This is a genomic window from Mucilaginibacter gynuensis (assembly GCF_039541195.1).
In the GTDB taxonomy this organism is placed as follows: Bacteria; Bacteroidota; Bacteroidia; order Sphingobacteriales; family Sphingobacteriaceae; genus Mucilaginibacter; species Mucilaginibacter gynuensis.
Genome location: NZ_BAABFT010000012.1, coordinates 1 through 57,671, shown reverse-complemented (window position 1 = coordinate 57,671; position 57,671 = coordinate 1). Strand labels below are relative to the sequence as shown.

At 44.5% G+C, this 57,671-nt stretch carries 45 protein-coding genes and 1 tRNA gene; 30 read left to right on the top strand and 16 right to left on the bottom strand.

Translation table 11 applies throughout. From position 1 onward, the window contains the following. The first annotated feature begins 52 nt into the window (after positions 1-52). The 4 genes from ABD894_RS19740 (at position 53) to ABD894_RS19725 (ending at position 3,580) form a co-directional block, all read left to right on the top strand. Positions 53-1,180: an alpha/beta hydrolase gene (locus ABD894_RS19740; RefSeq protein WP_345212798.1), complete on the top strand. Its 1,128-nt coding sequence runs from the start codon at positions 53-55 to the stop codon at positions 1,178-1,180. 100 nt (positions 1,181-1,280) lie between these two features. Next, positions 1,281-1,964 (top strand): hypothetical protein, encoded by a 684-nt coding sequence (locus tag ABD894_RS19735; protein ID WP_345212797.1) that lies wholly within the window; start codon positions 1,281-1,283, stop codon positions 1,962-1,964. 101 nt (positions 1,965-2,065) lie between these two features. Continuing rightward, positions 2,066-2,569: a hypothetical protein gene (locus ABD894_RS19730; protein WP_345212796.1), complete on the top strand. Its 504-nt coding sequence runs from the start codon at positions 2,066-2,068 to the stop codon at positions 2,567-2,569. Between the two features lie 45 nt (positions 2,570-2,614). Further along, a complete protein-coding gene (locus ABD894_RS19725; protein WP_345212795.1) occupies positions 2,615-3,580 on the top strand; it encodes an acetyl-CoA carboxylase carboxyltransferase subunit alpha in 966 nt (321 codons plus the stop codon). 230 nt (positions 3,581-3,810) lie between these two features. Here ABD894_RS19725 and ABD894_RS19720 read toward each other — a convergent pair whose 3' ends face one another. Then, positions 3,811-6,174 carry an ABC transporter permease gene (locus ABD894_RS19720; RefSeq protein WP_345212794.1) on the bottom strand — a complete coding sequence of 788 codons (2,364 nt, stop codon included), beginning with the start codon at positions 6,172-6,174 and terminating at the stop codon, positions 3,811-3,813. Positions 6,175-6,420: 246 nt separating this feature from the next. On the opposite strand from ABD894_RS19720, the gene ABD894_RS19715 reads away from it, so the two are divergent. Together ABD894_RS19715 and ABD894_RS19710 are read left to right on the top strand one after the other, a co-directional pair. Further along, a complete protein-coding gene (locus ABD894_RS19715) occupies positions 6,421-7,272 on the top strand; it encodes a helix-turn-helix domain-containing protein (RefSeq protein WP_345212793.1) in 852 nt (283 codons plus the stop codon). A gap of 76 nt (positions 7,273-7,348) precedes the next feature. Beyond that, positions 7,349-8,065, top strand: coding sequence for an SIP domain-containing protein (locus ABD894_RS19710; protein WP_345212792.1), 717 nt, complete (start codon positions 7,349-7,351; stop codon positions 8,063-8,065). A gap of 79 nt (positions 8,066-8,144) precedes the next feature. Here ABD894_RS19710 and ABD894_RS19705 read toward each other — a convergent pair whose 3' ends face one another. After that, entirely contained in the window at positions 8,145-9,020 is an 876-nt protein-coding gene (locus tag ABD894_RS19705) for a helix-turn-helix domain-containing protein (RefSeq protein ID WP_345212791.1), read from the bottom strand. A 150-nt stretch (positions 9,021-9,170) separates the two neighbouring features. Between ABD894_RS19705 and ABD894_RS19700 the strand changes: the two genes are divergently transcribed. Further along, on the top strand, positions 9,171-11,504 hold the full coding sequence (locus tag ABD894_RS19700; protein WP_345212790.1) for a glycoside hydrolase family 95 protein: 2,334 nt from the start codon (positions 9,171-9,173) through the stop codon (positions 11,502-11,504). Positions 11,505-11,587: 83 nt separating this feature from the next. Further along, positions 11,588-12,889 (top strand): glucosidase family protein, encoded by a 1,302-nt coding sequence (locus ABD894_RS19695; RefSeq protein WP_345212789.1) that lies wholly within the window; start codon positions 11,588-11,590, stop codon positions 12,887-12,889. Positions 12,890-12,962: 73 nt separating this feature from the next. On the opposite strand, the gene ABD894_RS19690 is transcribed toward ABD894_RS19695, so the two are convergent. Beyond that, positions 12,963-13,814, bottom strand: coding sequence for a sugar phosphate isomerase/epimerase family protein (locus ABD894_RS19690; protein ID WP_345212788.1), 852 nt, complete (start codon positions 13,812-13,814; stop codon positions 12,963-12,965). 112 nt (positions 13,815-13,926) lie between these two features. Here ABD894_RS19690 and ABD894_RS19685 point away from each other — a divergent pair, with 112 nt between their 5' ends. Beyond that, a complete protein-coding gene (locus tag ABD894_RS19685; RefSeq protein WP_345212787.1) occupies positions 13,927-14,298 on the top strand; it encodes a hypothetical protein in 372 nt (123 codons plus the stop codon). Positions 14,299-14,488: 190 nt separating this feature from the next. On the opposite strand, the gene ABD894_RS19680 is transcribed toward ABD894_RS19685, so the two are convergent. From ABD894_RS19680 to ABD894_RS19670, 3 genes are all read right to left on the bottom strand, one after another. After that, positions 14,489-16,342 carry an alkaline phosphatase gene (locus ABD894_RS19680; RefSeq protein ID WP_345212786.1) on the bottom strand — a complete coding sequence of 618 codons (1,854 nt, stop codon included), beginning with the start codon at positions 16,340-16,342 and terminating at the stop codon, positions 14,489-14,491. A gap of 83 nt (positions 16,343-16,425) precedes the next feature. Then, positions 16,426-18,834: an ABC transporter permease gene (locus tag ABD894_RS19675; protein ID WP_345212785.1), complete on the bottom strand. Its 2,409-nt coding sequence runs from the start codon at positions 18,832-18,834 to the stop codon at positions 16,426-16,428. A gap of 1 nt (position 18,835) precedes the next feature. Continuing rightward, the gene (locus tag ABD894_RS19670) at positions 18,836-19,615 is read right to left on the bottom strand and encodes a peptidase associated/transthyretin-like domain-containing protein (protein WP_345212784.1); all 780 of its coding nucleotides are present in this window, start codon (positions 19,613-19,615) and stop codon (positions 18,836-18,838) included. Positions 19,616-19,957: 342 nt separating this feature from the next. On the opposite strand from ABD894_RS19670, the gene ABD894_RS19665 reads away from it, so the two are divergent. Genes ABD894_RS19665 through ABD894_RS19650 form a run of 4 tightly spaced genes read left to right on the top strand, consistent with a single transcriptional unit; the run spans position 19,958 to position 25,738 of the window. Beyond that, entirely contained in the window at positions 19,958-22,348 is a 2,391-nt protein-coding gene (locus ABD894_RS19665) for a TonB-dependent receptor domain-containing protein (RefSeq protein WP_345212783.1), read from the top strand. 30 nt (positions 22,349-22,378) lie between these two features. Continuing rightward, positions 22,379-22,951, top strand: coding sequence for an RNA polymerase sigma-70 factor (locus ABD894_RS19660; RefSeq protein WP_345212782.1), 573 nt, complete (start codon positions 22,379-22,381; stop codon positions 22,949-22,951). 11 nt (positions 22,952-22,962) lie between these two features. Next, positions 22,963-23,937 (top strand): FecR domain-containing protein, encoded by a 975-nt coding sequence (locus tag ABD894_RS19655; protein ID WP_345212781.1) that lies wholly within the window; start codon positions 22,963-22,965, stop codon positions 23,935-23,937. Between the two features lie 19 nt (positions 23,938-23,956). Continuing rightward, a complete protein-coding gene (locus ABD894_RS19650; protein ID WP_345212780.1) occupies positions 23,957-25,738 on the top strand; it encodes a carboxypeptidase-like regulatory domain-containing protein in 1,782 nt (593 codons plus the stop codon). Between the two features lie 65 nt (positions 25,739-25,803). On the opposite strand, the gene ABD894_RS19645 is transcribed toward ABD894_RS19650, so the two are convergent. Continuing rightward, positions 25,804-28,944, bottom strand: coding sequence for a glycosyltransferase family 117 protein (locus ABD894_RS19645; RefSeq protein WP_345212779.1), 3,141 nt, complete (start codon positions 28,942-28,944; stop codon positions 25,804-25,806). A 215-nt stretch (positions 28,945-29,159) separates the two neighbouring features. On the opposite strand from ABD894_RS19645, the gene ABD894_RS19640 reads away from it, so the two are divergent. From ABD894_RS19640 to ABD894_RS19590, 11 genes are all read left to right on the top strand, one after another. Continuing rightward, positions 29,160-29,230: transfer RNA gene (locus ABD894_RS19640), tRNA-Gln, on the top strand. 158 nt (positions 29,231-29,388) lie between these two features. Further along, positions 29,389-30,333: a ribose-phosphate pyrophosphokinase gene (locus tag ABD894_RS19635; RefSeq protein WP_345212778.1), complete on the top strand. Its 945-nt coding sequence runs from the start codon at positions 29,389-29,391 to the stop codon at positions 30,331-30,333. Between the two features lie 136 nt (positions 30,334-30,469). Further along, the gene (locus ABD894_RS19630; protein WP_345212777.1) at positions 30,470-31,051 is read left to right on the top strand and encodes a 50S ribosomal protein L25/general stress protein Ctc; all 582 of its coding nucleotides are present in this window, start codon (positions 30,470-30,472) and stop codon (positions 31,049-31,051) included. A 310-nt stretch (positions 31,052-31,361) separates the two neighbouring features. Beyond that, positions 31,362-31,922 (top strand): aminoacyl-tRNA hydrolase, encoded by a 561-nt coding sequence (pth, locus tag ABD894_RS19625; RefSeq protein WP_345212776.1) that lies wholly within the window; start codon positions 31,362-31,364, stop codon positions 31,920-31,922. Positions 31,923-32,004: 82 nt separating this feature from the next. After that, on the top strand, positions 32,005-34,452 hold the full coding sequence (locus tag ABD894_RS19620; protein ID WP_345212775.1) for a TonB-dependent receptor: 2,448 nt from the start codon (positions 32,005-32,007) through the stop codon (positions 34,450-34,452). 9 nt (positions 34,453-34,461) lie between these two features. Next, the gene (locus tag ABD894_RS19615; RefSeq protein WP_345212774.1) at positions 34,462-34,809 is read left to right on the top strand and encodes a Spx/MgsR family RNA polymerase-binding regulatory protein; all 348 of its coding nucleotides are present in this window, start codon (positions 34,462-34,464) and stop codon (positions 34,807-34,809) included. A 355-nt stretch (positions 34,810-35,164) separates the two neighbouring features. Next, the gene (locus ABD894_RS19610; RefSeq protein WP_345212773.1) at positions 35,165-37,144 is read left to right on the top strand and encodes a M1 family metallopeptidase; all 1,980 of its coding nucleotides are present in this window, start codon (positions 35,165-35,167) and stop codon (positions 37,142-37,144) included. A 77-nt stretch (positions 37,145-37,221) separates the two neighbouring features. After that, on the top strand, positions 37,222-37,638 hold the full coding sequence (locus ABD894_RS19605) for a GNAT family N-acetyltransferase (protein ID WP_345212772.1): 417 nt from the start codon (positions 37,222-37,224) through the stop codon (positions 37,636-37,638). 70 nt (positions 37,639-37,708) lie between these two features. After that, positions 37,709-38,821, top strand: a complete 1,113-nt coding sequence (locus ABD894_RS19600) for a M20/M25/M40 family metallo-hydrolase (RefSeq protein ID WP_345212771.1) — start codon at positions 37,709-37,711, stop codon at positions 38,819-38,821. Positions 38,822-38,923: 102 nt separating this feature from the next. Continuing rightward, the gene (locus ABD894_RS19595) at positions 38,924-39,823 is read left to right on the top strand and encodes a nucleotidyltransferase family protein (RefSeq protein ID WP_345212770.1); all 900 of its coding nucleotides are present in this window, start codon (positions 38,924-38,926) and stop codon (positions 39,821-39,823) included. A 335-nt stretch (positions 39,824-40,158) separates the two neighbouring features. After that, positions 40,159-42,447, top strand: coding sequence for a glycoside hydrolase family 31 protein (locus tag ABD894_RS19590; protein ID WP_345212769.1), 2,289 nt, complete (start codon positions 40,159-40,161; stop codon positions 42,445-42,447). A 119-nt stretch (positions 42,448-42,566) separates the two neighbouring features. On the opposite strand, the gene ABD894_RS19585 is transcribed toward ABD894_RS19590, so the two are convergent. Beyond that, entirely contained in the window at positions 42,567-44,114 is a 1,548-nt protein-coding gene (locus ABD894_RS19585; RefSeq protein WP_345212768.1) for an MFS transporter, read from the bottom strand. A 56-nt stretch (positions 44,115-44,170) separates the two neighbouring features. Continuing rightward, the gene (locus tag ABD894_RS19580) at positions 44,171-45,154 is read right to left on the bottom strand and encodes a hypothetical protein (RefSeq protein ID WP_345212767.1); all 984 of its coding nucleotides are present in this window, start codon (positions 45,152-45,154) and stop codon (positions 44,171-44,173) included. A gap of 191 nt (positions 45,155-45,345) precedes the next feature. On the opposite strand from ABD894_RS19580, the gene folE reads away from it, so the two are divergent. Further along, entirely contained in the window at positions 45,346-46,011 is a 666-nt protein-coding gene (gene folE, locus ABD894_RS19575) for a GTP cyclohydrolase I FolE (RefSeq protein ID WP_345212766.1), read from the top strand. Between the two features lie 175 nt (positions 46,012-46,186). Beyond that, positions 46,187-46,789, top strand: coding sequence for a DUF1684 domain-containing protein (locus tag ABD894_RS19570; RefSeq protein ID WP_345212765.1), 603 nt, complete (start codon positions 46,187-46,189; stop codon positions 46,787-46,789). An 18-nt stretch (positions 46,790-46,807) separates the two neighbouring features. Here the strand turns inward: ABD894_RS19570 and ABD894_RS19565 are convergent, their stop codons facing one another. After that, positions 46,808-48,052, bottom strand: coding sequence for a Na+/H+ antiporter (locus ABD894_RS19565; RefSeq protein ID WP_345212764.1), 1,245 nt, complete (start codon positions 48,050-48,052; stop codon positions 46,808-46,810). A 132-nt stretch (positions 48,053-48,184) separates the two neighbouring features. Between ABD894_RS19565 and ABD894_RS19560 the strand changes: the two genes are divergently transcribed. The 3 genes from ABD894_RS19560 (at position 48,185) to ABD894_RS19550 (ending at position 51,821) form a co-directional block, all read left to right on the top strand. Continuing rightward, positions 48,185-49,270, top strand: a complete 1,086-nt coding sequence (locus tag ABD894_RS19560; RefSeq protein WP_345212763.1) for an acyltransferase family protein — start codon at positions 48,185-48,187, stop codon at positions 49,268-49,270. A 113-nt stretch (positions 49,271-49,383) separates the two neighbouring features. Then, positions 49,384-50,595 (top strand): carboxypeptidase-like regulatory domain-containing protein, encoded by a 1,212-nt coding sequence (locus tag ABD894_RS19555; protein ID WP_345212762.1) that lies wholly within the window; start codon positions 49,384-49,386, stop codon positions 50,593-50,595. Positions 50,596-50,603: 8 nt separating this feature from the next. Continuing rightward, complete coding sequence (locus ABD894_RS19550; RefSeq protein ID WP_345212761.1) at positions 50,604-51,821, top strand: carboxypeptidase-like regulatory domain-containing protein; 1,218 nt, start codon at positions 50,604-50,606, stop codon at positions 51,819-51,821. 27 nt (positions 51,822-51,848) lie between these two features. Here ABD894_RS19550 and ABD894_RS19545 read toward each other — a convergent pair whose 3' ends face one another. The 4 genes from ABD894_RS19545 to ABD894_RS19530 all read right to left on the bottom strand — a co-directional run bounded on the left by ABD894_RS19545 (position 51,849) and on the right by ABD894_RS19530 (position 54,610). Beyond that, positions 51,849-52,379, bottom strand: a complete 531-nt coding sequence (locus ABD894_RS19545) for a nuclear transport factor 2-like protein (RefSeq protein ID WP_345212760.1) — start codon at positions 52,377-52,379, stop codon at positions 51,849-51,851. Between the two features lie 107 nt (positions 52,380-52,486). After that, positions 52,487-52,843, bottom strand: a complete 357-nt coding sequence (locus ABD894_RS19540; protein WP_345212759.1) for a hypothetical protein — start codon at positions 52,841-52,843, stop codon at positions 52,487-52,489. Positions 52,844-52,890: 47 nt separating this feature from the next. After that, positions 52,891-53,799, bottom strand: a complete 909-nt coding sequence (locus tag ABD894_RS19535) for a helix-turn-helix domain-containing protein (protein ID WP_345212758.1) — start codon at positions 53,797-53,799, stop codon at positions 52,891-52,893. Between the two features lie 46 nt (positions 53,800-53,845). Further along, complete coding sequence (locus ABD894_RS19530; protein ID WP_345212757.1) at positions 53,846-54,610, bottom strand: SDR family NAD(P)-dependent oxidoreductase; 765 nt, start codon at positions 54,608-54,610, stop codon at positions 53,846-53,848. Between the two features lie 143 nt (positions 54,611-54,753). Here ABD894_RS19530 and ABD894_RS19525 point away from each other — a divergent pair, with 143 nt between their 5' ends. Continuing rightward, complete coding sequence (locus ABD894_RS19525) at positions 54,754-55,338, top strand: hypothetical protein (protein WP_345212756.1); 585 nt, start codon at positions 54,754-54,756, stop codon at positions 55,336-55,338. On the opposite strand, the gene ABD894_RS19520 is transcribed toward ABD894_RS19525, so the two are convergent. Both ABD894_RS19520 and ABD894_RS19515 read right to left on the bottom strand, forming a co-directional pair. After that, entirely contained in the window at positions 55,339-56,676 is a 1,338-nt protein-coding gene (locus ABD894_RS19520; RefSeq protein WP_345212755.1) for an APC family permease, read from the bottom strand. It abuts the gene before it with no gap. Between the two features lie 468 nt (positions 56,677-57,144). Then, on the bottom strand, positions 57,145-57,671 hold a 527-nt coding region (locus tag ABD894_RS19515; RefSeq protein ID WP_345212754.1), incomplete at its 5' end, for an integrase core domain-containing protein.

Sequence of the window (57,671 nt, the reverse complement as noted above, 5' to 3'; positions counted from 1 at the left end):
ACCTTTTCTGAAAAGCGGTGTTCTTTAAATCGAAAAACATCTATCAACAAACATGAAAACAAAACTATTAACGTATGCAGCAATGGTTGGTATGGCCATATTTGCATCCTGCGAATCAAAAAAAGCCGGTGACACTACCGACTCTGTTACGGTAGCAACCGACAGCTCGGCAACCAACGCTGTCGACAGTATTAAACCCAAAGGAGCCGCACCGGCTTGGGCGCCTGATATTAAACCGCAAATGCAGGTGGTAATTGAAAAACTAGCCTCGTATGGCGATAAACCTATCCCACAGCTTACAGCAGTGCAAGCACGCAAAAACCACACCCCTACCGATGCGGTAAAAGACGTAATGGCCGAGTATAAAATACCTGCGCCTGTATTTAATGTAGATACTACCGGCAAGGATATCGCTGTAGAAGGTGGCAATATTCATTTACGTATCTACACGCCAAAATCGGGCAGCGGTCCATTCCCGGTAATTGTTTATTACCATGGTGGCGGTTTCGTTATCGCCAATTTGGATGTGTATGACGCGTCGGCTAATGTACTGGCTGATAAAACCGGGGCCATTGTGGTATCAGTAGCTTATCGTTTGGCACCTGAACATAAATTCCCGGTAGCGCATAATGATGCTTACGCCGCCTATAAATGGGTGGTGGATAACGCGGCCTCTATAAAAGGCGATAGCAAAAAGATTGCCGTAGCAGGCGAAAGCGCGGGTGGTAACCTTGCCGTAAATACCGCCATTGCCGCACGCGATAAAGGCATACAGGCACCTGTACATATACTGGCCGTTTACCCGGTTGCAGGCGCGGACATGAACACACCATCGTACGTAAAGAACGCGGCTGCCAAACCATTGGATAAACCGATGATGCTATGGTTTGTTAAAAACTACCTGAACAATATGGGCGAAGCAAAAGATCCGCGCATTAACCTGGTGGCTGCCAAACTGAAAGGTTTACCTGCAACTACCATTATTACCGCCCAGATAGATCCGCTGCAAAGCGATGGTATGATGCTGGCCGATAAGTTAAAAGCTGCCGGTGTAACCGTTGACAGTAAAAATTACGACGGTGTAACGCATGAGTTTTTTGGCATGGGCGCGGTAGTACCGCAAGCTATGGAAGCCGAAATGTATGCCGTTGGCGAATTGAAAAAAGCCTTCGGATTGTAAGAGAATATTATTGTTATAAACAGAACGCCGGGCTAATGCTCCGGCGTTTTTTGTATTGGGGATTATTACTAAGTTTGATGAAACCTAAATCAATTATAACATGATTAAAACCTGCTTCTTCATAGTATTATTTGCCACATGTAGTTTCAACGCTACATGCCAGCAAAAGATGGAGGTTTATGAAGATGCTACTTCATACTCGTATAAAGGCTTTTCTAAAAAGATAGCATTGCTCAGCCAATTGCCCCCTAAAGTAAATAAGAACGTAGATAGGATCATGAGATCAACATTTGGAGATTTCTATCCATACATTACATTTCGGGACGGCCAAATAGTAAACCTTAAAAAGTATTTTGCAGATTCAAATGCTTTAAATCGAAAATACGGTATTATACCTAAGTATGACCTTGTTTTTAGGCTGAAAGACACACTTTCTGCAATAAAGTTATATACCATTTTTCTTCAATTGGATGAATATGGCCAGGTTCTCCATATTAACTGGCCGCGCGCTCATCCGGCGACAAACAAGTTCAGGGATGTAAAGTCTGTAGAATACTTTGTCTTAAAAAAAGCAGTTGAATTTAAATTCAATGAAAAAGGATATACCGTGCATTTTAGTTATGATAAAGGACAGGAAAAATTCTTTTGGGAATTTATGTTTCCGGTGATTGGTGGCGAAAAAGGCGAACGAAAGGACTATGATGTTATCAAGGTAAATTGGCAGAGAAACGACGAAAATAATTACATGATATACAAAACACAAGTAATAAGCATCTACGATTAATGATACCTCTTCCTTTGTTTTAAATTGATTACAGGCTAAACATATATCGCTATAAATACTACCTTCGGCCTATTACCGTTTAAGCAAAAAAAAAAACATCTATGCTGAAACCACTATTTTCTTTTATGCTGATGGCCGTTGCTTCAGCAGGTTACGCGCAAACTATTGTTGATAGCTCGGCAACACGATCGCCGGTAAAAACACTGAACCTGAAGCTATATGATGCCCTGCTGAAAGGCGAAGATGTATACGATATGGCACTGGCCGGTGAGCTTAACCATTATCCGTCACCAGGTAAAATACTCGATTATAAGAAAGAGCTTGATCTTAGTCCGCAGCAGGTAACAAAGCTTACGACTATCAATACCGAACTCATCCGCAAGAAGAAAGAAATGGGTAGCTTCATCATTAAAAATGAGCGGGTAATTGACAGCCTTTTCCGCACTAAAAAAGCAAACGACGGCAACATTATCTTCTTCACTAACCGCTATGGTATATACCATGGCGAGTTGCGCAATGCCATTTTACAGGCATGTGTAAAGGTGCAAAGTTTGCTGACACCCAAACAGATAAGCAAGTTTGAACGTTTGCTTAACGGTAAATAACAATATGCCATTACAATTACTTAAATTTGCCCCGGAAAGAATTGTATGAAGATCACATTTGACTTTGAAAAACCTTTAGCCGAACTGCAAACGCAGATTGATAAGGTTACACAGATAGAAGATAAGAACAAACTGGATATGTCGGCTACGCTGGCAGAGCTTAACATTAAGCTTGAAGAAGCAAAAAAGGAAGTGTACGGCAACCTTAACGGCTGGCAAAAGGTACAGATCTCGCGTCACCCGGAAAGACCATACACCCTGCAATATATTGAGCTGATTTGCGATGATTTTATTGAGCTGCACGGCGACCGTACCGTTGGCGACGATAAAGCTATCGTAGGCGGTTTTGGCACCATCAATGGCCAAACAGTAATGATCATCGGTCACCAAAAAGGCCGTAACACTAAAGAGCGCCAGTACCGCAACTTCGGTATGGCTAACCCCGAAGGTTATCGTAAGGCTTTACGCCTGATGAAACTGGCCGAAAAATTTAACAAACCTGTAGTTACCCTGATAGATACACCGGGAGCATTTCCGGGTCTTGAAGCTGAAGAACGCGGACAAGGTGAGGCTATTGCCCGTAACCTGTTAGAAATGTCGGTACTTAAAGTGCCTATCATTTGCGTTATTATTGGCGAAGGTGCATCGGGTGGTGCATTGGGTATAGGCATTGGCGATAGGGTGTTGATGCTGGATAACTCATGGTATTCGGTAATTTCTCCGGAAAACTGCTCAACCATCCTGTGGAAAACATGGGAGAATAAAGAGCGCGCGGCAGAGGTATTAAAGCTTACCTCAACCGAAATGCTGAAAAATAAGTTAATTGACGGCGTGGTGAAAGAACCGCTTGGCGGCGCTCATCAGGATCCCGTTGCTATGGCAGCCATCCTTAAAAAGCAATTGCTGAAGGATTTGAAAACCCTCAAAGAAAAAAACATCGACGAACTGGTAACCGAACGCATAGATAAATTCTGCTCCATGGGCGTAGTTATCGAAGGCGACCAGGAATAACATAGAAAAGCCTCTCCAAAACGGAGAGGCTTTTGTGAGTTGTAGGTTATGAGTTTTGGGTTGTAAGTGCTTAATAGCTCTAACATTGTCTGCCTATACAGCAGCAGCTAAATATAAAATTCCATCAACCTTCTTTGCGTAGCAGAGAGGGTCGCCCAGCGAAGCGTAGGCGGGGTGAGTCCAAACAATTAAAATACGCTTCACAAAACCCCCAACAAAGCATTCAAACATTATTCCGTTCTTAAACTCTTAATAGGGTTAACAATGGCGGCTTTTATTGATTCGTAGCTTACGGTAAGCCAGGCAATGCCTAACGCGGCTATGGAGGCTATAAAGAACACTAACCAGCTTACATGTATATGGTAAGCAAAGCCAGCCAGCCAACTGTTCACCGCGTACCATGACAGCGGGATGGCTATAACTATAGCGATCAGGATTAACCGGGTAATGCCTAAAGACAATAAGTATACGAGGTTCAGTACTGATGCGCCCAATACTTTACGTACGCCAATCTCTTTTGTACGCTGTTCGGCCATAAATGCCGACAGGCCGTACAACCCTAAGCAAGATATAAAAACACCAAGCAATGCAAACAGGTTAAAAATATTTCCCATTTGCTGCTCGCCTTTATAAAGGTTGGATAATTGCTGGTCTATAAAGTCGAATTTGAAAGGATGCGCAGGATTGAGCCCCGCGTTTATTTTGCCTAAAGCCGCTATCGTAGCGTTGGTTTTGCCCGGTAATGTGCGCACCACCGCATAGCCGCCTATCTTATTAAAAGGCATAATTAACGGCTCTATATTTTGCTGGACGGGTTTAAAATTAAAATCTTTCACAACACCAACAATGGTGCCCTTGTTGCCCCATAGCGTTAAAGGTTTACCTATGGCATCACTCGTTTTCAGGCCCATAATGCTCAGCATCTTTTCGTTTACCATGTAATTGTTCGAGTCGGTTTTAAATGCCCGAGAGAAGCTTCGGCCAGCTACCATTTTCATCCTGAACGTGCGCACAAAATCTTCATTAACGGCCATCACAGGCACGGCTATCTGTGAGTGCGGATCTTTACCGTTCCAGTCAACACTTACGGTCCAACCGCCCAGGTTAAGGGGCAGATCGGTAATCAGGGCAAAATCGCTGGTAAGCGGGTTTTGTTTTAATTCGGTTTGATACGCTTGCTGCTTATTCCAGATATCCCCCGTCATCGGCACATATAATAAATTGGCCTTTTCAAAACCGGGGTTGCGTTCCCTCATAAATTTAAGCTGATTATAGATCACCACCGTACCTACCAGCAATACAATAGACACCATGAACTGAACTACTACCAAAGTATTGCGGAACAGTAAATTACCGCCCATCGACTTCACATTTCCCTTGAGCACCTTAACCGGGTTAAAGCCCGAAAGAAACAAGGCCGGATAGCTGCCAGAGATCAACCCGGTTAACAGGGCAATACCGAAAAGGCTTAGCCAAAGTTTGGCATCGGTTATATTGATGGTTAGCTTTCTGTTGGCCAACTCATTAAATACCGGTAAAAAGAAACTAACTATAACTACCGCGAGTATTAAAGATAGGAACGAGATAAATACCGATTCGCTTAAGAACTGGAAGATGAGCTGCCCCCTTACCGCGCCTGCTACCTTACGCAAACCAATCTCCTTGGCCCTGCGTGCCGAACGCGCTGTAGCCAGGTTCATAAAATTGATACAGGCCACCACCAGTATTAGAATGGCGATAATGAAAAATATGCTCACATATTGCGCGTTGCCGTGGCCCGGCATATCACCCAGTTTTTCGGGCGCGAGGTGTATTTTGGTCAGTGGTTGTAGTTGAAATGAGGCCTTCATTTCGTCGTGTTTTTTAAATATGCCGTCAATTTGCTTTTCCAGCTTTGCTAAATTGGCATCTGATGCATCAAAACTTTTATCTAACTGTACGTAATCGTAAAAATTAAAATTACTCCATACACTATTCTTCACGTCGTTATTGGTTCTTGCCAATGAGGTCATCGGGAGCACGAAATCGAATTGCAGATCGGAGTTGGCAGGTACATTCGCCAGCACACCTGTCACTATTACGTTTTCTTTATTGTCTTTCCGTATTACCTTGCCAATAGGGTCGTCGGTGCCGAAATATTTTGCGGCCATGGCCTCGGTTATTAAAACGCCATCTATCTGCTTTAAGGAAGTAGCCCGGTCGCCCTTTACCAGCGGGAACGAAAACACATCCATAAAACTCTCATCGGCATAGATCACCCCTTCCTCTTCAAACTTTTTGCTGCCTGTTTCCAGCAGCATGGTGTTGCTGGGTTGCACGCGGACGGTATTTGTAATTTCCGGCATTTCCGCTTTTAAACCTGCGGGCATACCTGCCGGGGTTCCCACTGTTTTTGAGTCGCCCAAATCGCAGGCTATGCGATAGATCTGCCCGGCATTGGCGTGAAACTTATCGTAACTCAGTTCATTTTGCACCCAAAGCAATATCAATATACTCGATGCCAAGCCTATCGCCAATCCCGTTATGTTAATAATAGAATAAGCTTTATCCTTAGTTATATTTCTGTAAGCGAGTTTAAAATAGGTTTTGAACATGATGATGCTTTTTTAAAAGATCGGTTTAATTCACAAGCTTTTACCTCAACGTTACCAATACCATTCAAACTCGTGCCAATAATATAAAAGTCTAATTGACAATAGTTTAATAGTGATTAATCAACAATATTCGTTCGGAAACGTTACACCATGTGTTCGTTTTTGCTTGTCAATTTTCCTACAACTTACAACCCACAACTTACAACTCCTCACAACTCACAACAATTATTTACATTTGAGCGCTACATGAAAGATATCCCGTTACATCAGTTAAAAGACAGGGCCACCTCCGGGATGGAACTGTTTCACTTTGTTCCCGGTGATTCGCATTACAAGTCCGAAACACTCGGTGCCCATCGCGACGATCATTATATATTTTTCCTGGTAGAAAGCGGCGATGCTTCGCTGATGATCGACTTCCACGAGATCCGCTTTTCGCCACCCTGCCTGTACTATGTTTTACCCGGACAGGTGCATCATCGCATTAATAATGTAGTAGCAGGCGGCTGGTTTATGGCGATAGATACCTTGCTGATACCACCCGATTACCGAAAGATCTTCGAAAATCAGCTTTTCTTGCAGCAACCTTACGCTTTAAATGATACGCAGCTGCGCCAATGCCGCGAGGTGCTTGGTTTACTATTTGAAAAATACGCGGAGGATGAGAAACAACCTTTTTGCCTGCCAGTGATGCACTCGCTGCTGCAATCGTTTTTGGGGATGGCTGCCGGCTGCTTTAGCTGTTCGAGCAATCAGGGCATCACCATATCGCGACCGGTTGAGTTGGCGCAGCAGTTTAAACTGTTACTGGTAGAAAACCTGCGTACGCTTAAAAGTCCATCAGCTTATGCCGAAAAACTGAATGTATCCGAGAGTTACCTTAATGAGTCATTAAAAAAGGTGACCGGCCTATCGGTAAGCTACTGGATACAGCACGAAGTAATGCTGGAAGCCAAGCGCTTACTCTATTACAGCGAGATGAATGTTAAAGAGATAGCGCATGCTTTAGGCTATACAGATCATGCCTATTTTTCGCGCATTTTTAAGAAGGCCGAGGGAAGTACTCCTTTAGCTTTCAGAACGCATTACCGCAAATAGTCCAATCATTACCTTAAGTGTGCCATTGTTGACGAAGTGCTTATGCGCTTTCTTTGTGATATTAAATTTATCACACATGGAAACATCCACTTTACATAAAATACGCAAAACGGCCAGCCGTTTCCTCGAACATAAATTGCTGCAAAGCGGTACCGTACTTGAAGTGAGGCAGTGGGAGCCATCTACCCTTGTGGAGATCGACCTGCACTTACCTCTTGTTAACATGCAGCAGTGGGACGAGGTACCCTACATCAAATTCAGGGTTGATGACCTAACCTTCCGCGATTATACCCCATCGGGCTGGGATGCCGAAACCAATACCTGCACCATTTTTGTTGATGCCGCCCACAACGGACCCGGCAGTAACTGGGCCAAAGGTTTAAGCAAAGGCGATATCATAGGCTACCTTAAAACAGTTGGTTTTACTCACCACAGCCCCGAGCCTGTATCGGCAGTTATTGCCCTTGGCGACGAGAGCAGCCTTGGCCACATGCTGGCCCTGCAACAAATGGTATTGCCGGTCGCCCGTTTTTCGGGAGCGGTAGTAATGGGTAACGAAGATCACCGCCAGCAGTTCGGCGAATACTTTAAGTCGCCATTGCAACCCGTGCCGCGCAAAGATATTTACGGCCACCATAGCCTGATAGAATGGGTACTTGAACAATATTACAGTCTGGAAAATACAGTATTCTACCTGGCCGGTAACAATACCATGGTAGCACAGTTGCGTAAAATGCTTAAGCAGCAGGGTTATTCATCATCGCAAATAAAAACGCAGGGTTTTTGGTCGTGATGCCATAACGTATTAAATTATTCCTCTATCACTACTATCCTGTCTGCCGGTATTATTATTACGCAGGCAGGGTTTTTTTTTACACCATCAGGTTATCCTTTTTATACCCGCCCGGTGATTGCCCGGTAATGTTTTTGAATACCCGCGAGAAATAAGAGAGACTCTCGAAACCGGTTTCGGCGGCTATTTCGTAGAACGGCATATTGGTGGTAATGAGCAGCAACTGTGCCCGCTCAATTCTTTTCGACTGAATATAAGCTAACGGGCGCTCGCCTGTATTTTCGTAAAACAACCGCGAAAAATAATCGGCATTATGGTTGGCCCTTGTAGCCAGATCCGCAACGGTAAGGTTGGTTTGCAGGTTGGTTTGAATGTAGTTAATGGCATCCGCAATTTTAGAATGGATAACGCTTTTATCTGTCACCCTGAAAACATCGGGCGTTAAAAAACGGGAGAGTAATTGCAGCAAAATTCCGCAGGTTTCCATATAGGCCGAGGTAAGTGTGTTGTTATTGAGCTCGTGGTAACTTTTTAGCACAGGGCGTTTTTCATATACCGATGGATTGTAGGAAGCATGCAAGCTGCGGTTAGGGTTAAGCTGTAATACACGTTTTACACATTCAACATCATAAGCACTCGCGGGTAGCTTAAAGATCTTTTTATTGGCCGAAAATAACGATGCCCCATCTGCCGACTCTTCAATAAAGGCGATATAATACTGGCTTAAGTAATTATCGCAATAATAATTGCAGGTGGTAAAGCTGGGCACAAGGTACAGGTAGCCCTTTTCAAGCTTCACGGTATCGGCAGCATTGTACAGCTTGCCTTCGCCGCCATCTATCAGGTAAAGGCGGTAAAAAGTGCTGGTTACATTCTTATAATTCCAGCTTTTATTTAAGCGGACATGATCGGTACTGAGTAATGAAAACGTTGATCGTAATATGCTTTTGTTCATGCTTTATATAAACGCAATGTAGCAAATATGCAAATCATAAGTATAAGCTGGTCGGTTTTGTGCAAATAATAGTTGTATTTGTGAAAGCCCGTTTACCTGCCTTAGCGTAATATTGAATAAATTATTAAACCGAAAATTCATTCAGGCTATATGACCAAACGTTTATGTTTTCTGCTACTGGTATGCGCATGTTTTATTAACGCTTACGCCCAAAATTCGCCCTTAAAATTGTGGTATACCAAACCCGCGGCCCAATGGGAAGAAACCCTGCCGCTGGGCAATGGCCGTTTAGGTATGATGCCCGACGGCGGCGTGCGGCACGAAAGAATTACGCTGAACGATATCACGCTATGGTCGGGCGCGCCGCAGGATGCCAATAATTACAACGCCTATAAACGCCTGCCCGAAATAAGGCAACTATTGCTGGAAGGCAAGAACGATAAAGCGCAGGATATTATCAATAAGGATTTCATCTGTACCGGCAAAGGATCAGAGGGTGCCAATTATGGGTGTTTCCAAACTTTGGGGAATCTCGAATTATCGTTCAGTTATAAAGGTGCGGATACTGCTGTAAAGTATCAAAATTACTATCGCGACCTATCCGTTAATAACGCCATAGCCACCACCCGTTTTACTGTAAACGGGGTAAAGTACAAACGCGAATATTTCACCAGTTTCGGTACCGACGCGGATATGATCAGGCTGACGGCGGACAAACCGGGGCAGTTGAATTTAAGGATAGAAATGAACCGCCCCGAAAGGGCGACTACCGCCACGCAGGGAAACGAGCTGCAAATGTTTGGTCAGTTGGATAACGGTATTGATGGCAAGGGCATGCAATACATTGCCCGGGTAAAAGCGCAGCTGAAAGGCGGTACGTTGTCCGCTGATGCCCAATCGCTGAACATTAAGGACGCGACGGAAGTGATCATCTACCTATCCGCGGCAACCGATCTGAAGCAGCCTTTGTACAAACAGAACAGCGCCAAAATACTTGCCGCCGCTATGAAAGTACCTTATGCTACCGAAAAGAAATTGCATATCGCCAAATACCAAAAACTGTTTAACAGGTTAACGCTAAACCTGGGTGCCGATAATATGCAGGGTATTCCTACAGACGAACGTTTAAAGAAATTTCACGCTAACCCCAATGCCGATAATGGCTTGCCGGTATTGTTTTACCAATATGGCCGTTACCTCAGCATCAGCAGTACACGTGTAGGATTGCTGCCGCCCAACTTGCAGGGCTTATGGGCAAACCAGATAGTAACCCCTTGGACGGGCGACTATCACCTCGATATTAACGTACAGATGAACCACTGGCCGCTGGAAGTATCGAACCTATCGGAACTGAACCTGCCTTTGGCTGAACTGGTGCAGGGCATGGTAAAAAACGGCGAGAAAACCGCCAAAGCTTATTATAATGCCGATGGCTGGGTAGCGCACGTAATTACCAATATATGGGGCTTTACCGAACCCGGCGAAGCAGCTTCATGGGGTATTACCAAAGTAGGTTCGGGCTGGTTGTGCGATAACCTTTGGCAGCATTATGAGTTTACAAATGATAAAGCCTACCTGCGTAATATATACCCTATACTGAAAGGTGCCGCCCAGTTTTACAACAGCATGCTCATTCACGATCCTAAAACCGGGTGGATGGTTACCTCGCCATCGTCGTCGCCCGAGAATGGTTTTTATGTGCCGGGCACCGATACCCACGCCAGTATTTGCATGGGGCCAACTATTGATAACCAGATCATCCGTGAGCTGTTCAATAACGTGATCACCGCCACTAAGGATTTAGGGGTAGATGCCCAACTACGCAATGAGCTATCGGCACAGCTTAAAAAGATACCACCTACCGGAGTGATAGCCAAAGATGGTCGACTGATGGAATGGCTGGAAGATTACAAAGAACTGGAGCCGCATCACCGTTGTATCTCGCACCTGTATGGCCTGTATCCTGCCCCGCTCATCACCCCCGAAAGCACGCCCGATTTGGCGGAGGCAAGCAAGAAAACGCTGGAAGCACGCGGCGACGATGGGCCAAGTTTTTCTATCGTATACAAAATGCTTTGGTGGGCACGGCTGCACGATGGTAACCGGGCGTACAAGCTCTTCAACCAGTTTATATCGCCAACCCTGGCCACTTTCATGAACTATGGCGATGGCGGCGGTATTTACCCCAACATGCTATCGGCCGGGCCGCCGTTTCAAATAGACGGTAACTTTGGCGGCACCGCTGCCATTGCCGAAATGTTGATACAAAGTCACGCGGGCTATATCGAATTACTGCCTGCCATACCTGATATATGGAAGCCTTCCGGCGAAGTTAAAGGCATAAAAGCACGCGGAAACTTCACTATTGATATGCGCTGGAAAAATGGTAAAATAACTTATTATCATATCACTAACCCACAAAACAGCAAGGTAAAGGTTAAAATAAACGGAGTGATTAAAACCATATCTACACAAAAAGTATAATAACAGTTGCAAGTATTATTATATGTACATACATTTACAGCGATCTGTAAGCTATCAACCAATTAGTTTAATCTTCGCTGTAAATGAAAAAACGTATACTACTTATCCCGGCAATTTTATTTTGCCTTTGTTTTAGTGCTAACGCGCAAGTAAAGCATAACCAACAACTGGCTAAAACCATTGTTGAAAATAAAGATTTCGATACCATTACCGTGCGTGCAAAAAAGCTGCTGAATGGCTTTTCGGCGGGTACTTCTTATAACGAGGTATGGATCCGCGATTTTAATACCTTCATCAAGGGCTCGCTGGTTGCGCATCCGAAAGAGGAAGTAAAAAAGATGTTGCTGATGTTTTTTCAGATACAGGGCACCGACGGTAATATTGTGGATGGTGTGGTTGACAGTGCCAAAGCAGGCGTGGGCTACCAGTATCGCTATTCAAAATTGTTGCCTGGCTGGGCCGCGCACAAAAACACGGTAGAAACCGACCAGGAATCGTCGTTGATACAAGCCATAAAAAAATATATCGACGTAACCGGCGACAAAACCATCCTTACCGAAAAAATTGGCGACCGCATTGTATTGCAACGCATAGAGGATGCCATGAACTATATAATGAAAGACCGCTGGTCGGCAAAGTATGGCCTGGTTACCGGCGCTACCACTATTGACTGGGGCGATGTACAGGCCGAAAGCGGCTGGGGTGTAGCCATTAACCAAAAAACCAAGTGGGCTATTGATATTTACGATAATGCCATGTTTGTTATCGCTATCAACAATTTCCTGTCGTTCAAGCCTGCATCATATAAAACCCAACGCAATTGGGGTATGGTAGCACAAAATATAAAGGCCAACGTACGCAAGCACTTGTGGATGGCTAAACAACAGAAATACAAACCGCATATTTACCTTAATGGCAGTCCGTTCTCTAAATCGTTCAACGAGGATGAGATCATTTACAGTGGCGGTTCTATCTGCGCTATTTTGGCCGGTTTTAATACCCGTGCCGAGGTACAGGAGATCAACAGGCAGCTGATCGCTATGGCCGCCAAAGAGAAATATGCTACCATCGGCATGACGGTTTACCCGCCATACCCTAAAGAAGAATATCCGAACGATCATCCCTACGTTTACCAAAACGGTGGCGACTGGACATGGTTTGGCGGCCGCATGACCGAAGCCCTGCTTAAATACAACATGCCGCAGGAAGCCTACGAAAACATCGTCCCGATGGTTAACCGAGCTATAGCCAACAAAGGCTTTTTTGAATGGTACGATGTACAAACCGGCGCCCCAAAAGGTTCAGGCGATTTCCGCGGCGAAGCAGGCGTATTATTTGATGCGATAACCTTATTGAATAAGTGGGCGAAGGGTGGTAAGTTGTAGGTTTTGGGTTGTAAGTTGTGTGGATTCAGGATCGGGGTTTGGGGGGAATCAAATCCCGATCCTTATTTATAGCTTACAACCCATACTCCGCTGCCTTCACTTTCATAAATTCCAAACTACCTTTTGCCAACGCGTCGGCATCATATTTTGACGGGTGCCACAGGCTTACGGCTTCGGCCATGCCGGGCACTAATGAAGAAAAATTTTCAAGCACCAAAGCTCCCGAATAGTTAATATCCGCCAATCCACGGAAAAGGTCATCCCAGTGTACGTTACCTTCGCCCAGCATGCCGCGGTCGCTTTCGGTCATGTGCAGGTGTTTGAGTTTTGAACCGGCACTGATCACCGGATCATAAAAATTGCTTTCCTCAATATTCATGTGGAAGGTATCCAGATGTACACCCAGGTTGGCAACGCCGGTACGTTCGGCCAGTCGCAGCACGTCGGCAGCAGTGGTGCATACATAACTTTCATAACGGTTAATGGGTTCAACGGCTATATCGATACCCAGTTTTGCGGCGTGATGAGCTACGTCGGTCCACACCTCGCAAACAATATCTTCTTCTTGGGGTGTAAGCGCATGTCCGCTGAATACACCGATACCGCCATGCAGTACGCCGCCTAAAAGGTTTACCTCCAGTTCGGCGGTTTTATCTAAAGCGGTTTTGATGAGGGAGGTAGCTTCTTTAGGACGAAAGGGAATATGGTGAGCCGCCGACAGGTTCAGTGAACAAATAGCTTCGATGCCATGCTGTTTTAGCTGCGCTTTTACTGTGCGCGTGTCGATATCCATAGCCCTTGGCAACAAGATCTCCAGCACGTCGAAACCTGCGGCCGCCGTTTTTTCAATAGCATACAAACCACCCTCGGCAGTCCACAAAGGAGGTATCCACGACAGGATAGAAGCACCAAATTTTACACCCATAATTTAATTTATCGTTAGGTTAGATGTTAAATATCAGGTTATTTTTTTATTCCGGGTAATTAACGGACATTTAAATAAGAAGTATTAGTTATTCTGTTAAAACCTTATCACGATGGGACAGTTAAAAGCATTAATAATTTTTATAGCAGTTATAATAATCCCTTTTAAGCCTAAAAATTACAATGTTACTTTTATAAGTAAAACGGAGACGGTAGTTTTAAAACCAAAGGAATACATCATTAATTACGATACAATGCATGTGAACTTACAGGTTTTGAACGATAGGAAATTTGAAAAAATACTTTCGCTCAAAAACCCTAAAGTAACCTTTGTTATCAACGACAATAAATTTGTTGCGAAGGGACTGTGGTTCTTAAGTTCTTCTGTTCCCGATAGTGCGGATTTCTTTTTTAGTATTGATGACGAAAGGAAGATAGTAAAAGGACAGGAAGGTATACTATATTTTATAAAAGTACGCAAATGATAGATTGTGGTAATTAAAGGGTATTTATGTTGACAGCATCCTCGCTGACGCACCTTCGCTGGCGCACGCGTGCCGCGTGTGCCTTAACACTTTCAGACTTAAAGCGTCACACGCGGCACGCGTGCGCCAGCAAATTGGCATATCCGCCCCTACCTAATTTCATCCAATATAAAAATAAAACAGGAGTAGTTTATCTCCCCGCAGTTATCAATTTCAATATCTTATGATAGATTTCGGTGTTTTGATAAGTGCCGTTAAACTCTGCCGAATGCGGGCCGTAGGCAAATACGGGTACGCTAATACTGGTATGATCGTTAGTGCTAAAATTGCCGAGCACCATACCCTGGGCGGTCGAGGCATCCAGCAGGGTAAGTCCGCCGGTTTCGTGGTCGGCAGTAACGATTACAAGGGTTTCGCCATTTTCGTCAGCAAATTTTAGGGCTTCGCCAACGGTTTGGTCAAAGTCGTGCAGTTCGGTAATTACATAAGGAAGGTCGTTTGCATGGCCGCCGTAGTCTATCTGCGCGCCTTCGGCCATCATAAAAAAGCCATTCTTGTTGCCTGCCAGTAAACGGATACTTTGCAATACCGATTGTTTAAGCATATCGCCACGGCCATTTTTAACCGGGCGTGTTTCGGCATCATTCAGCAGGATAACCTGTTTGTCGCTGTTCGATGCTTTCAATTCGTCCATTGTTTTGGCTACATGATAGCCTTTTTTGGCAATCTTATCTACCAGTGCCTTATCGGTATTCTCAAAAAAGCTCTTTTGGTTCGATCCTATCAGGATATCCACGTGGCTATCCAAAAAGTTGGCGGCTATGTTAAGCGATTGCTCGCGGTCTTGCACGTGCGAGTAAAATGCAGCGGGGGTGGCATCGGTAATATCGGCACAGCTGATAATGCTTGTTTTTATACCGTAATGGGCCAGTGTATCGGGCAGGCGGGTTAGCGGTTTGCCATGGCTATCCATACCTAAATAACGGTTGTTGGTTTTTTGTCCGCTGGCCATTGCCGTGGCCCCGGCAGCAGAATCGGTATTGTCGCTATTGGCAGCCTTTATTTGTGAAAGGCCTATGTTACGGCATTGCAGCATGTTTAGTTGACCGTGATTGGCGGTTAAGGCAGCTTGTATTTGCGCCAAACCCATGCCGTCGCCAATCAATAGTATTACATTTTTGATCTTCTTATTGGCACCGTCGGTTTTGTAGGTAGGGCGGTAAACAGGGTATGCCGGACCGGGATTAATATATTCGAGTTTGGCGCGGTTCACCAAAAAATCGTGCAGTTGCTGCGGATGGTCGGTATTGATCCAGTCGGCACCCATTTTCTCCAGGTTTATCCATGTATTGGGGCTGTCTTGCGTAGCCCAGAAGCGGAAGGGTTTGCCTTTGCTGTGCGCGGCATTGATAAGGCCCTGCAATTTGGCCGAATCCGGCGCGGTCGGCGTGCCCTTGCCATTCCACTTGGTGTATTCGCCAAGGTCGTCGCTTATCATGGCTACACGCTTTAGCTGGTCTGCAGTGTAGGTATTGTATGGGCGACCATCGAAACTGATATAATCCGGGTATTGTTTAAAATCGGCAGGTTCGGGCATATCGCCGCTCAAAACTATTTTTACGGCGTGTTTATTGGCCGGATTATTAAATACTTGTTTGTATGGTTTCAGCGCGTTAATTAACGCGGGAATCACATGCGCGCGATCTTCCTTAATGTCAATTACCAATTGTAACGACCGGGTAGAATCGGCGTAAGGTTTGTCGCCATTTTTGCTGAACATGGCCGCGAGCGGCTTCAAATATAATTCGGTAAGAGTACGGCCGGGGGCTATCTCGTTTTTTTCGTGCGCTACAAACAGCTGCCCGTCCATAAAAAATACGTCGGCCTCGATAGAACCTGCTCCGGCAAAATAAGCCTGCAAAAAGGGTATGTTCTGGCGGTAATCGTTATGGCTGTGGCCTCGGTTGGCGGTAAGTGACTGCGCTGCTGCTGCGGTGCCTAAAAAACTGGAAATTAGTGCTATAAATAGGGGGCGGATGTTCATAGCCCGCAAATGTATAGCTTCGCGTTTAAATAATTGTTAGCTTAACATAAATTATACTAAACCCGAAGCCATGCCGGCTAAAGCTATTCGCTCCGCAAACCTTTTATAGGGTTCACCAATGCCGCTTTTAATGATTGCGAACTGATAGTTACAAAAGCTATCGCGATAGCTCCCGCGCCCGACAGCGCGAATACCCACCACTGTATATTGGTGCGGTAAGCAAAACCTTGTAGCCACTGCTGCATGCACAACCAGGCCAAAGGCGCGGCAATTACAAGGGCTATGAGCACCAGCTTAATAAAATCTTTTGACAGCATGGCCACAATGCCGCCCATGCTTGCGCCCAAAACTTTACGGATGCTGATCTCTTTATTCCGCTGTTCGGCAGCGTAAGCAGCCAGGCCGAACAAACCTAAACAGGCAATAATAATCGCCAGTGAAGTAAACACGATGAACAGCTTACCCATGCGTTGCTCGGAACGGTAAAGGGCATCAAAATCTTCATCCATAAACGAATAATCAAAATGTTGATCGGGCGAAAGGGTTTTCCATTTGGCCCGGAGAGTACTTAGTAGGCCGGTAATATTTGCGGCGTTGGCACGGATGCTGAGCGCGCCGTTATCTTCGGTAAATACCATCACTACCGGGCTCACATTGTTGCGTAAGGATGCAAAGTTGAAATCTTTCACCACGCCTATTACGTGGTACTCCTTTATATGCTCGTTAATGGGGCGGTACAGTTTTTTATTAAGCGGATCATTCAAATAACTCAGCATTTTTGCCGCGGCCTCGTTAATAATAATCCCGGCCGAATCGCTGGCCAGATCTTTTGAAAAATTGCGGCCACTGGCCATGCTCATGCCCATAGTTGGCAGGTAATCTTCGTCAACAGGCCAAATTTCAGTAAATAAAGCATTTTTAGGTGCAGGATCGGGCTGACTGAAAACGCCATCGGGGTTGCGGACGCCGTTGGTGGGTGAGTAGCCGCTTAGCGTAGCATTTAATATCCCGGGTAACTGTTTAATTTCCTGTTTCAATATTTTAGCCTGGCTGCCCAGCACATGCGTATTTTTTATGGTAAGTACCTGATTGCGGTTAAAGCCAAGGTTTTTGTTTTGGATGTATTGCAATTGATTGTAAATAATGAGCGTGCCGATGATCAGGAAGATAGAGATCGAAAACTGGAACACCACCAAAAAGCTGCGCAAACCACCGCCCTTAAATCCGGTCGAAAGCTTCCCCTTTAATACATTGATAGGCTGAAAACCCGATAGGAAGAACGCCGGATACGCCCCCGCCAATACCCCGATAACAAGCACGCCAACAAAGGCCGATGGGATTAGCCATGCTAATGTGCGTGCATTAATAGAGAGCGTTTTGCCCGATATATCATTAAAATATGGCAGCAATATCCACGCTGCCAAAATGGCTATCAGCGTAGCGAAAAGTGTTACGATAAGTGATTCGGACAGGAACTGCGCCACCAAATACTTGCGCGGTGAGCCCAGCACTTTACGTACTCCCACCTCGCGGGCCCGGTTGGCCGAACGTGCGGTGGAAAGGTTCATGAAGTTTACGCAGGCTATCAGCAATATAAACAGCGCGATGGCCGAAAATATGTAGATGTACTGCATATTGCCGTTCACGCCCAACTCATACATCCGGTTTGATTGCAGGTGGATCTCGGTAAGCGGCGTAAGGTTAAGCCGGAAGTAGTTACCCATTTTTTCAAAAGCCGCCATATCCATTTCTGCCGATTGGTTCTCGGTCGCTTTCCTGATCAGTGCCGGGAACTTGGCTTGCAGTTTAGCCGCATCGGCACCGTTCTTTAGCAAAATGTAAGTGCCGCAGCTGTAAGTAAACCAGTCGGTACTCCTGTATTCGGGGCGGGATGCCATCGAAAAAAAGAAATCGAAATTAAAGTGTGATTGTGCGGGGATATCCTGCATAACGCCGGTTATCTTATATACAGCGGTATCATTTACCGTTAGCGTTTGGCCGATGACATGTGTATCGTTAAAATATTTTTTGGCCATAGCTTCAGTAATTACCACGGTATGCGGTTCGGCCAGCGCGGTGTTAGGATTGCCTTCAACAAAGGGCAGCGTAAATACATCGAACAAACCGGCATCGCCATACACAACCTTATCTTCCTGTATGCTCTCGCCCGATTTTTTTACACGTACGCCTACATCATGGTACATCCTCACAGCCTTTTCAACTTCCGGGAAATTACTCATCAAAGCTGCCGAAAGCGGTGGCGGGGTAATAGCATTTGACGATGCGCTGCCGCCAAACTTAATATCGGCGTTAACACGATAAATGCGGTCGGCATGGGTATTGTACTTGTCGTAGCTTAACTCATCTACCACGTAAAATATAATAAGCAGGCAGCTGGCTATCCCCAGGGTTAACCCCATAATGTTGATAAAGGTGAACCCTTTGTTTTTACGCAGGCTGCGAAAAGCTGTTTTGATGTAGTTTCTGAACATGTTATTCTTTAAATAGTGGTGAGGTAGCTTTTTCGGTTGATGTACGGTAGCTGGCGTAGCATTTTTTAATGTAGAGCAGCAGTTCGTAATCCGTCATCTCTTTTACCGAATCGATAGCCGGGCGGTAGCGGTCCATAAATACCCTTAACGAGTCGCCTTTGAGCGAGGTGATATTGCTTACACGTTGCCTGGTAAAGCGGTGGTCAACAAAAGTGCTTTCCTCCTCGCTGAGCAGTATTTTTTGCAGTTTGGTTACCGGTTGCTTGTTCTTATTGAAGAAACCTATTACCGACAGCACATTCACGCTTACAATTGAGGTAGCCGTATTGGGCGATGAAATTTGATCGTAAGGCAGATACGGGTTATAATGATGGGCGATAAAGGCATCTTTTATCCCCATTTCTTTATGTGCGAACACCGCCGCGAAATCTTTGCGATTCTGCATTGAATCGGCTGTAAAATCGCGCCGTTTACTGATGGTGGTGCCCTTCAGCATAATGGAGATCTGCTCCATATAGATCCTAATGGTATCCTGTTTTTTATAACCGATAATTAAATGGTAGGGCTTGTAGCCGGGCAGGGTGATTAAAGCGGTATCGCCGGGTTTGGGCTTAATGCTGAAACAGCCTGCGTAATTGGTATACCCCAACAACTTGGGCGAACTTATTTTGGCGTAGGTTAATGGCTGCTTTGTAACCCTATCGATCACCAGGCCGGTTACACGTTGTGCAAAAAGCCGGGCAGAAAGGAGTAACAACAAAAGTGTACACAGTAAACGCATGCGGCAGTTAATTATTCGGGTTAAGGTATTTGCTAAAGCAGCCTAAATATAAAGGCTTTACCGGCCGGTAAATAATTGTTTAACAAACGTTAACATTTGGGGTGAGAAGGTTTACCTGAATAGTAAATATCATCGATACATTAACTCATCCCGACATCGCTTCGCTCGTCACCCTTCTCTCCGCAAGCGGAAAGAAGGGTATGTTTTTTTAGCCCTCTTTGCGAAGCAGAGAGGGCGGTCCAGCGAAGCGTAGACCGGGTGAGTTGATCCCCATCAAAAAAAAATTTATAACCCGCGTAAGGGTAAACCTTTGCAAGCGTGTTTTAGGGGAAATTAATCACAATGAAAAAGATCACTCAATTGATAATGCTGTTTTTACTGGTGCTTGTCACGCAGGTAAAAGCGCAGGTAACCGACTCAACACAAACCAAATTTACCCAAACCATTAAGGGTATCGTAACCGATAAAGATTCGAAACTTACACTACCCGGGGTTACCATAAGGTTAAACACCGTACAGCCGTTAAAAGCTACAAGCACTAATATTGATGGCGTGTTTCGTATAACAGGTGTGCCGGTTGGCAGGCACGTGGTAGAAGTAAGCTACATGGGCTACCAAACCGCAGTTGTTGCCGAAATACTGGTAACCACCGGGAAAGAATCGGTACTCAATGTAGAACTCGAACCACTGAGCACCCAACTTAACGAGGTTCGGGTGAACGGCACATCGGGCAAGCGGCCGCTTAACGAAATGGCAATGGCCAGTGGCAGGTCGTTCTCGCCGGAGGAAACCAACCGTTATGCCGGGGCGTTTTTTGATCCGGCACGTATGGCGCAAAGTTTCGCGGGTGTAGTTGCCGGGGGCGATAATAACGAGATCATTGTACGGGGTAATTCGCCCAAGAGCCTGCAATGGCGATTGGAAGGTATCGAGATCATCAACCCCAACCATTTTGCCAACGAAGGGGCGGCGGGCGGCAGCGTAAGCATGCTGAACACTACCGTACTGGGTACATCCGATTTTTATACCGGCGCCCTGGCTGCCGAGTATAACAATGCCAATTCGGGCGTATTTGATCTTAAGTTTCGTAAAGGCAATACCGATAAACGCGAATATGCCTTAAACGTAGGTGCCTTGGGTGCAGGCCTAACATTAGAAGGGCCGTTTAAAAAGGGCGGCAATGCTTCATATTTGGTCAGCTACCGCTACTCATCGTTAGGCTTATTGAAAAAAGCAGGGGTTGAAATATCAGATGCCGGTGTGCCCGAGTACCAGGATCTTTCCTTCAACTTTGTGGTGCCTACAAAAAAGGCGGGTACTTTCTCGCTTTTCGGTGTGGGCGGCTTAGGCGCGCTTAACAATGATGCCGAACGCGATGTAAGCAAATGGGAAGAGCGCTCTGACGCGTACGATAATCGCTACAGTTATCGTGCAGGCAGCGCGGGTTTAAAGCATTTATTTATCGCCAACAGCAAGTTGTATATCAACAATATCATATCGTACTCCAACAGCCGCAGCGCCTACAAAACGGATACGCTAACCAATACCTTTCAGCCAAGTTTGTACCGCACCAACCGGTTCGAAAATTCGGCGGTGCGTTATGCCGGTACGGTTAACTACAGGGTGAGCAGTAACAACACCATCCGCACCGGGGTAAACGCGGGCTTTTTACGCTACAACTTTTACGCGCTCGAATACAAAAAGGAGCAAAATGGACTGAAAGAACTTATAGACCAAAAAGGCAACACCAGCACTTTTGATGGCTACATTCAAAACAAGCACGAGTTTGGCGGTAACGTTACCGTTAACACCGGTGTGCACGCCAATTACTTTACCCTTAGCAAAACCTGGAGCATTGAACCGAGAGTGGGCTTAAACTGGCAGCTAACTCCCGATCAGCAAATTTCGGTAGGCGCGGGTTTGTATAGCAGGCTGGAGCCCTTGTCGTTCTATTTCGCTAAGGATGAATCGGCAACACCGGCACAGCAGCAGGTCAATGGCAAACTTACGCCCACCAAATCGGCACAGGCGGTTTTGGGTTATGAGAAGCTGTTTAGCGGCAACCTGAAATTTAAGAGTGAGGTTTACTATCAGCACCTGTATGATGTGCCCGTTTCCAGCGATCCAACTATCAATTATTCGCTGCTGAACGAGTCGGATAATATCGGTATCGCTTCGTCAGACTATCGTTCACTGGTAAACAAAGGCACCGGTAAGAACTATGGACTGGAGTTGTCGTTGGAAAAATCGTTAAGTAAGGGTTATTACTTTATCATCACTTCCTCACTGTTCGATTCAAAGTTTAAAGCCTTAAGCGGACAGGAATTTAACACCACTTACAATACCCGTTATGTAGGCAACCTGCTGGCCGGTAAAGAGTGGGCCGTGGGTAAAAGCGACAAAAATATGTTCGGGCTGAATGCCAAATTCATTTACGCCGGCGGCAGAAAGTATTCGCCTATACTGGTGGCCGAATCATTTGAAAAAGATGAACAGATCATTAACCAGGCACGCATCAACACATTATCTGCCGATCCTTATATTCGTATGGATTTTTCGGCAAGCTATCGCATTAATGGTAAAAGGGTAACGCATTTTATTTTGCTGGATATCCAGAACGTGCTTAACAGGCGCAATAATACCGGCTTATGGTATAACCAAAGCAAACGCATCATTGAAAAAAACAAATGGATAGGCATGGTGCCTACCATCAACTACCGTATAGAAATATAATACACGTGCTAACCTCAAACAATTAACACATTGAACCCGGATAACGAACAATTGATCCCTTTGCTGTTGCAGGGCGACGAACCGGCCTTTGAGCGAGTATACAAATACTTTTTAAAGCCGCTGCATGTGTACGCCATCAATATGCTGAAGGATGAAGATACCGCCGCCGAAATGGTGCAGAATGTTTTTTTGAAACTATGGGAACGCCGCGAACGGTTTAGCCTCAGCGGCTCAATACAGGCTTACCTGTACGGCGCCGTGTATAATGAGTGCTTAAACCACCTGCGCCACCAAAAAGTAAAGATCAATCACCAAAGCCACGTAGCTTATACCATGAAACAGGATAGTGAAACAGATGCAGGTATGGAACTGCTTGACCTGAAAGAGAAACTACAGCAAGCCTTGAACGAACTGCCCGAAAGATGCCGTACCATTTTTCAGCTAAGTAGGTTTGAGGATTTGAAATACAAGGAAATTGCCGATCAGTTGGGCATTTCTATAAAAACGGTAGAAACCCAAATGGGTAAGGCGCTCAAAACGCTGCGCTTAAAATTGGTTGATTATCTGCCGGTAATTATTTGGTTGATCAGTAGAAGTATATAAAAACATTGAATATGATGGACGAGTTATTGGCAAAATATATGTTAGGCGAAACCACCGCGGCAGAGGGTGAAGCCATTGCTGCGTGGATTGCCGAAAATGAAGAGAACCGCAAGCGTTTCGATCATTTTAAGCTGATATGGGATACCAGCAAATCCCTTAAAACAGAAAGTAAGCTGGATGCCGATCAATCGTGGACCGCGTTCAGGCAGTTAGCTGCCAGGCAGGATATGGCAACCGCGGTAGTGAAACCGATGCACGCCAGCCGTAACCGCTGGATGCGTATAGCCGCCGCCTGGATAGTGATACTGGGTGCCGCCGCCTTGCTGTACACCCTGTTAAAACCGGGCAAACCAATGATGCTTACCCTGCAAACCATTGATAAACCCATTACCGATACCCTTGCCGATGGCTCAATTATCACGCTGAATAAAAATTCGGCATTGAGCTATCCCGAAAAGTTTACTGGCGATATCCGCGAGGTTAGGCTAAAAAAAGGAGAAGCGTTTTTTGACATCGCCCATGATAAAAGCAAGCCTTTTATGATAAAGGTGAACGATGTATTGGTGCAGGTGGTGGGTACATCATTCAACATTAAAGGTACAGGTAACAAAACCGAGGTAATTGTAGCTACAGGTATTGTACAGGTAATTAAAAAGAAACTGGTGATCAGGCTGAAACCTAAAGAGAGCGTGACCATTAACAACGGTTCGGCTAAGTACGATAAAGCACTGCGTACCGATGAACTGTACAATTACTACCGCACACGCAAGTTCATTTTTAACAACACCCCTTTATGGCGTGTGGCGCAGGTGCTAAACGAGGCCTATAATGTAAACATTGTAGTGCCCGATAAGCGCCTGGGTAAAGAGCCGTTTACGGCCACTTTAAATTATGATTCGCTGGCAGGCGGGTTAAAGGTGATCAACGATGCATTGCTTACCAAGGCAGTAAAACAGGGTGATAAAATAATTATTCAGAAAAGATAATGGGCATTTGCCTCAGCTAATGTTAAAACTTAAACAACTGTGTCGCCGGGCATTAATAGCCGTATGTACTTTTTGTACATGCGGCGTACTGGCGCAAAATAACCTCAGCCGTAATATTACGGTGAATATAAAAGGCAAAAAAATAGCCGATCTGCTTACCATTATAGGCGAGCAGGGCGGTTTTTACTTTGCCTACGGTAACAACCTGGTGGCTACCGATAGCGTGGTGACCGTATCCGCAAGTAACAAAACGGTAAGGACTTTGCTCGATGACCTGTTTAACGGCAAGGTTGATTATAAAGAAACCCCGGGCTACATCATATTGCGCCCTGCACCTTATCGTCTTTCGGTATACCCGGATAGCGTGGGCACGCCCGATAACCTGTACATCATTAGCGGGTATGTGGTTGATGATAACACGGGGAAGAAACTGGCCAACGCCAGCGTGTACGAAAAAAGCCTGCTCATATCCACCCTTACCGATCAGAACGGGTTTTTCAAACTGAAAATAAAACATGCCGGTGCCTTAACCCTCACGGTTAGTAAAGAGATGTACCGCGATACCAGCGTAAACCTGTTGAGCGATATCGCTGTATACTCCAAGCCGCGCAGCCATTATTATTACAGTGCCGATACTGCCTATAGTAAACTGGAACGCGGTTGGTTTGGGCGACTGTTTATCTCATCAAAACAAAAGATACAGGGCATTAATCTTGGTGGCTTTGTAAGCAGCGTTCCGGTGCAAACCTCACTTACGCCCGGTCTTAGTTCGCAGGGAATGATGAGCTCGCAACTGGTTAATCATTTATCGCTGAATATTATTGGCGGCTATACAGCCGGGGTGAACGGTGTTGAGCTGGCCGGGGTGTTCAATATTGATAAAGGCGACGTAAAGCAGGTGCAGGCAGCCGGTGTACTCAATTTAGTAGGTGGCGATGTGCGCGGTGTTGAATTGGCTGGTGTGGGCAACCATGTTTATAAGGATGTAAAAGGCTTTCAGGCGGCGGGTGTGTACAATGTAGTGAGAGGAAAACTATCGGGCGTGCAAATGAGCGGCGTACTTAACCGGGTTAAGGATAGTGTAAGCGGCGTGCAAGTGGCGGGTGTGCTCAATACATCTAAAATTATTACAGGGGCGCAGATGGCTGGGATACTGAACTACACCAAACAAAACAGCAAGGGTTTTCAAATAGCGGGTATTGGCAATATTACCGGGGGCGAAGCCAAAGGCTTTCAAATGGCCGGCCTTTTTAACAAGGCCCGGACGATGAAGGGCGTGCATTTTAGTATAGTGAACATTGCCGATACATTGGATGGCTGCGCCATTGGCCTGATCAGTTTCTCAAAAAATGGATATCACCAACTATCTGCTTATACCGATGAAACCTTCAGCACTAATCTCTCTTACAAAAGCGGTAATAAAAAACTATATACCCGTCTCATAGGCGGCGCTAACCTTACCGATAGCGTACGATATTTCAGCTACGGATTGGCCATAGGGCACGATTTTATTTTGAATAAGAACATGGTATTATCGGCCGAAGCTTCATCAATAACGCTGCGATCGGGTAGTTGGAAAAATCAGCACCAGCTTAACCGGGTAAGCGCCTTGCTGAATATAAAAGCCGGTCCGAAGGTGAGTTTCTTCGCCGGGCCGTCGTTCACCCTGTATCATGATTTGGGCGATACCAAAGCGCCTACCGAGCAGGCACAGATCACCCGCGATAAATTATTACCCGTTAAGTTTAATAATAACCTAAAAGGCTGGTTAGGCTTCAGCGCGGGTATTACCCTGTTTTAAAGATCTTAAAGCACAAAAAAAGAGCGATCAAACCGGATCGCTCTTTTTTATTATGCAGGCTGCTATTATTGCGGCCTTTGTGTTAAGCCAAATTTAGCTTCGTAACCTTTGTACTGGTCGCCATACTTTTTGTTAAGGGCCGCCTGGTGAAAGTCTTTCGTTAAACCGATCAACCCATTCAATAACGACATTGATAATTGTATATCGCGGTTATTGGTATCGGTTTCGCCTTTTTGTATCAGCGCGTAGTTGTATGTTAACAGGTTATCCAAATACCTGTCAATCTGCTCGGCAAGGGCGTTACCTGTTTTAATATCGCCGGTGCGGTAAGCAACCTCAATCATGTAATATTTACGGATAGCCACCTCAGTTACCGGAATGGTAGTAGGTAATACCTCTTCCGATTTTTTGATAGCGTTCTTAGCCAGATCTGTGCGGCCTTCTTTAGCCAGGTCATCGGCCAAATTCAGGAACAAACGGCTGATCAGCGGGTAGAACATCGTTAACGACTCGTGATCAAGGTAGCTGGCTTTTTTCAGGTTGCCGTATTTAAACTTGTTCACCATGTTATCATACATCTTTAAAGTATTGGTGCTCTCTAAAGCTTGTGCGCTGGTATCGGGTTTTAATGGCATCAGGCGGTAAGCAAAACCTTCGTTATATAAATAACGGTCGAGGCCTATCATGTTATCGCTGCCTACTGTTACCGAAAAATATATCGGGCGTTTCCAGTTGTTGTGCGCCAAAATATCCAGCAGGGCTAAGTTATCTTTAGTAACGTAGTTGCCCGGGTATTTCCACTCTAAGGCAGGTAATATCTGGTCTTTTTTATCGGCAGGTACAGTACCTGATTTTACTACGTCATCAGGGCTAACGGTAATTTTGAAATCCTTAGTTGGCAGGTAGTTCATTTTTTCGCCGCTGTTGGTTTCTGCCTTGGTGCGGTCATCATCTGATGTAATGAAATCAAATACCTCTTTCAGCTCAACCGGACCTTGTACCTGGTTATCGCTGTAATAGATCACATCGCGCACACCGGCCACAAATTTCTCGTTAGGCATGGTGATAGGCAACGGCTCCGATTCGTTCATCTTTACTTTCATCTGGCGGATATACCAGTCGGTTCCCAGCAAGCTCAAATTCACAATACGCACATCCGGACGAACATTTTCCACCTCCTGTAAATACCAAAGCGGGTAAGTATCATTATCGCCGTAGGTGAACAATATAGCGTTAGGCGCGCACGAGTTAAGGTAGTTGTAAGCCATATCGTGCGGGGTAAGTTTGGTTGAACGGTTGTGATCGTCCCACTCCTGGTTAGCCATTAATACCGGCGCGGCCAGTAATGATACTACTGTAGCTATAATAGCGCCCGTTTTTGCATTCAGCTTTTTGCTTAGCAGATCGGCCAGGAACAATACGCCCAAACCTATCCATATAGCAAAGGCATAGAAAGAACCCGCGTAAGCGTAATCACGTTCACGTGGTTGTAATGGATCCTGGTTAAGGTAAAGCACAATGGCCAAACCCGTAAAGAAGAACAGCACACCTACAATACCGGCATCTTTTTGATTACGGCGGAAATGGTAAACCGCTCCTAATAAGCCCAATATTAAAGGCAGGAAGAATAAACGGTTATATGTTTTACTTTCGGTTACCGAGTATGGCAGCGGTTTGCTGAAATTCCAGCCGCTTATCCAGTTACCATCGATACCGGTAGAACTGGTTTGGCCATCCATTTCGTTGGTGCGGCCGGCAAAGTTCCATAAAAAGTAGCGGGTATACATTTGCGTTACCTGCCAGCTCATAAAGAAGCTAAGGTTGGTACCTAACGATGGTTGTTCGCCTTCGCCAAGATGTGTCCAGTCGCGGTAGAACGCCGCATGGCCCGGTTTATCGCTGAACATGCGCGGGAAAATGGTGTTCCTGTCATAAACGGTAACTACCTTTTTGCCTGCAATTTCATATTTATCTTTACCACGACGGTAGATGTTTGCGCCGTCTTTTTGGTCAACCGGTTTTGAATCGAAGTATTGGCCGAACAATAAAGGAGTATCGCCATACTGATCGCGGTTAAGGTAACCGTTAAGGGCGAAGGCATCCTGCGGATCGCTGTTATTTAAGTTAGTACCCGCTTTAGCACGGATAACGATCATCACGAACGAACTGTAACCGAACAGGATAAAGGCCAAACAAACCAGGAAACTGTTAAGGGCAAAACGCTTCTCGCGAATTTTTACCACATACTCTAACAAAGCGACAACAGCTGCTGCAACTATAATACCTATAACACCACCGCTGATGCCCGCAAGCAATACAAAGCTGGCCGCGGTAACCAATATGATAGTTTTAACAGGTTTAATAGTATAATATATACCCGAAGTGATCAACACGATCAGTAATACAAAGAAAGCGATGGCACCCGTGCCGAAGCCCAGGCCAAGTGTGTTTACAAATAACAGATCGGAAAAGGCAGCGCCTTTAACCGTGAACTGGATAACACCCCACAGTACAAATGCTACAGCCACAATACCGCCCAAGAACCAGTAAATGGTACCCTTAGTAGTAACCTGTTTAGCTTTGCGGAAGTAAATAACCAACGCTATGGCCGGTATAACCAGTAAGTTAAGTAAGTGGATACCTATTGATAAGCCCATAATGTAGGCTATAAAAACGATCCATTTGTTGGCGTAAGGCTCATCGGCATGGGCATCCCATTTCAATATGGCCCAAAATACTACGGCAGTACACAGTGACGACTGCGCGTAAACTTCCGACTCAACAGCCGAAAACCAGAAGGTATCAGAAAAAGTATAAGCCAATGCGCCTACCAAACCCGAACCTATTATTAATATAAGGTTGGTATTGGTAAGGTCGGTCAGTTTTTTTACAAGTAGCTTTTTGGCAAGCGCGGTAATGGTCCAAAACAGGAACAAAATAGTCGCGCTGCTGGCCAGTGCCGATGCCATGTTGGTATAATAGGCCACTTTGGTATTATCACCGAATGATAGTAGTGATACCACTTTACCTATCATGGTAAACAATGGAGCACCGGGTTGGTGGGCCACTTGCAGGCGGTAAATACAGGCTATGAACTCGCCGCAATCCCAAAAGCTGGCAGAGGGTTCAAGTGTTAAAATGTACGTTACGGTGGCAATCAGGAAGGCTGCCCAGCCGAAAATGTTGTTGAGCTTGTTGTAATTCATCTGTTCAAATACAAATACGAAACATATTTATAAGCTGACGAAATTAGCAAAACTATTAGTATGAACTAAAAAAATCTACTCCGTTAACATTTTTTAACGCACATTTTCAGCACATAACATAGGGGCGAATATTTTTTTAAAAATTACTTTTGAGAATTAAAAAAACGTCTTACATTTGCATTCCCTTCGCAGAAGCAATGATACGGAGCGGAGATTGCCTGATAGTATAATGGTAGTACGACGGTTTTTGGTACCGTTTGTCTAGGTTCGAATCCTGGTCGGGCAACAAAATTCAACTTCGGATTTCGATTTTTAACGTCGGTTTAGATGCCGGATTTAGAAAAACGAAATCCGAATTGTGTTTTATAGGTTTGGTAAATTTAGCACATCAGTTTCGGGGGCATTAAAAATATCCGGAAATGAAAACTCGAAATCCGAAATAAAATGCCTTTACAATTTAATCCGGTTAAATTATTTTCCGGTTCAGGTTCAAAAGAGTTGGCTACCGAAATAGCGGCCAGTTACGGGCGTGATCTTGGTGAAGTAATTCTTTCACGTTTCAGCGATGGCGAGTTTCAACCACACTTTAACGAATCGGTTCGCGGTAGCGATGTATTCCTTATCCAGTCAACCAACCAGCCTTCTGATAACCTGATAGAACTATTGATGCTGATTGACGCGGCCCGCCGTGCATCTGCTCACTATGTTACCGCGGTTATCCCTTACTTCGGTTTGGCCAGGCAGGACAGGAAAGACAAGCCACGTGTGGCCATTGGCGCTAAACTGGTTGCAAACCTTTTGGTAGCAGCCGGCATTAACCGCATCATGACGATGGATTTGCACGCCGCGCAGATACAGGGCTTTTTTGACATCCCGGTTGATCACCTGGATGCCGCCGTGATATTTGTACCTTATATTAAAAGCCTTGGCCTTGGTAATTTAACTATTGCCTCGCCGGACATGGGCGGCTCATACCGCGCACGTACCTTCGCTAAGTTTTTTAACGCCGAGGTGGTTATTTGCGATAAACGCCGTAAACGTGCCAACGAAATTGAATCGATGACCGTTATTGGTGATGTTACCGATCAGGACATTGTATTGATAGATGATATTTGCGATACCGCGGGTACCCTGTCAAAAGCTGCCGGTTTAATTATGGAACGTGGCGCACGCAGCGTAAGAGCGGTTTGTACGCACCCGGTATTATCGGGCAAGGCTTACGAAACCATCGAAGCATCTGCTTTAACAGAGCTGATCGTTACTGATACTATCCCTTTGAAACGCCATAGCGATAAAATAAGGGTATTATCAACTGCCGATCTGTTTGCGAAAGCGATAATGAACGTTAACGAACACGGCTCAATAAGCCAGCTTTTTAAGGTAGACTAATTTGGTCAGTGATCATTGGTGAATAGTCAATGGTCAGTGATTGATAAAGAAGATTAAAAATATCTTGCTTTTAGTCCCTCTCCGGCGGAGAGAGATTGGGGCGAGGCTTTAAATAAATAACAATAAATAATTAAAAATGAAATCATTTGCTATTAGCGGTTCTCCGAGAGAGAACGTAGGGAAAAGAGATGCTAAAGAGCTGCGTTATCTGAGCCAGATTCCGGCAGTACTTTACGGTGGTGCAACTCAAAGCCACTTTTCAGTATCCGCAGCTGATTTGAAAGCCGTAGTTTATACCCCGGTTGTTCATTTCATCGATCTTGATATTGCCGGTGTTAAATCACAAGCTATCATCAAAGACATCCAGTTTCACCCATTAACTGAGCAACTTTTACACGTTGACTTTTTATTGCTTGATCAGGATAAACCGGTAACTATCGAAATCCCTGTTAAATTAACCGGTACTTCTCCGGGTGTTAAAATGGGTGGTAAATTAGTTCAAAAATTACGTAAACTGCGTATCAAAGCTTTACCTAAAGATCACCTGGATTTTATCGAAGTGAGCATCGAAGGTTTAGAAGTTGGTAAATCAGTACGTGTATCTGACCTTAAGTTAGATAACCTGTATATCACTAATGCTAAAGAAGATACTATCGTTTCGGTAACTACTTCACGTGCATTACGTCAGGCTGAACAAGAAGCAGCAGGTAAAAAATAATATTTTAAGGTGTTATCACCTTTTTAACGTGATTAACAGCGGCAGAATTTTTCTGCCGCTGTTTTTTTGTCTCTGATTTTTTAATGTATTGCTACAATAATATTACGTGGCATTTACCATTCCCCGATATACAAAGAGCTACTTTTGCGGCATAAAACCCCAATAAAACCATTTGCGCGTAATGTTTAGTACGATAAAAAAAACAATAAAAATGTACGCGAAAGTGTAACATAATGTTTTTTCAGCCGTCTCTTGTATTGTTAACTATGCTAACTAATAACTGTCCGATAGTGCCAAGCACAACAACTGTATGAAATATCTTATAGTAGGTTTAGGAAATATAGGCCCTGAATATGCCGACACGCGCCATAACATTGGTTTTATGATACTGGATGAACTGGCAAAGCAGGAAGGTGCCAAATTTAACATCATGCGCCACGCTTATTATACCGAAGTATCATACAAAGGGCGTGCACTGCACCTGATAAAGCCTACCACTTACATGAACCTGAGCGGAAAGGCCTTAAATCATTGGATGAACGAATTGAAAGTACCCGTTGAAAATGTACTGGTACTGGTTGATGACCTTGCTTTACCGCTGGGTACGCTGCGCCTTAAGCCTAAAGGCAGCGCGGCCGGCCACAACGGTTTAAAGCATATTGAAATTACACTGGGTAACAACAATTACGCCCGCCTGCGTTTTGGCATTGGCGATAACTACCCTAAAGGCCGCCAGGTTGATTATGTATTGAGCGGCTTTGATGATGACGAACAACCCGAACTACCCGCGCTGATAGATCGCTCTATTGAAATGATAAAGAGCTTTGCCACAGCCGGTACCGAACTAACCATGACCCGATTTAACAAATAGAGCATCAGTAAGTTAAATTGTGTTAAATATAATATACCAATAATATCCCCTGATTAACTTGCAATAGTTCTACCACTTTTTTATGAGAAAATCCTTATTCACAATAATATGCTGCCTTTTTGCGTCGTCACTTTTGGCGCAAAACATAACGGTAAAAGGTACCGTTATTGATTCGGCAAGCAACAAAGCGCTTGATTATGTTACCGTAGCCTTGCAGGATGCTAAAACCAGCCAGTCTGTAAAAAGCGACCTGTCAAAAGGTGATGGCAGCTTCGCGCTGAGCGCTCCGGGCGGTAAAGCTTACCAATTAGTACTGGCTTATGTGGGTTATGCCAATAAGGTGATCAAATTGGATAGCAGCAAAAAAACGATCGACCTGGGCCGTATCCTGTTTTCATCAGCTACCAAACAATTGGGCGAGGTGTCTATCACCGCTGTAAAGCCGGTAATGAGGCAGGAGGTTGACCGCATCAGCTACGATGTACAGGCCGACCCTGAAAGCAAAGCCGTTACCGCGCTGGATATGATGCGCAAAGTGCCTTTAATTAGTGTTGATGCCGAAGACGCCATCAAACTGAAAGGCAGCGGCAGCTATAAGATCCTCATCAACGGTAAAGAATCGGCCCTGATGGCTAAAAACCCATCGGATGTATTGAAAGCCATGCCGGCCACCAACATCCAAAAGATAGAGATAATTACCACGCCGCCCGCCAAATACGATGCCGAAGGTTTGGCCGGTATTATCAACATCATCACTACAAAAAATGCCGACAACGGTTATAACATAGGTATCAACGCCCGTTACAACACCGTATGGGGTTCGGGTATGAACTTTAACGGTACCGTTAAACAGGGCAAGTTTGGTTTTTCGGGCTATGCAGGCTTTGGCAAGCAGCGCCGTAACAGCAATACTTCAAAAAACGTTCAAACTTTTAAATCGGATAACTCGGTGTTGCAGCAATTGGGCGATAACTCGTTTGGCGGTAACTACAATTATTTGAATGGTGAGTTAAGTTATGAGATAGATACCCTGAACCTGCTTACGGGTTCAATTGAAATGTACAAAGAAGCCAACGACGAATCGGGCAGCCAGCTTTCGCAGCAGTTATTGAGTAATAACGATATTACCGAGCAGTACCGCTTAAATAACAGTACCGATAGCCATTATAAAGGTATGGATCTTGCCCTCAACTACCAGTTGGGCTTTACCCGCAGCAAAGATCAGCTGCTTACCCTGTCGTATAAATACAGCTACTCGCCGGGTACACAGTTTACCGATAATATGTTTTCCGACAGGATACAGTACCCCGTAATTGGTCACCCCGATTACCTGCAAAACAACAGGCAGGGTACCCGCGAGCATACTGTGCAGTTAGATTATGTGCATCCGTTTAAAGCCATCAATGTTGAGGCTGGTGGTAAGGCCATCCTGCGCAACAACTTTAGCGATTTCTCTACCGATACCCTGGTGTCGGCCGGTGTTTATGATCGTAATCAGTCGCAAACTAATGTGTTCGATTATCAGCAAAACGTTTACAGCGTTTATAACTCGTACCAGTTAAAGGTGAACAAGTGGGCGGCCAAGGCGGGTTTGCGTTTAGAGCATACTACAATTGATGCCAACTTTGAATCTACAGGTACGCCTTTAAATACAGGGTATGATAATTTAATTCCATCGGTATCAATTCAGCGTACTTTAAAAAGCAGCAGTATTAACCTGGGGTATACCCAGCGTATACAGCGTCCGGGTATTTTCCAGTTGAACCCCTTTGTTGACCGCTCGAACCCTAAATTCATCAGCACCGGTAACCAGGATCTGAAACCCGAGCTGAACAACTCGTTCGAGTTAACTTACAGTAACTTCTCTAAGGGTTCTATCAACCTGGGCCTAAGCTATGCCTTTTCAAACAACGCCATTCAAAATGTAACCAGCCTGGTGCCAACCACCATTAATGGCCAGCCCGATACGGTTACCTTTACTACTTACCAAAACTTAGGCAGTAATAAAACGCTCGGCTTTAGTGTAAATACCAACCTGGATATCACCAAGAAATTCTCCATCAGCCTTAACGGACAAGTTTCGCATGTATGGCTTGAGGGTACCTACAGGGGCACACCTTACAAAAACGATGGATACATTGGTAATGCCTTCGCGAATTTGGGTTACAAGTTTGATAGCGGCTACCGTGTAGGCTTAAACGCGGGTTACTTTAGCGGTAACGTAACTTTACAGGGTAAATCAAAATACTTCATTTTTAACTCGTACGTGGTTACCAAAGAGTTTATGGATAAAAAGGCATCTATTTCATTAGTAGCTAATAACCCATACAGTAATAAATGGACTCGTACTTCATCAACCAATACGCCCGATTTTTACCAGTCATCGGCATTTGTACAGCCTTATCGCCATTTCGCTATCAGGGTTAACTATAAGTTTGGTAAGCTGAGCAGCGATATTAAAAAGAACCAGCGCGGTATAAATAACGATGACACCAAAGGTGGAGCGAGTAAAAGTGGCGGAAATGGTTAATTTTGCGGCATGAAGGTATACGGAATAACCAACTGCAATACAGTTAAAAAAGCGCTCGACTGGCTGAAGACCAACAACGTGGCTTACGATTTTCAGGATTTTAAAAAACTGGGTATAAGTAACGATACCCTGCAAAAATGGGATGCCAAGGCTGGTTACGAAAAGTTTTTAAACAAACAGGGCCTTACCTGGAAACAGCTTGACCCCGCGGTTAAAGAAACCATAAAAACCAAAGAAGATGCCCTGCAATTATTGCAGCAAAAAACCAGCATGATAAAACGCCCCGTAATTGAGGATGGCGATTTTCTGTTCTTCGGTTTTGATGAAGCTGTTTATAAAGATCACTTCAAAAAATAAGACAAGCAGAACATCAGGGAAATCGCTTTTAAAACATTGCGCAACGGAATTGTGCGATTCCCCTCTTGAGAGGGGTGAAGGGGTGTGTCTTTTGGAATAGAAATGTTCAAATATACACCCCGCCAACGCTCAATCTCTCCCGCCCCCTCTCAAGAGGGGATAAAACTTTAAAAGCAATTTCCCTGTGCAGCACGCGTTCTGCGTGCTGTTATTGATAACTAATTTTCTTTTTAATATTTATTCGGAGCCGGCATAACTGGCTTTGAATAAATATTTTGGTAACAAAAGCTTTACTGCTTATTCCTGTTAAGGCAATTTGTAGTATACTTGCCTTTTAAAACAAAAACTAATTAACATGACCTTTAAATCCACGGCTGGTTTGCTACTGGCTTTCTTGGGTATTGCAAGTTCAGTGCAGGCACAGCAGGAGTCGGCTACAGGAGGGCAACCCGTATCTAAGTATAACTATCACGACGCTTTCGCCCCTCTTTTCTACACCAAAAACGGTAATGAATTTCGTGCGGCAGATGGCGCGCCGGGCGCCCAATACTGGCAAAACCGCGCCGATTATCAGCTGAGCGCAAAACTGAACGATCAAACAAGTGAAATTACAGGTTCTGAAATATTAACCTATACCAATAACAGTCCGCAAAAATTAGGTTTCCTGTGGATGCAACTCGACCAGAACTTGTTTAAACAAGATTCGCGCGGTTCTGCAATTGTACCGGTTACCGGTAGCCGTAACGGCGGCCACGGGCAGGTGTTTGATGCAGGTTATAAAATTAAATCGGTTAAAATTGCCGGTACCGATACCGAGCTGAAATACCTGATCAACGATACCCGCATGCAGATCTTCTTACCTAAAGAAGTTGCACCGGCCGGCGGACAGATCAAAATTAAAATTGATTACTCATTTGTGTCTCCTGATTATGGATCAGACCGTACAGGCGTACTAGCAACCAAAAACGGAAAAGTATTCACCATTGCACAATGGTACCCGCGTATGTGCGTATATGATGATGTATTAGGCTGGAACACTGTACCGTACAGCGGTCCGGGTGAGTTTTACCTGGAGTATGGCGATTTCGACCTGAGCATTACCGCTCCGGCAAGCCACATCGTAGTAGCATCGGGCGAGTTACTGAACCCGCAGGAAGTATATACTGCCGAGCAGCAAAAACGCTGGGCAGAAGCGGCTGTGAGCGAAAAAACGGTGATCATCCGTTCGGCTAAAGAAGTTACCAACCCGGCATCCCGCCCAAGCGGTAAAGCAGAGCTAACATGGCGCTTTAAAATTAAGAACGCGCGTGATGCTTCATGGGCTTCATCAGCATCATTTATTGTTGACGCTGCTAAAATGGACCTGCCAAGCGGCAAAAAATCATTAGCTATTTCGGCTTACCCCGAAGAAAGTGATGGCAACGATGCATGGGGCCGATCAACTGAATACGTAAAGAAATCGGTAGAGTTTAACTCTAAAAAATGGTTTGAGTATCCTTACCCTGCTGCTACAGCCGTTGCCGGTATTGTTGGCGGTATGGAGTATCCGGGTATTGTATTTTGCGGTTACAAAGCAAAAAAAGGAAGCCTTTGGGGTGTAAATGACCACGAGTTCGGTCATACCTGGTTCCCAATGATCGTAGGCTCGAACGAGCGTTTATACGGATGGATGGATGAAGGTTTCAACACCTTTATCAACACCCTTACCACTGCCGATTTTAACAGCGGCGAATATGCGCCGAAAAAGCCAGCCGATATGGAACGTGTAGGTGATTACCTGACCAAACCTGATCTGGAAACCGTAATGAGCGCGCCAACCAACCTTAAAGAGCGTAACAACGGTTTACTGTTGTACTTTAAACCGGGTACCGGCTTAACCTTACTGCGCGAGCAAATTTTAGGTAAAGAGCGTTTCGATTTCGCTTTCCGCACCTATGTGGAAAGATGGGCGTTTAAGCACCCTACACCTGATGATTTCTTCCGTACTATGGAAAACGCCGCGGGCGAAAGCTTACAGTGGTTTTGGAGAGGCTGGTTTGTGAACAACTGGAGACATGATGTTGCCGTAACCGATCTTAAATACATTGATGGCGATGCTTCAAAAGGCGCGCTGATCACCCTGGTTAGCATGGAAAAATTGCCAATGCCAACCATATTGGATATTAAATTGAAAAGCGGCAAGGTTGACCGCGTAAACCTGCCGGTAGAGATTTGGGAGCGTAATAGCACTTTCATCTATAAACATCCATCGACAGAGGAGATAGAGTCAGTTACCTACGACCCTGAAAAAGTATTACCTGATGTAAACCCTGACAATAACGTTTGGAAAAAATAATTAGGAAAAACCCGGCTCGTCCGGGTTTTTTTGTTTGATATGCATAACATCTATGCAGATATTCGTTTTTATATACTATGTCGCAATTATTTATTGAACAAATACGCCCCGAACTAACCTGGCGCTTACGCCAGGAGGTATTATACCCGCAACAACACCTTGCCGAAATGAAGATGGATGAAGATACCAATGGCATCCATTTCGGCGCTTTTTTAAATAGCAAGCTTATCGGCGTAGTGTCGCTGTTTCAGAATGACAAGGATTTTCAGTTCCGCAAGTTCGCGGTTGATCCCGGTTTGCAAAAGCAGGGCATAGGCAGTACCATGCTGCAATACATTACCGACTTTGCCATAACCGAAGGCGGCAGCCGCTTATGGTGCAACGCGCGTTTATCGGCCATTAAATTTTATACCCGCGCGGGATTTACACAAACCGGAAACTTTTTTAACCGTGGCGGGTTTGATTATGAAATATTGCAAAAAGCATTGCAATAAATTTCAAAGCTCATCAGCTTTATTATATTTGCCATAGGCTTTGCTAAAAAGTCTATTTTAAGTGAGAAACATGGCTAAAAAGAAAACGGATACGCCCGAACATACTCCAGTAGTTAACGAAACATCATTATCATTTTTTGAAAAATACATCAATAATGCCTCTCCAACCGGCTTCGAGTGGAAAGGGCAGGAAATGTGGCTTGAGTATATCAAACCATATATTGATGAACATTATGTGGATAACTACGGTACCGCGGTGGGTATCATTAATAAAGATGCCGAGTACAAGGTAGTAATTGAAGCGCATGCCGATGAAATATCATGGTTTGTAAATTACATTACCAGCGATGGTTTGATCTACGTTATCCGCAACGGTGGTTCTGATCACCAGATTGCGCCATCGAAACGTGTAAATATCCATACCGATAACGGCGTGGTAAAAGCGGTTTTCGGCTGGCCTGCCATCCATACCCGTGGCGGCGAAAAGGAAGAAGCCCCAACCCTGAAAAACATTTCCCTTGATTGCGGCGCTACTTCAAAAGAAGAAGTGGAGAAACTGGGAATTCATGTAGGTTGTGTAATTACCTATGAGGATGAGTTTATGGTGCTGAACGACCGCTATTATGTTGGCCGCGCGCTGGATAACCGTGCCGGTGGTTTCATGATTGCCGAGGTTGCCCGTTTATTAAAAGAGAACAATATCAAATTACCTTTCGGCCTGTATATAGTAAATGCAGTGCAGGAAGAAATAGGTTTACGCGGTGCCGAAATGATAGCGCATCACATTAAGCCAAACGTAGCCATTGTTACCGATGTTACGCACGATACCACTACGCCGATGATCAACAAGATTACCCAGGGAGATTTGGCTTGCGGTCGTGGCCCGGTAGTATCTTACGCCCCGGCGGTGCAAACCAACCTGAACAAGCTGCTGATAGCTGCCGCGCAAAAGGCTAATATTCCTTTTCAGCGCCAGGCATCGTCACGTTCAACAGGTACCGATACCGATGCCTTCGCTTACTCTAACGGCGGTGTGCCATCGGCATTAATATCGCTGCCGCTGCGCTACATGCACACTACGGTTGAAATGATACACAAGGAAGACGTAGATAATGTAATACGCCTGATATACGAAAGCTTGCTCACCATTGAGGCCGGGCAGGATTTCAGGTACATCAGGTAATAAATAATTTGTTAAAGCATAAAATACGCTGAATTAATCATCAACACCTATCATTGGCGATCAATACGGTAAATTGACACACATCATAATCACATTTAAAATATGAAACCAACGTTATTAATATTAGCTGCAGGTATGGCCAGCAGGTATGGCAGTATGAAACAGGTAGATGGCTTTGGCCCTAACGGCGAAACCATTATCGATTATTCAATATATGATGCTATTAAAGCAGGTTTCGGTAAAGTAAGCTTCATCATTCGCGAAGAGTTTGCCGAAAACTTTAAAACCATATTTGAGCCTAAATTAAAAGGTAAGGTTGAAACTGATTACGTGTTTCAAGGCTTTGATCTTAAACCTTTCGGTATTGAGAAAGAAGTGGAACGTGCTAAACCATGGGGTACCGCGCATGCTGTATTAGCTGCCCGCAACCAGGTGAAAGAGCCGTTTTGCGTTATCAATGCCGATGACTTTTACGGTTTCGACGCGTTTGAAAAAATGGCTAAATTTTTAACTACAGAAGCATCTGACGATACTTACTCACTGGTAGGTTACCAAATTGATAAAACCTTATCAGAAAACGGTTCGGTATCTCGTGGTGTATGTAAAGTTGAAGATGGCAACATGATAGAGATCAACGAGCGTACACAAGTATACTTTAAAGAGGATGGCAGCGTAGTTTACGAAGATGGTGGTGTTGAGTACCCGCTACCGAACGATACCCGCGTATCAATGAACTTCTGGGGCTTTACTCCGGCTGTGTTCAAACAAAGCGAGCCAATGTTCAAAAAGTTTGTTGAAGCTAATGAAACTAACCCTAAAGCAGAGTTCTTTATTCCGTTGGTAGCTGATGAACTGATCAAATCCGGCGTAGCTTCATTCAAGGTTATCCCAACTGCCAACAAATGGTTTGGTGTAACTTACAAAGAAGACAAGCCAATTGTACAGGAAAATATCTCTGAGCTGGTAAATAACGGAACTTATCCGGCCAACCTTTGGGCATAATTTAAAAATAAAACAAAGATCCTGCCCCACACGGCGGGATTTTTGCATTTAATAAGGCTATCATTATTCATCATCGTCATTGCGAGGTACGAAGCAATCTCTGAACTATGCTTATTTGATTTGCATGTGTAGAGATTGCTTCGTACCTCGCAATGACGCTCTATAATAAAACCCACAGGTGTTGGGAAAACTACTTGTCATCTCGACCGTAGGGAGAGATCTTCTTCGCAATGCATATTGCTACTTGCCCGGAGCAGAAGATTTCTCCTCGTACCTCGTTCGAAATGACAAAAAATTGGTCTTTTCAACACCTGTTTATAATAAAACCGAGCGACATGACAGAAACAGGCAACGTAGAAAATATACTTAAACAAGGCAATGTTTTAATACTTAAAACAGCCACGGCAACGGCTAAAATATCGGTATATCATGCGGCAATTATCAAGGTTAATATTACCCGTAATCCGGATAAGGCCGATACCTCTTTCGCGGTGATACAAAACGCGGAAACGGATATTGAGTATACCGAAACCGCCAATGATATCACCATTGATACCGGCGCGTTAAAACTGATTGTAGGTAAGGCACCGCTGCGTTTTAACTTTTACACTACCGATGGTAAGGTTTTAAGCGAGGATGATAGCCGTTTCGGTGTGAACTGGCAGGGTGAACGGGTGGTTAATTACCGTAAGCTATATGCCGATGAAAAATTTATTGGCCTGGGCGAAAAAACAGGCGGGCTTAACCGCCGCGGTACGCATTATGTGAACTGGAATACCGATGCATCGAGGCATACCATTGAAACCGATCCGTTGTATAAAACCTTCCCGTTTTTTATCGGTCTGCATGATGGGCTGACTTACGGGTTATTCTTCGATAATACCCATAAAAGCTATTTCGATTTTGGCGCTACTACCGATGATGAAATGAGCTGGTTTGGTGCCGATGGCGGGGATATGAACTACTACTTTTTCGGTGCGCAAACCGTGGCCGGAATTATAAAGGATTATACCTGGTTAACCGGTCGTATGGATATGCCGCCATTGTGGAGTTTGGGCTATCAGCAATGCCGTTACAGCTACATGAGTGCCGAAGAGTTGCTGGATGTGGCCGCCAATTTCAGGAAGAGGAAAATACCTGCCGATGTGATCTATTGCGATATTGATTACATGGACAACTATAAGATCTTCACCTGGAACAAAGAGGCTTTCCCTGACCCGAAAGGCATGATAGACCAGCTCAAGGCCATCAACTTTAAGGTAGTAAGTATTGTTGACCCCGGTATAAAGGTGGAGGAAGGTTACAAGCAGTACGATGAAGGTGTAGCGAAGGATTACTTTGCCACTTACAGCAACGGCGATAAATACATCGCCAGCGTTTGGCCGGGCCGCTGCTACTTTCCCGATTTTTTTAACGATGAGGTAAAAGAATGGTGGGGTGCATCGTTCACCGCGCTTACCGAGCCGGGTATCGAGGGCTTTTGGAACGACATGAACGAGCCCGCCGCCTGGGGGCAAAACATTCCGCTTAACGTTAAGTTTGGCGATAAATATATTGGCGAGGTACGTAACGTATACGGCATGGAAATGACCAAAGCCACTTACAATGGTACACGCAAAATATTGGGTAATAAACGCCCGTTTGTATTAACACGCGCGGCCTATTGTGGTACACAGCGTTACTCCGCGGTATGGACGGGTGACAACACCGCTACCGACGAACACATGTTATACGGTCAGCGATTGATCAATAGCTTGGGGTTGGTAGGCATGTCGTTCGCGGGTGTGGATATTGGCGGTTATACCGGCAACCCGACACCCGAACTGATGCTGCGCTGGAACTCCTTGGGCGTATACATCCCGATGTTCCGTAACCATGCCGAAATTGGCACTGCCATGCGCGAGCCATGGCACTGGGGCGATATAAATGAAAAAGTAATTAAAAAGGATATTGAACAGCGTTATAAATTGCTGCCATACATTTATTCGGGTTTTTACCACTCTGCCCAAACAGGCTTGCCGCTAAGCCGCACGCTGGCTATCCATCACACTAATGATGAAAACGTATTCAACCTGAAATATCAAAACCAGTTTATGTTTGGCGACGCGTTACTGGTAGCCCCGGTAGAAAGCACCAAGCTGCTGGCCGACGTTTACCTGCCCGAAGGCAACTGGTACCGTTTAACTACAGGAGAGCAGTATGAGGGAGCACAGGCCGTTGTTGTGCCTGCACCGCTAACCGATTTGCCCGTGTTTGTAAAAGGCGGCAGCATTATACCGATGCAAAGCGTAATACAAAGCACCAGCGAAAAAGGCGACGGCATCCTCGAACTCAACATTTGGAACGGTAACGACGCAACCGAATATGTTTACTACGAAGATGATGGTGATACCTATAACCACCAAAACGGCACCTATTACAAGCGTACTATCAGCTTCGATCCGCAGGCAAAAACCATCACCTTATCTGAAGTAGAAGGCAGTTTTATATCCCGCTTTGATAAAATAAAGTTGGTATTGCACGGTTTTGATAAGGGCCTGAAAGCGTTAACAGTTAACGAAAAGGCTGTAAAACTGAATAGCTTGCTGGCAAATGATAGTAATGAGGTGACGATTGCCTATTAAATATAATTTTTGTTATCCTGTTCTTGGGTAGAGATGAAGTATCTGTAGCTGATTAAGGCTGTAAGCCGGATGCTTTGTTTCTACCTAATTACAATATTTGCTCCAAAAAATTTACTCTATCATAAGGGCTCCTTCTTAACAACATCATTCCTGATAAACAGGAAAGCCATTAATGCACCTAAGAAACCTAAACCGGCGGAGATGCGCATAATGCTGCCATAAGCGCTGATGAAGCTTCGATGATAGGCCTTTTCTATAACCATTTTATCATTGTCACTGATATCAGCAGGAACTTTGGCATTCCCCAAATCGGCCGCTGCGGCCATTACTTCCTGCTTTTGTTTGGTGTTGATGGGAATTTCTTTCACCTGTGTTTCTAAAGCCCCTGTAAAGAACAGCACCGCCAAGGCGCCGAATATCGCGTTAGCAAAAACATTGGCAATACGGGTTATGGCATTGTTTACACCCGATGCCGTGCCCGAAAAATGATCACTTACCGAACCCATTACCGCCGTGGTAAGCGGCGCCACCGTGAACGACATGCCCAACCCAAACACAATTACACCGGGAAAAAAGGTTGTCCAATAATCGCCGGGGCCATTGGTTTGTTGTACAAAGGAGAGAATAAGCAAGCCAAGGCCCGCCGTGGCCGGTCCGCAAATAAGCAACCATCGGGGGCCGTGCTTATCTGCCAGTGCGCCTGCAAACCGGGCAATGGTGATCATCAGTATAGTAAACGGTAAAAACGTTAAGCCCGATTGCAACTGGGTATATCCCTGTACCTGTACCAAATTAAGCGATAAAAAGAGCATCCCCGCGCCAAGGCCAGCGTAGAGGAAAAACGTAAGCAGGTTTGCGCCGCTAAAAGTTAGGTTACTGAACAGTTGCAGCGGCATCATAGGGTACCGGCTATTTTTTTCTATCAGGATAAAAGCGATCAGTAACAATATTCCGCCGCCCAAAGAACCATATACCTGCCAGTGCGCAAAGCCAATAGCCGGGATCCGCAGGAAACCGAAAGTGAGCAGCGCTAATCCGAGAGCTATCGCGATAGCACCCCATAAGTCGAGCGTTTGGCCGGTATCCTCTTCACGGCTTTCTTTAACCTTAAGCCATACGGCCACCAGCGCCCCAGCGCCGATAGGGATATTGATGAAAAAGATATATCGCCACAAACCGGCATCGCCCAAAGCACCACCCAATATAGGCCCGCCAAGCGTAACCACCGTAGTTATTGCCGACCATGTACCGATGGCCTTGCCCCGCTCCTGCTCGTTAATTGATGCCGAGATAAGCGACAGGCTGCCGGGAATCATAAACGCGCCACCAATGCCCTGTACAATACGAAAAATGATGAGTTGGGTAACATCCGCCGCCAGTCCGCAAGCTGCCGAACCTATTATAAAAATGAAGATCCCCGCCATGAATACCTTTTTGCGCCCCAGCCTGTCGCCAAGCGAGCCACCGATAAGAATGAGCGAGGCCAGCATCAGCAGGTAAGCGTTCAGTATCCAAAACAAATCGGCACCGGTAGCGTGCAGGCTTTGCTGCAAAGAGGGCAGCACCACGTTTAGCGCCGTACCATCAATAAATGCCATAGCCGATGCCAGTATAGCCGACACCATTACCCATTTACCCCCCGAACTATTTAACGCTACGGCAGCCATAAAACCATGGTTAGCAGATTGATATCAATACTACAAAGGCCTGGTGAAAAGGTTTGCTATTGGCGATATTGCGGTGAAGGTGTAAGTATGGTTATCCCCTCTTTATCGGTAATGGCCAGCTGTTTTGTATGGCGTTTAAAAACTATTTGAGGAGGGGTATTACTGTCGCTTATTATACTCGATCGCTGATCTCCGCTATCAAAGTCTTCTTGCCTGTCAACAACTTCCCCGGTTTTAATATTTATAATTTTAGGATGACCAACAGTATCCCAGGCAAAATCAGCATTAATGGCAAACAGGTTACCAAATTCAACATCAACCTTTGCTTTGCTCTCTATCGTCCTGGTTAATATATTCCAAATTGCAATATGGTTTTTTAAGAAACCCGTAGCTTCATCGTTTATACTTTCGTCAGATGCCCCTAACAGCACAAGCTCATCATCAATAAAACTCGCGGTACAAATTTCGGCCGTATGCTCATCATACAAATGCCATTGATCAAGCAATAATGGGTTGTTAAGGCATTCAGTTATGTTAAAGGCATACACAACATCCAAAGGATGCCATACCCAACCTTTACTCATGAGATATTTGCTTCCGGGACTAATTTCAAATCGCGAGTGAAACACGTCAGCAGGTTCTCTGCCGGGGATATCAGTTACCAATTCGCCCGTTTCAACATTCTCAAAATCAATACGGCAATATTCTAAAGGGCAATGTATTAAATAAGTAACCCCATCAACTGTAACAAAAGCGGCCGGGTATTCATAAGCATCAGCACAATAATATGATCTGTTGATCTCCCGTAGCTCTTCACCATCTTTTAATAGCAGCCCCTTAGTACCAAGCCGTTTATATATAAAAGCATATTGCCCATCTGCCGACGTAATAGCAGCGTCAAACCCAAAACTATAATATGTGCCGCCTTGCTTAACTGTACCATTGGCAAGGTATGTTGTGGTTTTCGCCCAATCAATAATGTTGTCGCCAACCCAACTAATGGTTGATAAAGAGCCTGCTTTAATTGTTTGTATTTCCATCAGTGTTATGTGCAGTACCCGCAAATTAGAACCGCGCATGTATTTGTTAAAGATGGCTAATTTTGTTTAATATGGCTTTAAACATATTTTCAAAAATCACCTGAAAAATGTTTAACAAATGTAATAAGCCAAATTAACACATTCATCATTAACGCTTAATAGCTAAGTTGCAAGCCAAATAGTTGAATTGTATGGATAGCAACCTTTCTTTAACAGATATTGAAGACATTTTAGGCGAGCAGCATGTAGGCACCAGCTACGATACCCCATTGCGTGGTGATGCTTTTAACCTTACCGACGAAGAGAAGATAAAGGCCATCAGTTATCATTTCAGGGAAATTATGCAAACCCTGGGGCTCGATCTTACCGACGACAGCCTGAACGGCACTCCCGGCCGTGTAGCGAAAATGTATGTTAAAGAAATTTTCGGCGGACTTAACCCTGCCAATAAACCACAGGTAACCCTGTTTGATAATAAGTACCGCTACAGCCAAATGCTGGTGGAAAAGAATATTACCGTGTATTCCAATTGCGAACATCATTTTGTACCGATAATAGGCAAGGCGCATATCGCTTACATATCGTCGGGCAAGGTAATAGGGCTTTCAAAACTTAACCGAATTGTACAATATTACGCGCAAAGGCCGCAGGTACAGGAGCGCTTAACCATACAAATTGCCAACGAACTAAAAACCGTTTTGCAAACCGAAGATGTTGCCGTAGTAATTGATGCCGAGCACTTATGCGTAGCATCGCGCGGGGTAAAAGACATTGGCAGCAGCACCATTACCGCCGAATATTCGGGCGCCTTTTTAGAAGCTACAAAGCGCGATGAATTTCTTCAATATATTAGATAGTAATAAATAGAAAATATCTATAACTAATAAAAGCGGCAGAAAACACATTTTTTACACGCTTAACCCAATATCCTAAGCCTTGCATATTTAATTATCGCGGGGTTTTTATTTTTTTTATAACAAATCCCGCTAAATAAATAAATTGCGCATTGAAACAGAACACGTTCAATACACAATGAAATATTTATTCCTGCTCTTTATCCTTGTCGCTACAAATAGTTTCGCGCAAAATTACAACACCGTACTGGCAGCTCATCGCCAAAGTTATAAGGACGATTTTTTGAAGGATGCCAATTCGCCCCTCAAACAAACCGATCTGAAGAACCTCCATTTTTATGATGCCGACAGCACTTACCGGGTAATTGCCGATGTGGAAATATTACTGAACGAAGCCACCTTTCAAATTCCGACGTTCAATGGCAGCAACCAGCAATATGTACGTTTTGCCAAAATATCGTTCACACTTAATGGCAAACCGCAACAATTAACTATTTACAGAAATCCGCGCCTGTCAAAAATGGAAGAATACAAAGACTATCTTTTCCTGCCCTTTACCGATGAAACCAACGGCAACGAAACTTACGGCGGCGGCCGCTATATCGACCTGAAAGTGCAGGATATTAATGACGGCCATGTAGAGATCGACTTTAACAAAGCTTATAACCCATACTGCGCCTATGCTGATGGTTACCAATGTCCAAAACCACCATCGGAAAACAGCCTTAAACTAAAAGTGGAGGCGGGCGAAAAGCAATATTCGGGAGAGAAGAAGCATTAACCGTGAAAGCAGTTTGACTTATTCGCTTTTTAACCGCTTCACAATCCACGGCAGGCTAAGCCCCTGCCCTATCAGCGTAAACAATACCACCACTACCGATATAAATATAATAGCATCCCGCTGCGGGAACGGTGTGCCGTCGGCAAGTTCATGAGGTAAGCCGATGGCAATAGCCAATGACACAATCCCCCTCATGCCCGACCAACTGATGATCAAACTATCTTTCATGTTGAGCAGCGCTTCCTCGGTGATTCGGTGTTTACCTTTATCGAACGCCCTTTGCAGATTAATGCGCTGCAAAAACACACGGATCATGCGTAACAACAGGGCAAGTACAGTAATGATAAAAGCATAACCAATATAAGGCAACACCTGGCTTGGGCTAATGCTTTTTATAACATACGGAAACTGTAATCCTATTAAAATAAAGATCAACCCATTCAGCAGAAATATGATCACATCCCAAATGGATTTTGATTGCTGTTTCAACTTTTCGGGGAATACCTTTTTGCTGAACCGGGCAATACTCAGGCCAAGCAGCACCACCGCTATCACCCCCGAAACATGCAGGTCTTCGGCTATTAAATAGGTTACAAAAGGCATCAGCAACATAAAGCTAATGGTTACCATACTGTTATTATGCACCCGGTTGATAATAAAGGCCAGTATTTTACCCATAACAAGTCCTACCAATACCCCGCCTGCCATCAATATGGCAAACTCTAAAGAGGCCTTCCAAAACACAAAAGCGGTACCCGTTACCGCGGCCACGGCAAAGCGATAAGCCACCAGCGCCGAGGCATCGTTTACGAGGCTCTCCCCTTCTAATATCGTGTTGGTGCTATGCGAAAGGCCAAGTCCTTTGGTGATGCTCATGGCAGCCACGGCATCAGTAGCTGAAAGTATAGCACCCAGCACGAACGACAATGGCCAGGTCATCCCCGGAATAAGATAATGCGCTACCACCGCTATGCCCGATGCCGTGATAAACACCAGCGTTATAGCCAGTGTGCTTATAGTGTTGATATTGGTTTTAAAGGTGGGGTACGATATATTGAACGCGGCATCATACAGCAATGGCGGCAAAAATATCAGGAAAACTATTTCGGGGTTTAAAGCGATATTGGGGATGGAAGGTACAAAGCCTACGCCGATACCTGCGATAATTAACAACACCGGGTAAGGCAGTTTCACCTTATCGGCAATGGCCGATAGCCCAATCATAATGGCGAGTATAAATATAACTATGCTGTAATTCTCCATTCAATGCTTTAGGTTGGCAAAATACTGAAAGATAACACAGCTTTCAAGCCAATAGTTTTACGGCTATAGTCCGGCGATAAATAAGCAGCCTATGTGCCGCTGTTTTTTGCTATAATAGTACCGAAAGCAAAAATGACCGAAAGCACCAACATCATACCCGTAAAACCGCGAAAACTTGAGGGCATACAAATACTGCGTGGCATAGCGGCGGCTATGGTTGTGTTTTGCCATGTGGTTAACGCGGTGTATAATTACGATCATGGTCAATCGTTACTTGCTAAAAAGCAGTTTATTTTATGGGGCACATCGGGCGTTGATATATTTTTTGTGATCAGCGGCTTCATCATCTATATCACCACGGTTAACAAAAACAGGCAGGCTGACAGCGCACCGGCATTTATGCTTAAACGTGCATTACGCATCTACCCCTTATACTGGCTGTTTACAACGGTATATGTACTGCTAATTTTAAGCGGACTGGCATTCAGATCGAACCCGATAACGCCATTATACACTATATCATCTTACCTGCTGATCCCGGCTGATAAACCCGGGCACCATGGTTTCATCCACCCCATTGTATCACAAGGCTGGACGCTTGCTTACGAGCTATATTTTTATCTCATATTCTCTTTGGGGATACTATTGAAGCAGAAAAAACATTTTATCCTCTACCTGTGCATCAGCCTGTCGGTATTAGCAGGCCTGGCACTATCATTTAAAAGCGTTTATCTACCGGTTACAGGCCTTATCAGTTCGCCGCTTATTATGGAGTTTGTTTTAGGCGTTTTGCTGGCGCGATTGTTTCTTCATCTGCAAAAAAGCCAGCTGCTCTTTAAAAGTAACTACCTGTGTGCCTTGCTGATCGCGATTGCCTTATTGGCACTTTACTTCGAACCAGTTAACGTTTCAAGGGTAGCATACCGTGCGCCTTTGGCGGGCTTAATGTTGCTTACCGCGGCAATGCTGTGCCCGGTAAGGTCGGCAGTTAACCGGTATTTGATCTATTTAGGCGATGCATCGTACTCCGTTTATTTAACGCACGGGTTGTTTTCATTGGCTATTGGTACTTTGCTAAAAAAGGGATGGCTTGGGATGATTGATCCGTCTCTCATTATATTGTTATTTACAGCGATTGCTATTATTGGTGGGGTGTTGGTTTATACATGGATAGAAAAGCCGCTAATGATCCGTCTGAAAAGATCAACACTGAAATGAGTTGACTCATTTGCAATGCAGCATAACCTAACAATTATGTTACTGTTGTTTAATTTGGGCAAACCGGGCTTTTAAATTTTAAATTAACAACGGTTAGTATCTATATTTAAATAATGAAACCTTGTTTAACTATCCTGCTGTTTTTTTTAACCGCGACATGTTTTGCGCAGTACAAAATTACGGGGATAGTTTATGATGCCGATGATAAAAAGCCACTGCCCGGTGTAAATGTATTTTTAAACAATACTACAAATGGCACCCAAAGCAATCCGGAGGGCACCTTCAGTATAAACAATGTTAAACCGGGGCAGTATGAGTTGATAGTTTCTATGGTTGGTTACCAAACTTTTCATTATGTGGCTAAGGTAAATGATGATATTAAAGTACCCCAGATCAGCTTAAAAACTAAAGCCACCTCACTGTCGGGCGTAAATGTAAAACCGCGCCCTGTTTCAAAAAGAAATATCAGCGACTTTAAAGATGAATTGATAGGCCGCTCAGATTTTGCAAAACAATGCGAAATAATCAACCCTAATGTTATAGATATAAATTACAACTCTGCCGACAAGATATTAACAGCAAGCACATCCGGATTTTTAATAATTGAGAACAAAGCATTGGGCTATAAGGTGAAATACCTCGTTAATGATTTTATTAAAGACGAGAAAAAACTATACGTTTACTATGAAGGTTATGTACAGTTTGAACCATTGGAAGGTAACGCCGCACAACAACAAATTTGGCGGCGTAACCGCATGGTAGCATACAACGGTTCATCGCGACATTTTTTACGGGCGGTATTAGCTAACGATATACAAGGCGAAGGATTTAAAATGTATAAGCTTAGCATTAACCGCGACAGGCCATCAGATAGCCTGATCAATGCCAAGCTTAAACAATTTTGGGCAAGCGGCATGGCTAATACTAACATTTCAGTATCAAAAGATTCTCTTAACTATTGGAGAGCCAAGCAGCTTTTGCCAAATTATTTTTTATCCGGTGAGTTAAGCGTCAAAGCTATCATTCACCCAACCGACCAGCGCTCGTTATACGCCATTAGTTACCCTGAAAAGTTTTACATCGGGTACAAAATCAATAAACGGAATATGGCTATTGGCAGCATGCCTAATTTTATTGGCGCTGCTCAAACCTATAGTTTAGGTAATGGAGAAACAGTATTGACCATAAAAGAGCCTTTTGCTTTTTTTGATATAAACGGGGTGTTCATAAACCCATCTGCCATACACATGGAAGGTTACTGGGGCCGGCAACGTGTTGCCGAACTTTTACCCACCGATTTTGAACCTACCGAAAGCAGCCTGTAATCATACTTATGAAACCTTATTTAACTATTTTTCTATTTATTTTATCTGCTGCCTGCTTCGCTCAACATAAAATTACGGGTACGGTTTATGATGCTGACGATAAAAAACCGCTACCCAATGCCACTGTTTTTTTGAACAATACTACAAATGGCACTCAGACCAATAATGAGGGCACGTATAGTGTAAACAATGTTAAACCCGGCCAATACGAATTAATTGTTTCGATGGTTGGCTATGAACCTTACCGTTACTCTGTTAAGGTATATAACGACATCAAGATACCGGCAATTTATCTTAAATCGAAAACCACCTCACTCTCGGGTGTAAAGATAAAAGCACGGGAGATCTCTAAAAAAGATATCAGGGCATTTAAAGATGAATTAATAGGCCGGTCGCGCTTCGCGAAACAATGCGAAATTATTAACCCGAAAATAATTGACATCAATTATAATGCGGCCGATAAGCTATTGACCGCAAGCACATCTGACTTTTTAATTGTTGAAAATAAAGCTTTAGGCTACCGTATAAAATATCTCGTTAATGAATTTACACGTGATGAAAAAAAATTATATGTAGCCTACGAAGGATATATACAATTTGAACCAATGACCGGTGATGCCATACAGCAGCAACGTTGGCGGCGTAACAGAATGGAGGCTTACGAGGGATCATCACAACATTTTTTACGCTCTGTTTTGGCTAATGACACAGAACAGCAAGGTTTTAAAATATTTGAGTTGTCGCCTAATTATAAAAGACCATCGGATACCGTGATTAATGCCATGCTTAAAAAATACAGTGACCGCGCGCAATTCGGCAGCGCCGCCTTCAGACCCAATGACTCATTAGCTTATTGGCGAGACATACAGAACTTGCCAAAACTGCTCTATTACTGGTCGTGCGAGTTGCATGACCGAAACTTTATTTATACAACAGACCAACGCTCACTCTACGCGATGAGCTATCCCGCAACAATGTTTATTACTTATAAAAATAAAAAAAGCAATAAAACACCCAATAGCTCATTCAACCTTGTAGCAGTAAATCAGCCCAACAGTTTAGGGCAATGGGATACCATTGTTTATCTTAACGAACTATATGCTTTTTTTGATATTAATGGTGTATTTGTAAACCCGGCGGCCATAAAAATGGAGGGGTACTGGGGTAAACAGCGCCTTGCCGACCTTTTGCCTATTGATTTTGAACCAGGTACTGATGCTTTGTAAATACCCGTTAACCCTCCTGTTATCCCATTATTTCTTTGCAGGATAATGCCTTATCTTCTCGTCGTACACTACAATTTTTTCGTTTTTAAGCAATACATCGTCGACATAGTAGAGTGAATCTTTTTTACCCTTTTTGTCGGTCCATTTTTCAACGTACCATAAGGTAACCCATGTTTCTTTGTTATCGGGATAGTAGGTGGTCATCCAGGTATCAAACTCCTTGGATACATCCGTTATTTCGCTTCTCATCTGCGACAAGATACCTACTAAACTATCGCGCTTTCCCTTAAAATAAAAATTGTCGGCCACAAAGGTTACGGTATCGGCAAAATCTTTAGCGGCGGCCTTTACATCTCCGGCATTGTAATTTTTAAGACAGTTAAGTACGATAAGCGCGTTCTTTTCATCGCCTTTTTGCCAGTTTAACGAATATTTGGCTTTAAAGGGATAATTGAGTTTCGAGGTAGTATCAACCGTTGATTCTGTAGTTGTAGTGGCCTTGTTTTGGCATCCGGCGAAAGCCGCGCATAAAAGCAGCAGCAATAGTGATTGTTTCATTGATTATAGGTTTAAATAAATAAGTAACAATGCTAACAAACATGCCGTTGCGAGGGGCCGCGCAATACTTTGATAAATATACTAAAATTGATATAAAACCCTAATAATCAATTACTATTTCGCCTTAAAAACAAAAAACCACCAAAAAAGGACATGGGCGCGAAAATAAAAATAGCGAACCACTGCGTCCAATGGCTGCCGCCTGATTGGGTAAGCGAAAAAACAGCGAATGCCGCTATAATAAAAGACAGGATAACATTCATGCGTGAACGCTTGGTTGCCGCTATCAGCTGTAAAATAAAGCCACCCCAAAAAGCGAAGAAGGCACCGTACGCCACGGTAAAAAGTTTAAACCCTAAGCTCGCGGATCCGTGCGGGTTTTGATGCGATATTTGAAACAGCAGTACAGCCGGAACGGCAAAAATGGCATAGCCGGCAATAATGCCCAGTATATTTCTTATCATTTTGTTGGTTAATTAATTGGTTATAATTATCAACTAAAATAAGATTATTAGGCCCTAAATGCAACCGGCGTAAAGGAAGTTTGCTTTTTAAAAAAATTAGAGAAATGCGCCAGATCGTCAAAACCGAGGGTGTACGATATTTCGGCAATGTTCCAGTGGGTTTGCTTCAGCAATATCTTGGCCTCCTGTATCACCCTTTTGCTGATGAGCTGAGTAGTGGTATTGCCTGTAACTTCTTTCAATACTTTATTGAGATGATTTACGTGCACGGCCAGGCGGTCGGCATAATCTTTAGCGGTACGCAGGCCAAGCCTTTGCTGTGATGGCTCCAGCGGGAATTGCCGCTCCAGCAGTTCGATAAATAAAGAGGAGATTCGCTCGGCAGCATTCTGCCCTGCGCTAAGTGCCGACAAAGGCTGCAGCTTTTGTCCGTAGTGGATCAGCTCCAATACCATATTGCGTAGCAGATCGTACTTGTACTTATAATCGGCCCCCAGTTCCTTAAGCATTTTCCGGAAGATATATTCCACCTCCTGCGCTTCGGTTGAGCCAAGCTGAAAAACGGGTAATTGCCCGGGTTGAAATATCGGCAGATCATCCAGCGTAACACCTGCTTTATGGGGTGTAAGAAAATCGGCTGTAAAAATACAGAACATGCCCGTTTGGTCGGCATCTGCCGGGAGCCAGTGATAGGGTATTTTGGGCGTTGCAAAAAGCAGGGCGCTTTCGCTGATGTCAATTACTTTATCAGCATACTCGGCCTTGCTTTTTCCCCGCAACCAGCTTATTTTATAATAAGCGCGCCGGCTATAAGGCATTATCCTGTCGCCGGTTTTCTTATCAAACAGCTTTTCGGTTTCAAACACATTAAAATGACCGATCTCTTTATGGATACCATCAGGAAGCGGCGCGCCGTTTCGCTGATAAAAGTCATCGAGTGAAGAATTGGTGATCATAATGTGTTTGCTATATTCAAATTTAACAATTTTAACCCGTTAAGGTTTATACCAGCATACCGCCCGATACTTCTATGCGCTGCGCGTTTACCCAGCGGGCATCATCGGTACATAAAAACGCTACAACACCGCCAATATCATCGGCTTCGCCGGGCCTGCCCAGGGCGGTTATTTCGCTTACTATTTTTTGGGTTTGCTCGCTCGCCCTTAAATGGCCGCCGCCAAAATCTGTTAGTATGGCACCGGGAGCAATTGTATTGGCCCTGATGCCGCGCGAACCAAGCTCTTTAGCCAGGTAACGGGTAAATACTTCTACCGCGCCTTTCATTGCTGCATAAGCCGACGACCGTGGCATCGCCACACGTGTAAGGCCACTGGATACATTAACAATACCGCCGCCATCATTCATCAGCGGGAGCATTTTTTGCGTTAAAAAGTAAACGCCTTTATAGTGGATGTTCAGCAATTCGTCGAAAAACTCTTCGGTAACATCGCTGATGAGTTGATAGCCGCCTATGCCCGCGTTATTCACCAGGAAATCGATATGATCGGTAGCAAAATTAGCACTTAAAACCTCACTTAATTTTGTTGCAAAAGCGTCAAAGCTTTTAACATCGCCGGTGTTGAGTTGCAGGGTGGCTGCTTTCCGTCCGCTTTGTTTAATTTGTTCTACTACCTTTTGCGCGTCGTCGGCTTTGCTGTTGTAGGTAATGATTACATCTATGCCTTTTTCGGCCAAACGCAGGGCCATGTCTTTACCCAGGCCACGGCTGCCGCCGGTTACGAGGGCTATCTTATTTTTTGTTTCCATTTTGTATCTAATTTTATAATACAAAGATGGAGAGGATTTAAGGCAGGGTGTTTGAACGAATCAATCTGTTATTTGCGAATTTCAAATAATCGATACAAAAACGTTAGCTTTACGAGGACGAATAACCTTATCGCAAGAACCACATGAATGACTATATATCAAGCGGACTTTTATTTTTTATCGTATTTATTATTGTTGGTATTGCCGGAGGCATACTCTACCTCATATATGTCCCTATCAGGAACTGGCTGCTTCGATCAGGTAAACTGACGGCATCGAAAAGCCTTTTGATAAATCGCATTTACGTTTTAATTATTTTGTTAATATCCGGCTATGAAACCTATACCGCCATTTTTCCTGATGACAGTTTTTATAAGGATGAATTTGAAATCAACACAGGTATCCAGCTACCGGATTCTGTCAGCCTTACTGATAAAAATTCATCCTATCTGGATATATACGGAGATTATTGTGCAACGGCAATAATTAAACTGGATGCAAGCGATTACGCCAAAATAAAAAATCAAATTACGAACAAACCCGATTTTGACATTGATAAAGCTTCACAAAAAGCTGGTGTTTATTCGGGATTTTACGATATCACCAAAAAAATAAAAGATAAAGATAACGATATAGGTGTAGTATTATTCAACAAGGAAAAACAGTGGTTTAAGGTCGCGTTTCTAAAAGACAATAGAACTATCATTTTTGAAAAATGCAGCTATTGACTAACCCTTAACTCCATTAAGTCTGATGATCAATTTATAAAATGGCCACGACACGATAAACAGCGATGCCACGATAAGAAAGCTGCGCACATCATTAATCATAAAACCAACCAATAATACCAGTGTAACCAGCAGCGCAAGTATGGTCATGTAAGGATAGCCCCATGCCTTGTAAGGCCGTGGCAAATCGGGTTCTTTTTTGCGTAGCCACAACAACGCTGCGAACGAAAACGACGTAACAACGGTAAGCATTACCGCGCCCAAACCGAAAAGCTGTTCGTAAGAGTTATTGAGGATAAGCAAGAGCGACAACCCATAGCAAACCAGCATACTGTAATATGGCGTACCGCCCTTGTTTAAATAAGTACCCTGCTTTATAAAAAAACCTTCGCGACTTATGCCGAAAAGTATTCTCGGCGGTATCATCATATAGGCATTTAATATGCTGATGATAGTAAAAATGGCCACAATGTTAATAAACATACCTCCCCAACTGCCAAAAGCTATCTTCGCCGCGGCCGATGCTGCCAGGGGCGCCCCGGCAACCGTACTAACCGGTAGTATATACAATATGGCCGCATTCACCAATATATACAATACGATAATGGCCGATGCGCCAATAAAGTACGATCGTGGTATACTCTTCCCAGGGTCATCATTTTCTTCAGCAAAAAACGATGCCGACATCCAGCCATCATAAGTACTCAATATCAGTTGCATCGCTTTAAAAAAAGCCACCACTATAGCGCCGTTAAATATTGGCATTGAGCTAACGGGTAAAGCCTGTCTTGCTGCCGGTTTTACTAAAAAACAGCCTGTTATCAACACCAAAAACAAAAGAACCTTTAAAAAGCTGGTGATCTGCTGTGTAGTACTGCCGCTTTTTACCCCCGGCAAATTAATGAGTGTGAATAAAGTTAAAAAGCCGGCAGCAAGCAGGGTTGAATGCCCGATTAGCTGCGGGAAAAGCATGGCGGTGTATTCGCCCAATACAACGCAGAAGAAGGCAGGTGCAATAGCGTTTTGCACAAAATCAAACCAGCCGGTAACAAAACCGGTGTAATGGCCAAAAGCCCGCTGTATATAATTGAAGGCTCCGCCTACCTTGGGCAGCATGGTAGTGAGCTCGGCATACGAACTGGCCGATAGCAGGATATATAACCCGGTGATGAGCCAGCAGCTGAGGATTAAAACTTCATTTGGTAATAATGCCGCCACGCTGCCCGGCGTGCGCAATATCCCCGCGCCAATAGTGCCACCAATTATCATGGATACGCCAAAGGCCACGCCCAGGGTTTTCTTTAATTTAGGGGCGCTGCTCGCAAGTTTCTCATTCATTTGGGCTGGCTGTCAATAGTTTGGTTTAAAATACTATTATTTCAACACTATTTAATCTAACACGCCAATTTATTAGTGATTTTTCCAACCCTCTCCATTGGAGAGGGTTTTAGGTTTTTCTTACTCGTCAGTAAACAGCTTCGGGCGAAAACGGGCAGAACTGTGGAGGCTAAGAGCGCAAAGGCGGGCATAGGAACTTGTTGCATGTGGGTAAGGAACGCGTGGTGGGGCAAAAGCTCCAGCCCAAAGTTCTGCACGCTTTGCGGGGCTATGGCCACGTGCGGCAAAGAAGCCTTTTGCTGGACAAGGGTTTTGTTACTTTTGCCCTCAAAAGTAATGGGCAACTGCGGCCAAGAGCAGACTGACGCAAATTACAGCACAACCTCAACAAAGGCAGAAGAACGCGACGAGATTGCTTCGTTCCTCGCAATTGTAAGGGTTTATTAATTCGAGGACAGATTAGTTGATTTATGATTTGTTGTTTAGGGTGATCATATCGATAGGTTTTTTGCCTCCAATACCTTGGTGGGGTCTTTCCCAGTTATAGTACACCAGGTATTGTACCAGCTCATCTTCGAACTCTTCAAGGCTGTCAAAGTCGGCTTCTTCGATGAGGTCTTCTTTGAGAGTTCTCCAAAAGCGTTCCACCTTTCCATTGGTTTGCGGGCGGTAGGGCTGGATGTAGCGGCGCTTGATGCCGGTTTCCATCAGCATCCGCTCGAAAGGATGGTTGCGTTTGTTCTGACTGTTTGCAGGTCCAAACTCGGGACCGTTATCAGCAATGACCTCCTCGAACTGGATGCCGAACTTCTCACGGATCATCCGCATACAGCGCATGGCTGCAAACATGGCGGTAAGGGCTGTAATATCTTCCATCACTTCTGCAAAAGCCACCCGCGAGTAATCATCAATGACACAAAGCAGGTAAAGCTTGCGGTGTTGCCCCCGAATGATGGTCCTGCTCAGGTGATGGCAATCGATATGGCCTAATTGTC

Coding starts and splice junctions, on each gene's coding strand:
- ABD894_RS19740 (WP_345212798.1), top strand. CDS start 53: ATGAAAACAAAACTATTAACGTATGCAGCAATGGTTGGTATGGCCATA.
- ABD894_RS19595 (WP_345212770.1), top strand. CDS start 38,924: ATGAAACCAACGTTATTAATATTAGCTGCAGGTATGGCCAGCAGGTAT.
- ABD894_RS19675 (WP_345212785.1), bottom strand. CDS start 18,834: ATGTTCAGAAACTACATCAAAACAGCTTTTCGCAGCCTGCGTAAAAAC.
- ABD894_RS19670 (WP_345212784.1), bottom strand. CDS start 19,615: ATGCGTTTACTGTGTACACTTTTGTTGTTACTCCTTTCTGCCCGGCTT.
- ABD894_RS19590 (WP_345212769.1), top strand. CDS start 40,159: ATGACAGAAACAGGCAACGTAGAAAATATACTTAAACAAGGCAATGTT.
- ABD894_RS19650 (WP_345212780.1), top strand. CDS start 23,957: ATGTTAAAACTTAAACAACTGTGTCGCCGGGCATTAATAGCCGTATGT.
- ABD894_RS19600 (WP_345212771.1), top strand. CDS start 37,709: ATGGCTAAAAAGAAAACGGATACGCCCGAACATACTCCAGTAGTTAAC.
- ABD894_RS19615 (WP_345212774.1), top strand. CDS start 34,462: ATGAAGGTATACGGAATAACCAACTGCAATACAGTTAAAAAAGCGCTC.
- ABD894_RS19525 (WP_345212756.1), top strand. CDS start 54,754: ATGAATGACTATATATCAAGCGGACTTTTATTTTTTATCGTATTTATT.
- ABD894_RS19545 (WP_345212760.1), bottom strand. CDS start 52,379: ATGAAACAATCACTATTGCTGCTGCTTTTATGCGCGGCTTTCGCCGGA.
- ABD894_RS19535 (WP_345212758.1), bottom strand. CDS start 53,799: ATGATCACCAATTCTTCACTCGATGACTTTTATCAGCGAAACGGCGCG.
- ABD894_RS19695 (WP_345212789.1), top strand. CDS start 11,588: ATGAAAAAACGTATACTACTTATCCCGGCAATTTTATTTTGCCTTTGT.
- ABD894_RS19620 (WP_345212775.1), top strand. CDS start 32,005: ATGAGAAAATCCTTATTCACAATAATATGCTGCCTTTTTGCGTCGTCA.
- ABD894_RS19635 (WP_345212778.1), top strand. CDS start 29,389: ATGCCTTTACAATTTAATCCGGTTAAATTATTTTCCGGTTCAGGTTCA.
- ABD894_RS19730 (WP_345212796.1), top strand. CDS start 2,066: ATGCTGAAACCACTATTTTCTTTTATGCTGATGGCCGTTGCTTCAGCA.
- ABD894_RS19655 (WP_345212781.1), top strand. CDS start 22,963: ATGATGGACGAGTTATTGGCAAAATATATGTTAGGCGAAACCACCGCG.
- ABD894_RS19580 (WP_345212767.1), bottom strand. CDS start 45,154: ATGGAAATACAAACAATTAAAGCAGGCTCTTTATCAACCATTAGTTGG.
- ABD894_RS19585 (WP_345212768.1), bottom strand. CDS start 44,114: ATGGCTGCCGTAGCGTTAAATAGTTCGGGGGGTAAATGGGTAATGGTG.
- ABD894_RS19690 (WP_345212788.1), bottom strand. CDS start 13,814: ATGGGTGTAAAATTTGGTGCTTCTATCCTGTCGTGGATACCTCCTTTG.
- ABD894_RS19550 (WP_345212761.1), top strand. CDS start 50,604: ATGAAACCTTATTTAACTATTTTTCTATTTATTTTATCTGCTGCCTGC.
- pth (WP_345212776.1), top strand. CDS start 31,362: ATGAAATATCTTATAGTAGGTTTAGGAAATATAGGCCCTGAATATGCC.
- folE (WP_345212766.1), top strand. CDS start 45,346: ATGGATAGCAACCTTTCTTTAACAGATATTGAAGACATTTTAGGCGAG.
- ABD894_RS19680 (WP_345212786.1), bottom strand. CDS start 16,342: ATGAACATCCGCCCCCTATTTATAGCACTAATTTCCAGTTTTTTAGGC.
- ABD894_RS19565 (WP_345212764.1), bottom strand. CDS start 48,052: ATGGAGAATTACAGCATAGTTATATTTATACTCGCCATTATGATTGGG.
- ABD894_RS19710 (WP_345212792.1), top strand. CDS start 7,349: ATGGAAACATCCACTTTACATAAAATACGCAAAACGGCCAGCCGTTTC.
- ABD894_RS19570 (WP_345212765.1), top strand. CDS start 46,187: ATGAAATATTTATTCCTGCTCTTTATCCTTGTCGCTACAAATAGTTTC.
- ABD894_RS19610 (WP_345212773.1), top strand. CDS start 35,165: ATGACCTTTAAATCCACGGCTGGTTTGCTACTGGCTTTCTTGGGTATT.
- ABD894_RS19605 (WP_345212772.1), top strand. CDS start 37,222: ATGTCGCAATTATTTATTGAACAAATACGCCCCGAACTAACCTGGCGC.
- ABD894_RS19520 (WP_345212755.1), bottom strand. CDS start 56,676: ATGAATGAGAAACTTGCGAGCAGCGCCCCTAAATTAAAGAAAACCCTG.
- ABD894_RS19665 (WP_345212783.1), top strand. CDS start 19,958: ATGAAAAAGATCACTCAATTGATAATGCTGTTTTTACTGGTGCTTGTC.
- ABD894_RS19555 (WP_345212762.1), top strand. CDS start 49,384: ATGAAACCTTGTTTAACTATCCTGCTGTTTTTTTTAACCGCGACATGT.
- ABD894_RS19530 (WP_345212757.1), bottom strand. CDS start 54,610: ATGGAAACAAAAAATAAGATAGCCCTCGTAACCGGCGGCAGCCGTGGC.
- ABD894_RS19685 (WP_345212787.1), top strand. CDS start 13,927: ATGGGACAGTTAAAAGCATTAATAATTTTTATAGCAGTTATAATAATC.
- ABD894_RS19720 (WP_345212794.1), bottom strand. CDS start 6,174: ATGTTCAAAACCTATTTTAAACTCGCTTACAGAAATATAACTAAGGAT.
- ABD894_RS19725 (WP_345212795.1), top strand. CDS start 2,615: ATGAAGATCACATTTGACTTTGAAAAACCTTTAGCCGAACTGCAAACG.
- ABD894_RS19540 (WP_345212759.1), bottom strand. CDS start 52,843: ATGATAAGAAATATACTGGGCATTATTGCCGGCTATGCCATTTTTGCC.
- ABD894_RS19630 (WP_345212777.1), top strand. CDS start 30,470: ATGAAATCATTTGCTATTAGCGGTTCTCCGAGAGAGAACGTAGGGAAA.
- ABD894_RS19700 (WP_345212790.1), top strand. CDS start 9,171: ATGACCAAACGTTTATGTTTTCTGCTACTGGTATGCGCATGTTTTATT.
- ABD894_RS19735 (WP_345212797.1), top strand. CDS start 1,281: ATGATTAAAACCTGCTTCTTCATAGTATTATTTGCCACATGTAGTTTC.
- ABD894_RS19560 (WP_345212763.1), top strand. CDS start 48,185: ATGACCGAAAGCACCAACATCATACCCGTAAAACCGCGAAAACTTGAG.
- ABD894_RS19645 (WP_345212779.1), bottom strand. CDS start 28,944: ATGAATTACAACAAGCTCAACAACATTTTCGGCTGGGCAGCCTTCCTG.
- ABD894_RS19715 (WP_345212793.1), top strand. CDS start 6,421: ATGAAAGATATCCCGTTACATCAGTTAAAAGACAGGGCCACCTCCGGG.
- ABD894_RS19705 (WP_345212791.1), bottom strand. CDS start 9,020: ATGAACAAAAGCATATTACGATCAACGTTTTCATTACTCAGTACCGAT.